Source organism: Kribbella antibiotica, from assembly GCF_004349055.1.
GTDB classification, from domain to species: Bacteria; Actinomycetota; Actinomycetes; order Propionibacteriales; family Kribbellaceae; genus Kribbella; species Kribbella antibiotica.
The window spans coordinates 1-51,564 of record NZ_SMKX01000050.1; the positions used below are offsets into that span (position 1 = coordinate 1).

A 51,564-nucleotide genomic window follows, 5' to 3' on the forward strand; every position below is an offset into this window, starting at 1 on the left:
GGGTTGGGGTGGGTCGCGACTGGCGTTGAGGTGGAGTACCACCGGGGAGCGGCCTGCCGGATGATCCGGCTGTCGGGCGGAGTACCGCCCCGCCGCGCGCCTGGGCACTCGAGCTCGATGCCTGGAGGAGTGCGCGTGACTGCTGAATTGATGGTTGGGACCGATCTCGCGGCTGAGATGGTGGCGAATGCGGCTACCCGTGCGGAGAAACTCCGCGAGTCGACCGGGGTGCAGCCGTGTCTGGCGACGGTGCTGGTGGGGGATGGCCCGGCGTCGGCGACCTATGTGCGGATGAAGCAGAACCGCAGCAAGAAGGCGGGGATCGGTTCGCGCAGCGTGGTGTTGCCTTCGGCGACGACCACCGCTGAGTTGGTGGCGACGCTGACTGAGCTGTCCAACGACTCAGCGGTGCACGGGATTCTGTTGCAGCACCCGGTTCCGGGACACATCGACGAGCGGGCCGCGTTCGAGGCGATCGACCCGGCGAAGGATGTCGACGGGGTCACCATGCATGCGTTCGCCGCGATGGCGTTCGGGGAGCCGGGATTCCGGTCGTGTACGCCGGGCGGGATCATGCGGTTGCTGGAAGCGTACGACGTACCGATTTCTGGGGCGCATGCGGTCGTGATCGGCCGCAGCCCGATTCTCGGCAAGCCGGCCGGGATGTTGCTGCTGGCATCGGACGCGACCGTGACCTACACGCACTCGCGAACCGTCGGGCTGCCCGAAATCGTCCGTACGGCGGACATCGTGGTCGCCGCGGTCGGCAAGGCGAACTTTGTCCGCGGCGACTGGCTGAAGCCGGGTGCGGTCGTGATCGATGCCGGATACAACGAAGGCAATGTCGGTGACGTGCATTTCGGCGAGGCCGCTGCAGTGGCGCGGTTGATCACGCCGGTGCCGGGCGGGGTCGGGCCGATGACGATCGCGCTGCTGCTGGAGCAGACGGTCGATGCGGCGGAGGCGCAATCCGAGACGGCTGTCCAGTCTGTGGCGGGACTGGCCTAGGCTGTAGCGGTTGTAAAAGTACTTTGACGAGGAGGCGTGACGTGGCGGTGCGGGCGATCCGGGGAGCCACCCAGCTCGATGTCGACGAGCGCGAGCATCTGCTCGCGCGGACCGCCGAGCTGGTGAAGGCTGTCCTGGAGGCGAACGATCTGGACAGCGCGGATCTGATCAGCATCCTGTTCACCGTCACGCCGGACCTGCACGCCGAGTTCCCGGCCGTGGCCGGCCGCCAGATCGGGCTGACCGACGTACCGCTCATGTGCATGCAGGAGATCGACATCCCGCACGCGCTGCCGCGAGTGGTCCGGATGATGGTGCACACCGAGACCGACCGCTCCCGCGACAAGGTCCAGCACGTCTACCTGCACGGCGCGAGCGCGCTCCGTCCCGACCTGACAGGCGCCCAGTGACCGAACTGCGCGGCCCGGTCCGCATCGTCGGCGCCGGACTCATCGGTACGTCGATCGGTCTCGCCCTGGCCCGGTTGGGTGTCGTGGTCGAGCTCGTCGACGCGAATCCCGACAACGCCCTGATGGCGGAGCGAATCGGCGCCGGCTCACGTCTCGTCCAGATCGAACCGCAGTTGGTGGTGGTCGCCGTACCGCCGGATCACGTCGGCGCGGTGATCGCCGAGCAGCTCGCGCAGACCGACGCGATCGTCACAGATGCCGCCAGCGTGAAGTCCAAGCCGTTGACCGACGCTCGCCTGCTGTCCGCGGACCTGTCCCGGTACGTCGGCAGTCACCCGATGGCGGGCTCGGAACGCAACGGGCCGTTGGCCGCGCGCGCCGACCTGTTCGACGGCGCCACCTGGGCAATCACGCCGCACGAGACGAGTTCGCCGGAAGCCGTTGACCTGGTGCGCCGCCTCGCCGAGGCCTGCGGCGCCCGCACGGTCGACCTGTCCGTCGAGGACCACGACCTCGCTGTCGCCCGCGTCTCGCACCTGCCGCAGCTGATGTCATCGCTGGCGGCCGGGACTCTCGTCGATGCCCCGATCTCACACCTGCAGCTGTCTGGCCAGGGCGTTCGCGACGTCACCCGGATCGCGGCCGGCGACCCCGGCCTGTGGACGCAAATCGTCTCCGCGAACTCAGCAGCCCTCACCGGCCTGCTCGAACAGATCCGCGACGAACTCGACCGCGTCCTTGTTGCCCTAGGCAAAGAAGAGGCCGGCGACGAACTCACCTCGGTGCTCGCCCGTGGTGTCTCCGGCGCTATTCGCGTCCCCGGCAAGCACGGTGCCCCGCACATCGACCTGGTCAGTGTCCTCGTCACGATCCCCGACCGGCCGGGCCAGCTCGCCCGGCTCTTCAACGATGCCGCGGCTTCTGGCGCCAACGTCGAAGACCTGCGCATCGACCACAGCCCCGGCCGTCCTGTCGGTGAGGTGGAGCTTCTCGTCAAGCCGGGGTCCGATGATCAGATGGTTGCCACGCTGACCGAACGTGGGTGGGTCGTTCACCGCTGACGCGGTTGCGCTCTATGCGCATCTCGGATGCGGCCGGTCCGGTACGGCGCTGCGGCCGATTTACAGTGGGAGTGTTGCTGGCGCCGGTGCCTGGCTGAGGTACTGGCGAGGTCGGCGACCGCGTGCCGGTTGCTTGAGGTACCCGCTATTTGAGAAAAAGTTACCGATCAACGATCGCGGCGGAGCGGAACGCGGGGCTGATCGCGCTGGGTGGTAATTCTTCGTCGCTATGTGCGAAACAGTTTCCACTCAAGGCCTTGGCGGATCGGAACGCCCCGCGCCGGCCTCAGCCATCCTGCCGCTCATCGGCCAGCAGCGGCGTACGGCGAGAAGGCGACTACCTGCAGTCGTTCGTGCCGAAGAATTCGCGCGACGCGGCTACCACCAGGGCAGGCCCCGGCCGCGGTGGTCGAGAGCTGTCCGAGCGGGCAGATATTCTCAGACCATGATCATCGCTGTGGACGGGCCGAGTGGGTCCGGTAAGTCGAGTACCGCTCGGGGTGTGGCCGACCGGCTGGGACTGCGGTTCCTGGACACCGGAGCGACGTACCGGGCGGTGACGTGGTCGGCGATCGAGCGCGGGCTGGACCTGGATGACACCGACGCCGTTGCGCAGCGGGCCCGGGACCTGCGGCTGGAGTTGAGCACGGATCCGCTGCGCCAGTTCGTGATCGCGGACGGGACCGACATCACCGCGGCGATCCGTGAGCCTGGGATCAGTGAGCGGGTCAGCAAGATCGCGACCAATCTGGACGTGCGCAAGGAGCTGATCCGTCGGCAGCGCGAGATCATCGACGAGGCGCAGGCGAGCGGCGGGATCGTGGTCGAGGGCCGCGACATCGCGACCGTGGTCGCCACCGACGCCGAGCTGAAGGTGCTGCTGACCGCGGACCAGGAGGCCCGGTTGGCCCGTCGCGGTGCTGAACTGGCCACTGGGTCGGTCAGTGCGGAGCAGTTGCGGGACCAGATCGTCCGCCGGGACGCGGACGACTCGACCGTGGCGGAGTTCCAGGTTGCGTCGGACGGCGCCGTCACCATCGATTCCACCGATATGTCCTTGGAGGAGGTCATCGACGTGATCAGCAGACTCGCGAAGGAGGCCTCTACGGAGTGACTCCGCACATGTCACGCTTCGCGCGGCGAGTCATGGGGCCTGATTCCCGTTCTTCCCTCGTCCCTCCAGTCGCTGCGCTCCCTCCGCTCCTCAGTCCAGAACGGGGCCCCATGACCGCTGACCTGACAAGGCGGCAGGACGACCTGCCGAGCACTGGCGATCTGCCGAAGCTGCCGCACCGCCTGGCCGTCCCGGTCCGCGCGATCGCCAGCCGGTACTTCGCGCGTAAGTACGATCTGCGGGTCCACCACCAAGAGCTGTTCCCGCGGACCGGCCCGGTGCTGATGACACCGAATCACCTGAGCCTGCTCGACGGGCCGCTGCTGGGCGCGATCGCGCCGCGGATGCTGCATCAGCTGGGCAAGATCGAGGCGTTCGGCGGGCTGCAGGGCTGGTTCCTGCGGGCGACCGGCCAGATCCCGATCGACCGGACGTCTTACGACCCGCGGGCGATCCGGCAGTCGATCAAGGTGCTGCGCGACGGACGGGTGCTGAGCATCTACCCCGAGGGCACCCGCGGGACCGGCGATTTCCGCCGCATTCAGCTTGGTACGGCGTACATGGCGATGGTCACCGGGGCTCCGATCCTGCCCGTCGCGCTGCTCGGTACGAGGCTGCCGGGCGGCGATATCGAGGGGTTTCCGCCAGCCGGAAGCCGGGTCGACGTGGTGTACGGCGAACCGTTCACGGTTGACCGAGTATCCTTTCCTAGGCGGCACTCCGACGTACGGGCGGTTGCCGACCAGATCGGCGACATGCTGCGTGCCCATATCAAGGCCGCCGTCGCAGCCACCGGTCACCCACTCCCGGGTGCGCCAGACAAGAAGGACCCTGATGACTGACCTGCCCACGGGCTACGACTTCGACGAAACGACGCACGACGCGGAGGACTCTGGTCCGCTGCCCGTGCTCGCGATCGTCGGCCGGCCGAATGTGGGCAAGTCCACGCTCGTCAACCGCATCATCGGCCGTCGCGAGGCCGTCGTCGAGGACACCCCGGGCGTCACCCGGGACCGCGTCCCGTACGACGCCGACTGGGCCGGCCGCAGCTTCGTCGTGGTCGACACCGGCGGCTGGGACCCGGACGCGGTCGGCATGGCCGCCCTGGTCGCGGCCCAGGCCGAGGTCGCGATCAACGCCGCCGACGCGGTGCTGTTCGTGGTCGACGCGACCGTCGGGATCACCGACGCCGACGAGGCCGTCGTCCGGGTGCTGCGCAAGTCCGGCAAGCCGGTCGTGCTCGCGGCCAACAAGGTCGACGACCAGCGCATCGAGTCCGAGGCCATGAAGCTGTGGGGCCTGGGCATCGGCGAGCCGTTCCCGATCTCGGCCATGCACGGCCGGGGGACCGGTGACATGCTCGACGCGATCCTGGCCGCGCTGCCCGAGGCGCCGCCGGAGCGCGACCCGAAGACCGGCGGTCCGCGCCGGATCGCGATCGTCGGCAAGCCGAACGTCGGCAAGTCCTCGCTGCTGAACAAGGTCGCCAAGGAGGACCGGGTTGTCGTCAGCGACATCGCCGGTACGACGGTCGACCCGGTCGACGAGCTGATCACGTTGGTCGGCAAGGAGTGGCGGTTCATCGACACCGCCGGTATCCGCCGCAAGGTCAAGAACGTCCAGGGCCACGAGTACTACGCCTCCCTGCGGACCAACGCGGCGATCGAGCGTGCCGAGGTCGTCGTCGTGGTGGTCGACGCCTCGCTGCCGATGACCGAGCAGGACATCCGGATCATGAACGCGGTCGAGGAGGCCGGTAAGGCCCTCGTCATCGCCTACAACAAGTGGGACCTGGTCGACGAGGACCGCCGGTACTACCTGGAGAAGGAGATCGACCGGGACCTGGTCCAGTTCCGCTGGGCGCCGCGGGTGAACATCAGCGCGCTGACCGGTCGGCACATGGAGAAGCTGGTCCCCGCGCTCGAAGCCGCCCTTGAGGGCTGGCAGACACGCGTCCCGACCGGCCAGCTGAACGCGTTCCTCGGCCGGCTGGTGGCAGCGCACCCGCACCCGGTCCGCTCCGGCAAGCAGCCGAAGATCCTGTTCGGCACCCAGGCGACCACGATGCCGCCGACCTTCGCGATCTTCACCTCCGGCCAGATCGAGCCGTCGTACCAGCGGTTCATCGAGCGGCGGCTGCGCGAGGACTTCGGATTCGTCGGCAGCCCGGTGCACGTCCAGATCCGGGCCCGGCAGAAAAACAAGATCAAGCGTTAACGCAGAGTCAATTCTTCGGGGGAAATGCTTCTATTTCCCTCGAATGGATAGCGGTATAGCCCGGCTTCCGGCAGTGTGCGAGTCTCCGACCCGCTCATCGGAGGCCGCGCCATGCCCCGCTTCTTTCGCCGTTTTGGACGCAGTGCGTTCATGTCTGTGCTGGCTGCTGCCCTGGTGGCCGCGCCCCTCAGCGCGGCGCCCACTGCCCTAGCCGCTGAACCGCCTGGCGTCACTCGCGCCTACGAGGTTGAGCCCGTGGGCGGCGTCCCCTCCGGCTGTACGACACCCGCCGGGAAGGGCGCCGCGGTCGTCAGCTCGGAGCGCGGCGCGAACGCCAGCGCGCGCTCTCTGCTCGTGAACGACACATCCACGACGTCACACACCGTGATCACTTGCCCACTAGATCCGGCAGCCGGTACGTCGTTGTCGTTCGCCGCCTTCCCGGTGAGCGTCCCGAACGGCTTCCTGATGAGTCTGCTCGGTCGCTGGCAAGGCGGCGCCAGTGGCGTGATCTACCACTTGAACGTTCAGTCCAACGGCGCGATCCAGTGGTACGACGGCACCCGCTGGTCGCCGCTCGCACCGGCTGGCACCGTCCACGTCGGTGCCTGGAACACCTTCCGGATCGACGGGGGAGCGCTGGCGGCGCAGGTCTCCGTCAACGGCACCGCCGTCGGTACGGCGAAGCGCGCCGGAACCGCGGCCGTTCTCGACCTGACCGGGTATCAGTTCGCCAGCAACGGGACCGCGCCGACGGGCGACAAGGTCTTTTTCGACGATGTCCGGACCACGGCCGGTCGGGGCTATGAGACCGAGGCCGCGGACGCCGTACCGACTGGTTGCAGTACGCCGGCGGGTAAGGCTGCGGGTGTGGTCAGCACGCTGCGCGCGAACACGGGATCGCGCTCTCTGCGGCTGAACGATCGGGCCACCGACAAGCAGACCGTGATCACGTGCCCGGTCGTCCCGCAGCGGGGGATCGACCTGAAGCTCGCGGTCTACCCGGTCGCGCTTGCGCAGGGGTTCCAGATCTCGCTGCTGGGCCACATGGAGGGGTTCGCTGATCGGCGGCTCGTATTCCACATCGCGGTTGGCGCTGACGGGAGCCTGCGCTGGTACGACGGGAACTTCTGGACGACCGTGAGCCCGCCGGGCGTCGTACGGATCGGGGCTTGGAACCAGCTCGCCGTACGGGTCGCTGCGGACGAGGAGGAAGCCCAGGTATCGGTGAACGGCGTCCGGCAGTTGGCCGGCGGTCCGATCGGGATGCGCCGGGTCACTGACCTCACTGCCTTCGAGGTGTCCAGCAACGGGACCGCGCCGACTGGGGACGAGGTCTTCGTGGACGACGTGTCTGCGTTGCCGGCTCCCGACGTACCGGCGCCAGGTGCGGTTGAGGTCGGCCCTGCGGTCACCGTCGACTCGGTGACGAACGACCTCCTGCAGATGCCGCACTCAGCCGTGAACACCGGCGCCGAGGCGATCGTCACGTACGGCGCCCACCCGGACGTGACCGCCAGCAACGGAACCCGCATCGCCACCTCATCCGACCAGGGCGCCAGTTGGCGTCCTCAACCCAGCCGCAACCCGATGCCCAACGAGCAGTCGTACATGCTGTCCAAGCTGCGCAACGGCGACCTGCTCGCGATTTCGTACCACACGTTCATGCGCACCGGGAACCGCAGCGCGGACGTCGAGTCCACCGTGTCTCACGACGGCGGGCAGACCTGGAGTGCCATCCGCGTCGGCGCAATGACGACCCCGGTGAACATGAAACCGATCAGCTCGACGACCAGCCGGCCCGGCCGCACCATGGGCGGCTTCGTCCTGATCCACAGCGTCGTCGAGGACCCCGACGGCACGCTTTACCAGTCGGGCTACGGCTACTACGACGGCGACGCCCGCTACCGCCAGCTCCTCCTGCGCTCCACCGACGGCGGTCTCAACTGGACCACCCAATCCACCATCGCCTACAGCGCGACCGTGAACGGCGAAGGCTTCTGCGAAGCAGCCGTGGCGCGCACGGCGGACGGCAGTTTGCTCGCGGTGATGCGGACCGGCTCCTACCTGCAGATGTACCAGGTTCGCTCCACCGACAACGGCAAGACCTGGACCGCTCCCGCGCCGCTGAAGGCCAACGGCGTTGCCATGGCTGGGGTGTACCCGAGCCTCGTCCTGCTGCCCGACAACCGCCTCCTGCTGTACTACGGCCGCCCCGGCCAGTCGCTGGCCATCTCGGAAGACGGCAACGGGACGAGCTGGTCCCCGCCCACCTACGTGGACTACCGAAACTCCGCCAACGGCTCGTTGATCCAGACCGGCCCCACGACCCTGCTGGCCTTCGGTGATCGCGGCGCCAACTGGTCGCTCAACAAGCCCACCACCTCAACGATCTGGTCCCGAACCATCACCGTCCCACCCCGGTAAAAACCAGTCCCCGACATGCGGTATGGTTTACGCGTTCGGTTCTACGGAGCCGAACGGCGGGCTGTGGCGTAGCTTGGTAACGCGTCTGGCTGGGGGCCAGAAGAGCGCAGGTTCAAATCCTGTCAGCCCGACCCCAAAGAGGAGCACCGATTTTGTCGGTGCTCCTCTTTAGTTTTGAGCCCATGAAGACTCTGGGGGATCGACGCAATTGGACCGACGACGACTTGCGCTCGGCCGTGAAAGCCAATCATTCTTGGCGCGGTGTCGCGCGAGCACTGGATCTGAAAGGCACCTCGGCAGGGGTGATCCGAACGCTGAAGCGGCACGCCGGTCGGCTCGAACTCGACTCGGCCCACTTCACGGGCCAACGCCCATGGTCGGACCAGCAGCTCCGAGAAGCGGTGCCGAAGGCAACGTGTTGGGCCGACGTGCTGTCGGCCCTCGGCGTCCTCGACAACGGCGCCAGTCGTGTGCGCGTCAAGGGCCACGTGGTCCGGCTGGGCCTGGACTTCGCGCACCTCAAGGGCCCGCGCGAGGAAGCCTCCGAAGACGATGTATTCAACGGGCCGGTTCGGATGGACACGCTGCGATATGCGGCATCAGCGGTAGCCATGGCCTGGTTCACACTGCGCGGCTGTGCTGTGGCCCTACCGATCGAACCTCAGGAGTACGACTTGCTGGTCACAACCACCAAGGGCGTGCAACGGGTTCAGGTGAAGACGTGCGCCGCCCGCAACAGCAAAGGTTACTGGGGCGTGGGCATCGGCCGACGTCCATACACGCTCGACAAGACCGCGAGCAAGATGCCGTACGACCCTGACGCGCTAGATCTCTTCTTCATCCTGCTCGGAGACGGAAGCATCTATGTCATCCCCAGTTTGGTGCTGGCTGGGAAGGTCGGGATTTCCGCCGAGAGCTACGCCCCATATCGGGTGGGTGACGCCTCGAGCCTGCTGCAGTGAGGGGGCACCGGTCAGCGGTGCCCCCTCGCGCGGTCAGTGGACGTCGGCGAGTTCCTTGGTGCCGGGCTTCTCCTGCGGGCGCAGGGATTCTCCTTCGATGTCGACGTTCGGGGTGATCCGGTCGAGCCACTTCGGGAACCACCAGGCGGCCTTGCCCAGGAGGCTGAGGACGGCCGGTACGAGCGTCATCCGGACGACGAACGCGTCGATCAGGACACCGATCGTCAGGCCGAAGCCGATGGCCTTGATGATCGGGTCGTGGACGAGGATGAAGCCGGCGAAGACGGAGGCCATGATGAGGGCGGCGGCCGTGACGACGCGGGCGCCGTGGCCGAGGCCTTCGACGGTGGCCGGGGTTGCGGCCTTGCCGTGCACGAATTCTTCGCGGACCCGGGAGACGATGAAGACCTCGTAGTCCATGGCCAGGCCGAACAGGATGCCCATCATGATGATCGGCAGGAAGCTGACCATCGGGCCGGGGTTGTCGATGCCGAACAGGCTGGCCAGGTGGCCCTGCTGGAAGACGGCGACGGTGATACCGAAGGTGGCGCCGATGGTCAGGACGAAGCCGAGGGTGGCCTTCAGCGGGACCAGGATGGAGCGGAACGCCAGCAGTAGCAGCAAGAACGACAGCCCGACGATCAGCAGGAGATAGATCGGGAGGGCGTCGGCCAGTTTCTGCGAGACGTCGACGCCGACTGCAGTGTTGCCGGTGACAGCGATCGTCGTACCGGGGGTTTCGAGCGGTTTGATCGTGGTGCGGAGGTCCTTGACCAGGTCGCTGGTCGCCTCGGAGGCGGGGCCGCTCTTCGGGATGATCTGCAGCAGGCGCGTCTTGCCGTCTTCACTGGCGGCGGCCGGCTGAGCTGCGATGACGTCCTTCAGCGTGGGCGCCTTGGCGAGGATCTGCTCGACGATCGTGTTCGACTGAGCGGGGTTGTCCGTCTTCACCACGACGATGAGCGGACCGTTGGCGCCCGGCCCGAAGGCTGCGGCGGTGAGGTCGTAGGCGACCCGCTGGTGGCTGCCGGCCGCGGCTGACGCACCGTCCGGCAGCGCGAGCTGCATGTCCTTGGCGGGGATCGCCAGCAACCCGAGACCAACGATGCCCAAGGCAACGATCGGGACGCGGAAGCGGGTCACGAAACGGCCCCAGCGGAAGCCGAAGCCCTCCTTAGCTGTTGTGCCATTGACCGATGGGGCTGCCGGCGCCTTGCGAACCTTGCGCGGCAGAATCCGGTCGCCGATGAAGCCGAGCATGGCCGGAACCAGCGTGAGGGCAACCAGTACGGCGGTCAGCACGGTCGCCGCGGCCGCGAGGCCCATCGCGGTCAGGAACGGTACGCCGACCACGGACAACCCGGCGAGTGCGATCACTACCGTCGCCCCGGCGAATAGTACGGCGGAACCCGCGGTCGCAGTCGCCCGTGCCACCGACTCCTCGGCGTCCATGCCTGCGGCGAGCTGAGTGCGGTGCCGCGAACTGATGAACAAGGCATAGTCGATACCGACCGCCAGGCCGAGCATCAACGCCAGGATGGGACCGGTCGACGACACATCGGTGAACGCTGTCACGACGAACAGGCCGGCCATCCCGGCGGCAACACCGAGCAGGGCCGTCAGGAGCGTCATACCGGCTGCTACCAGTGAGCCGAAGGTGATGACGAGCACGAGGGCTGCGACGACGACGCCGATGACCTCGGTGACACCGACCTCCGGTACGCCGCCGACCACCTGGCCGCCTGGGACCACCTGCAGGTCGCCAGTGCTCAGCGTGGACAGGCCGTCGTACGCCTCGGTGGTTGTCTTGGCCAGCTCATCGGCGGGCTTGGCGAACTGCACGCTGATCAGGCCGGTACGTCCGTCCGGGCTGATGGCCTTGGTGGTGAACGGGTCGAGTGCCGCAATCACCTCGGGCACCTTCGCGGCCTTGGCGACGGTCGCGCCGACGGCGGCCTTCACGTTCGGGTCGGCCAGCGTCTTGCCGTCCGGCGCCTTCACCACGATCGTCGCCGACGCGCCACTGGCGGCCGGGAGATCGTGCTTGAGGGCGTCGAGGGCGCGCTGCGACTCGGTCCCCGGGATCGAGAAGGTGTTCACCGTCTTCCCGCCGAGGGTCAGCGCACCGACCCCCAGCGCGACGATGAAAACCGCCCAGATCGCGGCGATCAGGCGCCGGCGCTGGTAGGAGAACCGGCCGAGCCGGTACAGGAGGTTGGCCATCGGATGGCATCCGTTCTGACGTGCGGGCAGAAGCCGGCCGCCCGTCCTCTGGTGGCGAGCCGGTAGAACAAATCTTTGGGTGGATCAGTTGGGTCTGAGCAGGCGGCGCAGGCCGATGTCGCACAACTGCCGCAACTCTTCGTCGGTCTGTTCGCCGGGGTGCCGGCACTCGCCCATCAGGCCGCCGATGGCGAACCCGGCCAGGCCGAGTTCGAGCCTGCCGTCCGACCCGGCCAGGAACCGCTGCAGCCGAAGGCCGTCGGCCACCAGCTGACCGATCTCCGGGATCTCGTGAATGACCGGAATGATCTCCTGGACCACGTCCATCACGCCGCGATAGTGGATCGCGAGTTCGGTGAACTTCCCGATCGCGAACTCCTGTGCCGCATCGTTCGACAACTTCTCGGCCGCCTCGACAACCTTCGCCAGGTCGGCCGCAGCCGGCTCCAGCACTGCGGCCAGCACAGCCATCTTCCCGTTGAAGTGGTAGAGCACGGTCGCCTTCGAGCACCCCGCCGCCGAGGCGATGTCCTGTAACGAGACCGCGTTGAAACCCCGGTCCTGGAACAACCCCATCGCCTGTCGCACAATCTCGTGCCGAGTGCGCTCACGGGCCGGAGTGGTGGTCATGCCCCCATCTTCCCTGACCGATCGGCCAGTTTTCAACCGATCGGTCAGGATTGTGCCCCGCATCACGGAAACTCGCCCTTTGAGCACCCACCAGTCACATTTCCCTGCCGCCAGTGACTGATCGGTGCTCAAGGCCGCCGTTTCCACTTGCCTTGAGCGCGAATCAGCCATCCGCGCGGCGAATGCGTGACTGGTGGGAGCGCAAAGGGGAGTGGTCGGAAATGAGAGGCGTAGGGGTGCGCCGACGCGGGACACTCGTGGAGTGATCGTGATGCAGCCCGTCCTCGAGGTCGCCCGCTCGGACGGCTTCGACCTTTGGCCGGTGGCGACGATGGCGCCGTACGGCTGGCTGGCCCTCGGTGGCGAACTCACACCTGCCGAGATCGGTACGGCGGTCCATTGCATCGTCGACTATGTCGCCGTCGACCCCGGCGACGAGCCTGCGATGCCCGCCGATCCGCTTGACGCGTTCCTGCACGGACTACTCACGGTGGACGCACCCATCGCGCCCGGTGGGCTGCGGGTCATCGACGACGCCTCAGACGTCACCTTCGTGCCGGGCTGCTGTGATGGGCTGGAGGATTGGCGCGACTGGCGGCGGCTGTTCAGTGCTGGCGGCACGATCGGTTTCGGACATCCACCGACGTCACCGTCTGCCGAGCGAGTCGGCGACTGCATCCTGCTCACGGTCGATGCCGAGCAGGACGGAAGCCCGACGATCGAATTGCCGGTCGCTGAGCTCAGCCGTTTGCTGGATGCAGTCGAGCGGGATCTGACCGACTTCTACGCGCTCGTCGTCGAGTGGGCGCCTCGGCACTTGCCCGGGCGGGAGGCGGCGGTGAGCGCGGCCATCGCCCGGGTGCTGGATCTGGAGGGCTAGGTCACCAGCCGCGTCCGCGCCACTCGGCGACGCTGGGGCGTTCGGTGCCGAGGGTGGTGTCGCCGCCGTGGCCGGGGTAGACCCAGGTTTCGTCGGGGAGGGTGCCGAAGAGTTTGGTGTCCACGTCGTTGAGGAGGGACTCGAAGCGCTTCGGGTCTTTTTCGGTGTTGCCGACGCCGCCGGGGAAGAGGCAGTCGCCGGTGAAGACATGCGGGGCGCCGTCGGGGTCGTCGTAGACGAGGGCAATGGAGCCAGGGGTATGGCCGACGAGGTGGATGACGCGGAGGCGGCAGTCGCCGACGGAGATCTGGTCGCCTTCGTCGGCGAGCTGGTCGGTCGGTATGTCGATGCCTTCGGCGTCGAAGCGGCCGGCGACGGTCGTGGCGCCGGTGGCGGCGACGACCTCGGCGAGGGCCTGCCAGTGGTCGCCGTGGCGGTGGGTGGTGACGATACGAGCCAGGCCGCCGTCGCCGATCAGGGTGAGCAGGGTGCTCGCGTCGTTGGCGGCGTCGATCAGGACCTGCTCATCGGTCTGCCGGCAGCGCAGCAGGTAGGCGTTGTTGTTCATCGGCCCGACGGCGACCTTGGTGATCATCAGCTTGGCCAGCTCGTGGGTCTGGGCGGGCCCGCCGACCTCGACGTTTCCGTGGTACTCCGGCATGCGACGCTCCCTGGAATCTAGGTGCCTGCTCTGACTACTCCGGCTGATCCTCGCACCCCCGCCGATTTGCACGGAAGGCCGGTTCCGATCGAATATACTTTCGAAACGGTTGCTCCGCTCGGCAGCTTGGAAGTTTTTGTCGGTGGGCCTCGATAGCATCACGGGGCATGCCCCGGTCAACCCCCGAGAACGTCTGTGAGTGAGCTTGTGTCTGACCGTTTGATCGTGCGCGGAGCACGTGAGCACAACCTGAAGGACGTCTCGGTCGACCTGCCCCGGGACGCGATGATCGTCTTCACCGGGCTGTCCGGCTCGGGCAAGTCCAGCCTGGCCTTCGACACGATCTTCGCCGAGGGCCAGCGGCGGTACGTCGAGTCGCTGTCGGCCTATGCCCGGCAGTTCCTCGGCCAGATGGACAAACCCGATGTGGACTTCATCGAGGGGCTGTCCCCAGCGGTCTCGATCGATCAGAAGTCGACCTCGCGCAACCCGCGCTCGACGGTCGGCACGATCACCGAGGTCTACGACTACCTCCGGCTCCTGTTCGCCCGCGCCGGGCGCCCGCACTGCCCGGAGTGTGGCGAGGCGATCGCGCGGCAGACCCCGCAGCAGATCGTCGACCGCGTGCTGGAGCTGGATGAAGGCATTCGCTTCCAGGTGCTGGCCCCGGTCGTCCGCGGCCGCAAGGGGGAGTATCTCGATCTCTTCCGTCAGCTGAGCGGCCAGGGCTTCTCCCGGGCCCGCGTCGACGGCGAGATCATCCAGCTCACCGAGCCGCCGAAGCTCGACAAGCAGAAGAAACACACCATCGAGGTGGTCGTCGACCGGCTCGCGGTGAAGGGCTCGGCCAAGCAGCGCCTGACCGACTCGGTCGAGACCGCGCTGAATCTGGCCAGCGGCCTGCTCCTGCTCGACTTCGTCGATCTGGACGAGAAAGACCCGGGCCGCGAGCGCCGGTTCTCCGAGAAGCTCGCCTGCCCCAACGACCACCCGCTCGCGATCGACGAGCTGGAACCGCGGTCGTTCTCGTTCAACTCGCCGTACGGCGCGTGTCCGGTCTGCTCGGGTCTCGGCACCCGGATGGAGGTGGACCCGGAGCTCCTGGTCCCCGACCCGGAGAAGTCGCTCGAGGAGGGCGCCATCCAGCCGTGGTCCGGCGCGAACGTCTCGCAGTACTTCGAGCGGTTGCTCGGAGCGCTGGCCAAGGACCTGAAGATCAAGACCACCACACCGTTCGCCGAGCTGCCGGCCAAGGCGAAGAAGTCGCTGCTGACCGGGCACGACAAGCAGGTGCACGTCTCCTACCAGAACCGGTACGGTCGCGAGCGGTCGTACTACACGACCTTCGAAGGCGTCATCCCGTACGTCGAGCGCCGGCACGCCGAGGCGTCCAGCGACACGAGCCGGGATCGCTTCGAGGAGTACATGCGCGAGGTCCCGTGCCTGGCCTGCAACGGCGCGCGGCTGAAGCCGATCTCGCTCGCGGTCACCCTCGGCGGCAAGAACATTGCCGAGATCAGCCAGATGTCGATCGACGAGGTGCACGACTTCCTGCGCGGGATGGAGCTGTCGCCGCGCGAGAAGCAGATCGCCGAGCGGGTCGTGAAGGAGATCGGCGAGCGGCTGCGGTTCCTGCTCGACGTCGGTCTGGACTATCTGGCGCTGAGCCGGCCGGCGGGTTCGCTGTCCGGTGGTGAGGCGCAGCGGATCCGGCTCGCGACCCAGATCGGTTCCGGCCTCGTCGGCGTGCTGTATGTGCTCGACGAGCCGTCGATCGGTCTGCACCAGCGCGACAACCGGCGGCTGATCGACACCCTGGTCCGGCTCAAGGACCTGGGCAACACACTGATCGTCGTCGAGCACGACGAGGACACCATCGACCACGCCGACTGGGTGGTCGACATCGGCCCTGGCGCGGGGGAGCACGGCGGTCAGGTCGTCGTCTCCGGCACCGTCGAAGAACTGCGCAACCACCCGGATTCCATCACCGGTGCGTACCTCTCCGGCCGCCGTGAGATCCCGATCCCGGCGGTGCGCCGGCCGCTGACCGAGGGCCGCGAGCTCACGGTGTACGGCGCTCGGCAGAACAACCTGCAGGACATCGACGTGACCATCCCGCTCGGGGTGTTCGTCGCGGTCACCGGTGTCTCGGGTTCGGGTAAGTCGACGCTGGTCAACGACATCCTCTATACCTCGCTGGCCCGCCAGATCTATGGCGCTCGGACGGTTCCCGGGCGGCACACGAAGATCTCCGGGATGGACCAGGTCGACAAGGTCATCCACGTCGACCAGTCACCGATCGGGCGGACCCCGCGGTCGAACCCGGCGACGTACACGGGTGTTTGGGACCATGTCCGCAAGCTGTTCGCGGAGACGCCGGAGGCGAAGGTCCGCGGGTATCTGCAGGGCCGGTTCTCGTTCAACGTCAAGGGCGGCCGCTGCGAGGCGTGCTCCGGTGACGGCACGCTGAAGATCGAGATGAACTTCCTGCCGGACGTCTACGTTCCGTGCGAGGTCTGCCACGGCGCGCGGTACAACCGCGAGACGCTCGAGGTGCACTACAAGGGCAAGACGGTTGCCGACGTGCTGGACATGCCGATCGAGGAGGCCGCGGAGTTCTTCGCCGCGATCCCGGCGATCTCCCGGCACCTGACCACGCTGGTCGAGGTGGGCCTGGGGTATGTCCGGCTCGGGCAGCCGGCGCCGACTCTGTCCGGTGGTGAGGCGCAGCGGGTCAAGCTGGCCTCCGAGCTGCAGCGCCGCTCGACCGGCCGCACGGTGTACGTGCTGGACGAGCCGACGACGGGTCTGCACTTCGAGGACATCCGCAAGCTGCTCGGTGTGCTGGGCGGGCTGGTCGACAAGGGCAACTCGGTGCTCGTCATCGAGCACAACCTCGACGTGATCAAGACCGCCGACTGGATCATCGACCTCGGTCCGGACGGCGGCCGCCGCGGCGGCACGCTGGTGGGGGAGGGGACACCGGAGGACATCGCGGCGAACCCGGCGTCGTACACGGGTGAGTTCCTCCGCGAGATCCTGGCGGGGCGCGCGGCCAAGCCGAGCGCCAAGCTGCTCGCGTCCGAAGCCAAGGCGCTCCCGGCCAAGAAGACAGCCGCGAAGAAGGCGCCCGCGAAGGCTGCGGCAACCAAGGCACCCGCCACTAAGCCTGCACCGGCCAAGACAGCACCAGCGAAGAAGGCACCGGCCAAGAAGGCGACCGCGGCCAAAGCCACGGTCACGGCCACGGCGACGAAAACGACTGCCAAGAAGGCGGCCGCGAAGAAGGCTCCGGCCCGCAAACGCGTAGCAGGCTGACACCGCGACCTCCCGCCTGATTCCGGGCGGGAGGACGCGTCGGCGTCGTGGTCGTGCCGTCCGAGGGGACGGGGATAGTTGCCTTCACCAACAGTCATGCCGGCCGACGGTTCACCGACGAACTCCGGACCGCTGGTGGGGCGGAACCGAATGACCCGGTTCGCCGTCGGAGCAGGCGGTAGTCACCGGTGCCGGAGTGACCCATAGCTCCGACTATGGTTGCGCTCGCGGCGCAACCAATTACCTCGGAGGAGAAACCGTGACCGGACGTTGGGACATGGGCCAGGACACCCTGAGCCAGTTGGCGAAGAAGACCTCGAGCGGTACCCAGGACCTCGGTGGCCTGGTGAAGCAGCTGGTCGCTGCCGCTCAGCCGCTGGAAGGCAAGATGAACGGTGCCGGCAAGCAGATGTTCGACGGGTTCAAGGCCCAGGTCGACGGCATCGCGGGCGACCTGAACGCGGGACTCGCCGCGATCAACCAGGGCCAGTCCGGGATGGACACCGCCTTCCGCGGCGGTGACAGCGAGATGGCCGACCAGGCGAAGAAGGCGCAGGGGTCCGCGGACTTCACTGCCGCCAAATTCGGTAAGCGCTGAGAGAGGAACTGACGATGGCAAACCGCAACAGCTACGACACCGGCGCTTCGGGCGAGGTCCAGTCGACGATCAACAGCCTCGCCGGTCAGATCTCCGGCCTGATCGCTACCCACAAGCAGAACGTCACGGCCGCGCTGTCGGACGCGTCGGCCAGCGGTGTGACCGAGAACTACCGTGGCGTCGAGGACCGCTTCAACAAGGCGGCCGACCAGACGCTCGCGATCATCAAGACGCTCAAGGACACGATGGCGCAGAACGACACGACCGCCGCCGCGACCCTGAAGAAGGCGTCGTCCGCGGTCGACGGCATCGGCGGCTGACCGCCCGCATCGCATCCCTGGCCCTGGACACCTCGACCCCACGGTGTCCGGGCCTGTCGTCGGCCGGGCGGGTCTCCGGCAGACCTGAGGAGTGACTGAGTGGACTGGGATATCAATGTCGAGGGCGTGAGCAAGGTCCTCACCGACACCGGTGCCGCGGCGACGCCGTTCGACGGGCTGGCCAAGGACTACGGCACCAAGCTGCAGACCGTTTCGGAGGGCCTGAACTACAGCTCCTTCATGGTCGTCGCGGCTGCGATCGGTGAGTACGCGCAGCACTGGGCGCCGACCATCGAGGCTGCGGCCAAGCAGATGAGCGCGTCGCTGATGGGCGCCCAGAACGCCGTCAAGGCGTACATGGAAGGCCAGAACGAGATGGCTCTGAACGCGCAGCGCGCGGCCGGCCGCGGCGAGATGCCGGTTGTGCCGGGCGTCGGAGCGCACGGAAGGAACCGCGCCGTATGAGCGAGCAGGAAGCAACACCGGCGCCGGACGACGTCGCCCAGGCCGGTCGCGTGCGACTGGCCGACTGGCTGACCGCCGAGGCCGGGAACCCCGAGCTGGCGACATCCGTCGAAGAGCTCGCGGGATGGCCGGCGTACCAGGCTGAGGAGTTCTTGGTCTTCGTGCCGCCGGGCTTCGCCAACCGGATCTTCTTGCTGACAGACCGCGGCATCACGTCGTTCGCCCCGAGCGAGCAGAGCCTGCCGCAGGCGATGGAAGCGGCCCGGCAGTAGTCGTGACCGCGGTGCCTTGGCACTGAACGCCGTACCTGAAGTAGATCGTCGACCCACGTGTGTGCGAGGACTGAGCTGACATGATCAAGCCCGAAGGCATCCCGATCGCGGAACTGGACAAGGTGGTCTCCGCGCTCGACCGCAACGTGTTCGGGCTGGGTCCGCTCGGGCAAGGCTTCACCGACGTCGGTAACAACGTCCACAACACGTTCCAGCGGCTGAACGACGTCTACCACGCGCCCGAGCGCGAGCTGCTGGTCAACTCGACGCGCAAGGTGCAGAAGAACCTCACCGAGTTCGGCCCCAGCCTGCCGAAGATGTCGACCCACCTGGAGCACCTGGCCAACGAGGTCCGCGGCAAGCTCGGCACGCTGAAGAACATCCGCAACGAGGCGTACACCTGGCACCGCCGCAAGGACGGCAATCCCGAGTGGCAGAACGACCAGGACATGATCGACGACAACAACCGGATGGTTGCCGACGTCTCCCGGATCATCAACGAGGAACTGCCGAACCTCTGCTTCACCGCGGCCAACGAGATCGTCCGCCTGCACGGCGGAAAGCCCTGGGACTCCAAGACCGGCGTACGGGAAGGCGAGAAGGCCCCCGAGCCGAAGAAGCAGGACGGTGACCCGCCGGACCCGGCCTGGGGCACGCCGGAAGAGCGCGACCGGCCGATGTGGCAGGACATCCTGATGGCTCCGGTCGACTTCGTCGTCGGTGTCGCGACGGTGCTCGGTGAGACCATCGAGGGCATCCTCACGCTGATCCCGGTGCTGCCGCTGCTGGGGATGATCCCGGGCTTCAACGGCTTCATGAAGGACACCTTCGGGTACGACGTTCCGACCTGGGACGATGCAAAGAACGCCTGGATCGGGCTCGGCACGATGGTCGGGCAGATAGTCACCGCGCCCTACCAACTCGCGTGGTGGGGCTTCGACAAGCTCACCGGTCAGGACACCCGGCCCGACTGGGTCAAGGAGTGGGGCGAGACCGGCCTCACCATGGGTGAAGGCATGCTCAAGGGTTTCGTCGCCTGGGACGAGTGGGCGAAGAACCCGGCCAAGGCGTTCGGTATGGCGCTCACCAACGTGGTCGCGACCGTGGCCACCGGCGGGACGGCCGGCGGGATCAAGACGGCCGCGATGGCCGGCAAGTTCGGTGCCGCGAGCATGGCGGTGACGAAGGTCGCCGGGATGGCGGAGAAGCTGCAGCTCGGCCGGATGGCGCTGCACGACGGCGCGCTCGCCGCGGTGACGAAGATCCCGAAGGTCGGCGACGTGGTCAGCGGCCTGTCGAAGATCCCGATCGTCGGCGACACCTTCAAGATGCAGGGCGTCCCGAAGATCGACGTCCCGTCGGTCGACACCCCGAACGTCTCCAGCCACACCCCGTCCGTCGATTCGCCGTCGGTCCACGCTCCGACGGTGGATGCGCCGTCCGTGCACACGCCGACGGTCGACACGCCTTCGGTCCACACCCCGACTGTGGACAGCCCGTCGACGCCGGTCTCGCACGCTGACCCGGTGACGCACGCGCCGGCCGCGCATGCAGACGCAACCCCGTCTGCGCCTGCGGCCCACGCTGACCCGGTCACCACGCCGTCTTCGCATACGGACCCGGGCGCGCCGCAATCCCCAACGACTACGCCTGGCTCGACGACCACGCCTGGTACGACGACGCCGGGTACGACTACCCCTGGCTCGACTACCCCCGGCTCGACGACCAGCCCTGGCACCACGAACACCCCGGGCACGTCGACCACGCCTGGTACGGCGAATACGCCGGGTACTCCGAGCTCGACCCACACTCCGGGCACGACGAACACGCCCGGTACGTCGACCACGCCGGGCACCACGAACACGCCGAGTCCGACGAACACCCCGAGTCCGACGAACACGCCGAGTCCGACGAACACGCCGAGTCCGACGAACACGCCGAGTCCGACCCACACCCCGGGTTCGACGACGCCGGGTGCGACGCACACTCCGAGCCCTACGAACACTCCCTCGCCGCAGACCACGCCGAAGCTCGACTCGCTCGACCCCGCGCCGACCCACACGCCGGCCGCGACACATACGCCAGGGACGACAACGCACACGCCGGGCACGACAACCCCGAATACGACGCATACCCCTGGCACGACAACGCCCGGCACGACCCACACCCCGGGTACGACGACGCCGAGCTCCACGCACACGCCGTCGTCGCCTGCGAACACGCATGTGCCCGACACGAACGTGCCGCCGGCAACGCACGCACCGGACGCGCCTGCTGCGCGGGCAACCGACCCCGCAGTCGCGCCGATGCCGATGCACCCCGGCACGCCCGCTCACAACGCTGCCCCGAACACGGGCACGCCGCACACCCCGAATTCCCCAGATGCGCCCCGCGCTCCGGATGCACGCCGTACCCCAGATGCACCCCGCACACCGGACGCCCCGCGCACGCCGGACGCGGACACTCCGCGGACGCGAGGCGACTACGACCAGCCGGGCGCACCGCGTCGTACGCCGGACCAGGCGAACGCCCCGAAGCAGTCGATCCGGGAGCGTCTGGACGGCGACGAGCCCACGATCGGCCAGCGCCTCGAACCCGACGGCCCTGTCCGCCCGACGCCCCGCCAGTCGATCGGCGACCGCCTGGACGGCAAGGAACCCACCATCGGCGAACGCCTGGACGGCGTCGAGCCCACCGGCTCCCGCACCCCGGATGGCAGCCGTACGCCGGATGGCACGCGCACTCCCGATGGAACCCGCAGCCCGGATGGGACGCGGACCCCGGACGGCACTCGTGCGCCGGATGGCACACACACTCCGGACGGAACCCGTACCCCAGACGGCACCCGGACGCCGGACGGAACGCGTACGCCGGACGGAACGCACACCCCGGACGGCACCCGCACTCCCGACGGCACCCATGCACCGGATGGCACGCGCGCACCGGATGGAACGCATTCGCCCGATGGCACCCGCGCTCCCGACGGGACCCGTACGCCGGATGGCACGCACAGCCCGGACGTGACGCCAACGCCTGGCGTGGTGCATACGCCTGGTGGGAGCCACACGCCGACGCATCCGAACCCGGCGAACGATCCGCACTGGGACAACCCGCTCAACCGTCAGCGCGAGATCGACGCGATGAAGCCGGACTACATGCAGCCGGCGCCGGGCAAGCCACGCACGGAGGTCGATCCGGAGGCGTTCGTCCGCCCGGATCCGCTGGACCCCCGTCGCAACGACCTGCGCGACGCTGTCGGCGACCCGCCGCACCGCAACCCCGAGAACTGGGTCGGCAGGATCAACCCGGATCACCAGCGCAGCCCGCAGTACCAGATGAACTGTGCCGACGTGTCGCGCCGGACTGCGGATGTTCTCAACGGCGGTACGCCGGATCTGGCCGCGGGCCGGAAGATGGCGAACGGCGAGGACCCCGAAGGCACGCTCGAGTGGATGGACCTGGAGAACTTCCCGGCCGAGAACCAGATGCGGGCCGATCCGTCGCGCCCGGCGGAGGAGTTCACCAACGCCGCCTACCAGCGGCTGCATGACGCGCTCGCCGGCCGGACGCCGGGTACGCACGCGAATGTGTTCGTGACCTGGAAGTCGCAGATGGCGGGCATCCCCGGTGGTGGGCACGTCCTGAACGCGTTCGTGGACGAGGCGGGCAACGTCAAGTTCCTCGACGCGCAGCCGACCGGCGGGATGATCAAGGACGCGTACCCGCCCGGGCACACCGGCCAGCACCCGCAGAACCCGTACAACGGTGACATCACCTCGATCCAGTTCGCCATCCGCGAGCCGGGTGGTCGCTGGGAAGGCACGCCGCGCCCGTCGCACATGCCGCCGGCGTCGCAGATGTCGCACATCCGCGGCGACACGTTCCGCAGGACCGACGCCGAAGCCGCCCAAATCCCCAACGTGGCCCCGGCAACCCACGGCGCAAACCCGAACGCCCCCGGCTTCGAGCCCCCACGCCAACCCTCCATCGCCGACCGCCTAGCGGGCCTGGACCAACCCTCCACAGGTCGCCACGCCGCCGACCCCACCCGTACGCCGGAGTCGCACGCGCCGGATGGTCGTACGCCGGACACCGATGCGCCGGGCGGCCGTACGCCCGATGGTGATGCACCGACCGGTCGCACGCCCGAGCCGCATGTGCCGGACGGTCGTACGCCGGACACCGATGTGCCGGGCGGTCGTACGCCAGACGCTGATGCGCCGACCGACCGCGCGCCGGACGGTCAGGTGCCAGGCGACCGCACCCCGGACTCGCACGTCCCCGACGGGCACACCCCGGAGACACGCGTGCCCGAGGGCCACGCACCCGACGCTGATGTGCCGACCGGTCGCACGCCCGACACGCATGCGCCGGGCGGCCGGACGCCGGACGCCCACACACCCGACGGCCGTACGCCGGATGCCGACGTACCGACTGGTCGGACGCCGGACGGTCATGCGCCGAGTGGGCGGACACCTGACTCGCACGTGCCAGGTGGACACACTCCCGATGGTCACGTGCCAGGTGGGCGGACACCGGACGCGCACGTTCCCGACCGGCACGCACCGGAAACGCATGCACCTGACGGACACACCCCGCGTGCCGACGCACCTGCTGGTCGTACGCCGGACGCCCACGCGCCCGACAGTCGTGCTCCGCAGACACGCACGCCGGACACGCATGCTCCGGACACACGCACGCCGGATGCGCATGCACCTGACGCGCACGCTCCGGATGCGCGCACGCCGTACCGGGGGGAGCCGGAGAGTCCGTTCCGCGGGTCTGAGCTGGGCGAGGCTGGGTTCCGGGCTTCGGATACGGATGTTGCGGCCGTGCGAGCGCAAGGAGTGATGGAGCCCGGGAAGCTGGGCGAGATCCGCCAGCGGGGTCGGCAGGCGCTGGGTGACCAGTTCGACGACCTCTCTCCAGCGGAGATCACTTCGCTGGAGCGGATGCTGGTCGGGCACGACCACCAGGACATCAACGATGCTTTCCGCGCGGGCGACCGGTCGGTTGAGCAGGTGCCGGTGGTTCGGGTTGCCGCGTCGGTGCTGAAGAAGCTGCCGGACTTCGTGGGTCAGATCCACCGGGGCATCAGCTTCCGGTCGGCTGAGGACCTGGAGCGGTTCCTGAACCGGTACCTGCCGGGGCGGACCGCGACGGAGCCTGCGTTCACGCACTCGGCCAAGAAGCAGAACGGCGCAGACGACTTCAGCGGTGGCCAGTACGACGCCGGTCGGGTCGTGCTGCACATCGATACGAAGCACGGCAAGGACCTGTCGTTCATGCGTGATCCCGCAGTCGGTATCGACGAGATCATGCACGGACCGCACACGCCGTTCTATCCGACGAAGCTTGAACTCGACCCGGAGACCGGGGTCTGGCATGTGCACGTCCGTGACCACGGCGGTCCGGTCGACCTGCCGCCGGGTCACACGCCCGAGCCGATCGTCGTGGAGCGCCCCCAGACCACGCCGAACTCGTACTGGGCAGACCAGGCAGCCCGCCAGGCACCGCCCAACCCGGGTCTCCACCAGCAGCACCCGACACCCGACTACGGCCCGCCGCAAGGGCACCCGGTGCCGGACTACGGCCCGCCGCAGCACCCGGGCAACCAGTACGGCCCGACCGGCAACCAGCCGCACCAGTCGTACGGCCCGGACGGTCAGCCGCACCAGCAGCAGCCGTACAACCCGAGCGGCCAGCCGCAGCACCCGACACCCGACTACGGCCCGCCGCAGGGCCACCCGGTACCGGACTACGGCCCGTCGCAGGGCTTTGGCCCGACAGGACACCATCCGGACCAGCACCCGCAGGGCTACGACCCGCGCAATCCGCAGGGCTACGACCCACGCAACCAGCAGCCGGGCTATGACCCCCGGCAGCCGCAGCCTGGGTATGACCCGCGCCAGCCTGGCCCGCACAACCAGGCTGGGCACGACCCGCGGCAGCCGGACCCGTACAACCAGCCGGGCCAGCACCCGAACTACGACCCGCGTAACCAGCAGCCGGGCTATGACCCACGGCAGCAGCAGCCCGGGTATGACCCGCGCACTCAGCAGCCGGGGCACCAGCCCGGTTACGACCCGCGGAACCAGCAGCCGGGCTATGACCCACGGCAGCAGCAGCCCGGGTATGACCCGCGCACTCAGCAGCCGGGGCACCAGCCCGGTTACGACCCGCGGAACCAGCAGCCTGGGTATGACCCGCGCTACAACCAGCCCGGGCAGCAGCCTGGGTATGACCCGCGCTACAACCAGCCGGGCCAGCAGCCTGGCTACGACCCGCGGAACCAGCAGCCGGGTCACGACCCGCGGCAGCCGGATCCGTACAGCCAGCCTGGGCCGCACCCTGGGTATGACCCGCGGAACCAGCAGCCCGGCTACGACCCACGGCAGCAGCCGAACCCGTACAACCAGCCGGGACACCAGCCTGGTTACGACCCGCGGCAGCCGGACTTCGGTCCGCAGTCGCGGCACACGCCGGACAACCCGTACGGCGGCCAGCCGCACGGTGGTCACCCGGACGGTCACAACCCGTACGGCGGTCAACCGCAGCATGGGGACCAGCCGTCGTACGGCGGTCAGCCAGGCGGGCATGAGCCTGGGCCTGGGCCGGGTCAGATCATTCGGGAGGCGACCGGGGCCAACGCCGGCTACCCCGTACGAACGCCGGAGAAGGGTGAATTCGTCGAATTCGACGACGACCTGGACGACGGGTACCGCGCGATCCGGGAGCGGACCGACGACGTGCCGAAGATCGCCGAGGCGCTGGACCTGCACGATGAGGACCCGGCGAAGCTGGCCGAGATCGCGGATCTGGTCGATGTGGCGAAGCGGAACATGTTCGTGAACAAGCACGACGTGGCGATCGGTCCGGGCGATGTCCGGCACGGCAACTTCCAGGCGATGCCAGGGATGGCGGATCTGTGGAAGAAGGCTGCGGCGGGCCGGCTCACAATCCGGGAAGAGAACTTTGTTCGGTCGCTGGTCGCTCACGAGTATGTGGAGGCCAAGCTGCTGGAAGCCGGTATTCCGTACAAGCTGGCAGACCCGAAGATGTGGGAGCTGGACGAGGACGGGAGCTACTCGTACCGGGCTCCGGCGAACCCGGGTCCGCATGAGCTGGCACCGTTGTCCTTGAAGGGCAGCGACGACGCTGACCTGCTCGACCTGTGGGCGAAGTACGGACTGACGTCGCCGTTCGAGGGACCCTTCCGGCCGGGCGATTTGTCGAAGGCGAATCTGGATGCGATCGTGCAGGCTATTAAGGAGCACAAGGGATGGTGACCGATATGGCCGCCGCGGAGCGGATGGTTGAGCGACTGCTCGCAGTGGAGTGGGACCGCGATGCTGCCTTCGCGCACCAGCGGTCTCGCGCCCGGCTGGCTCGCGAGTTCCTGCGGCGAACGGCGCAATGGGCCGTAGCCGTTGGGGCCGAGCGGGGCTGGCCGGCTAGCGACCTGGCCGCGGCCGTGAGTCCGGACGTCTCTGTCGACCCTGCGCTGCTGGCCAAGCTCGACCTGGACGAGACCTCGAGCAACCTGTTCCCGGTCCCGTCGGAGATCGGCCCGCAGATCGTCCGTTGGGCGGCGCTGGGCGACTTACCGCGGCAGCGGTTCCCGCAGTTCCTGGATCCCTACGAGCCGTTGCTGGAGCTGTTCGCCCGCGGCGGCGGTTACGCTCGTGCACCGGGTGAGTTGGATCTTGGCTTCGGCTCGGTGCCGATTCGGAAGGTGGCCGCTCGGGCCACGCTGGCGGCCTTGCCGATCGATGCGGCCTCGCTCGACGCTCTGGATCAGGAGGGCTGATGTCCGGCGCGTATGGGACGCAGGTTCTGGAGTCTGTTGCCGTACGGCGGCGACGTCTGCGCGAAGCGTGGCTATTTGGCGCCGAGCGGGCCAAGAACACGTTGAACGAGCAGACCGGCAAGGTGCTGGCCAGTGTGATGATCGGCGCACTCGGGTGCGCCGGTTGCGCCGGCGTTGCGTACTTCAAGTCCGCGCAGGCCAAGGAAACCCAGCAGCCCACCAACGGTGTGACGACCGGCCCGGTCAACCCTTCGCCGACGAAGTAGCTACCGCCCGAACAGGTGGCGGAGCCATGTCCGCCGTGGCTGGGGCTTGAGCGCTGCGGGGAGCACGGCGGCCGGGGGAGTGGCCAGGGTCACAGGGACCTGCACCATGAGGTCGCCTTGCAGCCAGAACAAGTCTGGTGAGCACTGGTCGGCCGCGCCGCGGTAGCTGTCGGCCACCCAGGCGGCCAGGGCGTCAGCGCGAGCTTGCCCAGCGTCAGCGGGGCAGTACGCGATCGTGCTGAGCCGCGGCACGCCGATCAGCACGCCGGCGCCGATGGATGCTTGTGGCAACAAGTTGTCCCGGTCGACGACCGCCATCGACACCAGCGGGTCACCGTCGCGGCGCAGCACCGAGATCCCGTTCTGCTCGAGAGGTTCGATGTCCGCGATTTCCTGCAGGCTCAGCTGCACCGGCGACGGTACGTCGGGATCCCCGAGCCCGAGCATTGATCGCCGTACGACGGTCAGTCGCCGCAGCTCCGACCCGGTGCGGATGAACACGACCACCTCGAAGTGGTCGCCGAAGGGGATCAGCGCATCGGCGACAGGCCCGGCCGTCCGCGCCGACCAGCCGCGCTGGACCAGTAATGCCCGCTGGCGTTCCGCGACATCACCGAAGCGGTGTTCGTCGGTCGCGAGCTCACCCTCCGCGACGACGGCGCGCAGCCAGGCCTCGATCTGCTCGGCCCAGCGGGCGCGTGGTAGCTGTAGGCAACGATCGACGATCTCGCCGACGCTCACGACAGCGGACATCTGCAGGGAACCACGGCCCCAGCCGACCTCGACGGTACGTTCGGCGGGGTCGACAACACAGCCCGGCAGCCAGATCGGCGCGAGCTCCGCGATGATGTCGACGATGTCGGAATCGTCCGGTCCTGTCATTGGTTGACCTCACCCACCACTACAGTGTCTCGCACGTCCGTCGGTAAGAAGTAAGTAGTCCCCCCGCGCATCTGCGCGGCACGCCCAGCGGAGGAATACCTTAGTGGCAAGCCGGATCGTGCACCGCCCGGCGCGGCGTACACCTCCACCCGGGGTACAGCAGCAGCGCGTCATCGAGCCAGCGCCGAGTCTCGGCGGAGGTGGCGGCGGAGGCGGTGGCAACGCGATGCAGATGCTGCTGCCGATGGTCGGCAGCATCGGGTCGGTCGCGATGATGACGATGGGCCGCTCAGGTCCGATGGTGATGGTCGGTGTCGGCCTGCTCGGTCTGACGCTGGTCGGGTCGGTCGGCGGCATGCTGACGTCACGCGGCAAGGGTGGCAAGGACCGCAAGAGTCAGCGAGCTCGCTACCTGGACTACCTGGAGCGGATGCGGGACGACTTCTCCAAGGAGGAGCGCAAGCAGCGGACCCAGTCTCTTGAGCTGAACCCGCCGCCGGATGCGCTGCTGGACTGCGTAGCGGACGTCACACGCTTGTGGGAGCGACGCCGTACCGACAGTGACTTCCTGCAGCCGCGCTGCGGTAGCGGCCGGGTCCCTGTCGTGCCGGCATCGCTCGGCCAGGGCGGATCGGCGATGGAGCCGCCGGACCAGTTCATGACGGCTGAGGCGAACGCGCTGGTACGGCGTTTCACCGAGATGCCGGACATGCCGCTGACTGTCCCGCTGGACCACGTTGGCAACGTCAGCATCGTCGGTGACCGCGACGGCGTCGTACGGGTGGCGCGTTCGCTGCTCGTGCAGGCCTCGGTGTTCCATGCGCCGGAAGACGTGATGATGGCCGCCGCCTACCCGCAGCGGGCGCTGCCGGACTGGCAGTGGCTGACCTGGCTGCCGCATGTGCAGGACGCTGAGCGCAAGCAGGGCCCAGTGCCGTTCCGCCGGATCGCTGAGACGCCGTACGCGCTGTCGCAGCTGCTGTCCGGTGACCTGGCCGAGCGGGTGCAGTGGGCAACGGAGTCTCGCCGCGGGTCTGTCGGTTTCGACGACCGCCGCAAGCTGACCCGCCGCCTCCTGGTTCTCCACGACACGTACGGCGACGTGGCGGCCGAGGTGCGGCCGGGAGCCGACGACTCGCTCGTGCCGGGGGAGCTCGGCGTCACTGTGCTGCACCTGGTCGCGGACCGGCGGCAGGAGCCGAGCTCAGTCACCATGCGCATCTCCGTGTACGGCGATGAGGTCCGGATCGAGGACCTGCGCGGCCCGTACCCGATGGTGGCCACTGGCCGGGTGGACCGGATGGAGGCCTCGATCGCCGAGAGCATCGCGCGCGAACTGGCGCCGCTGCGGCTGTCGGCCGAGTCTCTAGAAGAGGGCGGGCCGGCCGGCGACGTCGACTTCATGGGCCTGATCGGGATCTCCGACGTCGCCAAGCTCGACTTCAAGCACCTGTGGCAGCAGCGTCCGGACCGGGCGTTCCTGCGGGTGCCACTGGGCGTGGACGACTCAGGTGCCGTCGTACAGGTCGACCTGAAGGAGTCTGCGCAGCTCGGAATGGGTCCGCACGGCCTGTGCGTCGGTGCGACCGGTTCCGGCAAGTCCGAGGTACTGCGGACGATGGTGATGGCTCTGATGGCCACCCACAGTCCTGAGGACCTTTCGTTCGTCCTGGTCGACTTCAAGGGTGGCGCGTCGTTCGCACCGTTCGAGCGGGTGCCGCATGTGTCCGGCATCATCACCAACCTGCGCGACGACGCCAGTCTGATCGAGCGGGCGTACAAGAGCCTTGAGGGTGAGGTGCAGCGTCGTCAGCAGGTGCTGAAGGACGCGGGCAACATCGCCAACATCACCGACTACCGGCTGCACCGGCGGCAGAAGCCTGAGATGGCGCCGCTGCCGCACCTGTTCATCATCATCGACGAGTTCGGTGAGCTGCTGAACGAGCGGCCGGACTTCATCGACCTGTTCCTCTCGATCGGCCGCATCGGCCGTTCCATCGGGGTGCACCTGCTGCTGTCCAGCCAGCGCGTCGAGTCCGGCAAGCTGCGCGGCCTGGAGACCTACCTGTCGTACCGGCTCGGTCTGCGGACGTTCTCCGAGGAGGAGAGCCGGACGGTGCTGGACACCACCGATGCGTTCCACCTGCCGCCGCTGCCGGGCTTCGGGTTCCTGAAGGTCGACACCAGCGTCTACCAGCGGTTCCGGGCGGCCTACGTGTCCGGTCCGTACGTTCCGCCGGCGGATGTGGTCGTCGAGGACGAGGGCACGGACGCACGGCCCTTCGAGCTGACGCCGTACCAGCAGACCGAGGCCGAGCTGGAGGCTGCGAAGCCCGTCGAGATCAACAACGATGCGACGGAGCGTACGACGGGCCCGACCGAGCTGACGATCTTCGTGGACCAGGTCCGCAAGGCCGCTGACCAGGTGCTGAAGATCTGGCTGCCGCCGCTGCCCACCGCGTGCACGCTGGATGCCCTGGGCGGCCGCACCGACTTCGTCGAGGGACGCGGTCTGCAGCTGGCTGTCCAGGTGCCTGCGATGCAGCCGCCGATCGGTGTGGTCGACGACCCGGCCAACCAGCGCCAGGAGGTCTTCCGCCTGGACCTGACCCGGGCCGGTGGACACGCTGCGATCGTGGGCGGTCCGTCGTCAGGCAAGACGACCGCACTGCGGACGATCGTCACGTCGCTGGCTCACACGCACACTCCGCTCGAGGTGTCGATCTACGCGCTCGACCTCGCCGGTGGTGGCATGCAGGCGCTGTCCGAGCTGCCGCACGTCGGTGGGGTCGCGCTGCGAACCGACCGCGAGCGGATCCGGCGGACCGTGGAGGAGATCCGCGGGATGATCGACCACCGCGAGCGGGTCTTCCGCAACCACGCCATCGACACGATGGAGGGTCTGCGCCAGGAGCATTCGGCCGGCCGGATCCCCGAGCTGCCGTCGGCAGACGTCGTGCTGGTGATCGACAACTACGGTGCGATCCGTACGACGTTCGACGAGCTCGACGAGCCACTGTCCGACATCCTGCAGCGGGGCAGCAGCTACGGCGTGCATGTGGTGACGACGATGGGGCGCTGGGCCGACGTGCGGATGCAGAACCAGGCCATGTTCGGGACCATGCTGGAGCTGCGGCTCAACGACGCATCGGACTCCAACATCGACCGGCGGCTGCAGGAGGTCCTGCGCAAGGCCGGTCCGGGCCGCATGCTGATCCCGGGCAGCAAGCTGTACGGGCAGCTCGCGTTGCCGCGCATCGACGGTGTCGCCGCCGACGAGAACCTGGCCGGCATCCTCGAGGCGCAGGCCGTGACGGTGCGGTCCACCTGGCAGGGCCCGCGGGCTCCGCAGATCCGGATCCTGCCGCTGCAGCTGCCGCGCAACCAGGTCGGCGACGACATCCGGCAACCGGCCGTCGTACCGATCGGTGTGGACGAGCGTGGGTTGGCGCCGGTCTACCTGGACCTCGCTGGGCGCGACACCAACCTGGTCGTGTTCGGTGACAGTGGCTCCGGCAAGACGAACATCGTCCGGCTCATCGTTCAGCAGCTGCTCGCACAGCACACCTCCGATCAGCTGGTGTTCGCCGTACTGGATCCGCGGCGCGGTCTGCGCGAGTACGTGCCGGCGGACTACACCGGTGGCTACGCGCCGACTGGGCGGGTTGCGGCCGGTCTCGCGGCTGGTGTGTCACAGGAGCTGGCCAAGCGGATGCCCGACGACACCGGTGCGATTCCGGAGGAGGGCCAGGGCGGCCCGCGCATCGTCGTACTGGCTGATGACTATGACCTGCTGACCACTGGCGGGCAGTCGCCGATGGACCCGTTCCTGCCGTACATCGCAGCCGGCCGGGACATCAAGCTGCACTTCATCGTGACCCGGCGCGCGTCGGGTGCATCGCGTCAGGTCTACGAGCCGTTCCTGTCCGCGGTCATGGAGTCCGGAGCAGCCGGTCTGGTGCTGTCCGGCGACCGCAGCGAGGGACAGCTCTTCCCAGGCGCCTACCCGGGCGACTACCCGCCCGGACGTGGATTGTTCGTACGACGAGGCGACGGACCGCAGCTGGTCCAGACGGCGGTGGCCGACCCGGTGCAGCCTGCCGCGCAGAGCAGTGGAGGAACGACATGACCTACGACCTGGTGGCGCTCGTCGACGGGCGCCCCTCGAGTGAGGACGTCCTGGCCGGACTGTCCGCCGCGGGCAACGACCTCGGCGTCCGCGCGGTCAGCGGCGGCGCCGTCGTCCAGCTGTGCAACGCGGACGACCTGCCGCTGGTGTCGATCGAGCTGCCCCTGCTGATCCAGGTGCCCGGCGAGGTCGAGCGCATGCTCGGTACGACGGTCGGTGTCGTCGACACCCCGGCCTGGTGGGTGGAGATCCGCGCGACTTCGCAGGACGGCGCGCGCGAGCTCGCCGAGCAGTACGCGAACACCCTGATCAAGCGGCTGGGTGGCAAGGTCTGGACGTCCGACGGCATCCGTACACCTGAGAACGCGAACGAGGAGACGGTCTGAGATGCCGAACGATCTGACTTTCAGCCCGGGTGTCGACCTGGTCACCGAGAAGGTGGCCGTGGTCATGCAGGACCGCCCGGTGATCGGGATGTCGGCCTGGCTGAGCGACGCGCTGACCTCGGCGAAGATGGCCGGCCGCGACCTGCAACTGGTCACCCCGAAGACCTCCGCGCTGACCTTCGCGGTCCGGTCGAGCATCTTCAAGGGTGCCTACTCCAAGTGGGTCGTCACCGATGACGACGGCGAGTACTTCGACGGCCTGAACGGCGTCCGGCTGAAGTGGAACGGCGAGATGTTCCTCGCCCGCGCGGCCCGGCAGAACGGTGAGGGCACCTCGGACCTGCACCCGGACTACGCGATCCAGGAAGCACCCTTCGGCCAGCTCCAGTTCACGGTGCGGGTCCGGCACCAGGCCGTCGAGAGCCTGATGATCGGCAAGATGGCCGAGCGGCTGTTCACCTCCGCGACCGGGAGCGGCCCGGCCGGCTGGTCGACCTCCGAGCCGGTCACGCAGCCGTGGAGCCCCGAGGCGCTGACCGAGTACTGCCGCGACCGCGCGCCGCAGCCGACCTGGCTGACCCTGGCCGGGCAGCCGGGCAAGGAGTTCAAGCCGTCGGTCGGAACGCTGGACATCCGCCGGACCATGTCCGGTGTCGACGAGACCGTGACGCTCGCGGTGACCCAGCCGGGCATGGACTTCCCGGACGTGAACCAGGTCGGGGAGTGGGTCGACGACATCGCCGACAACTACGAGCTGATCTCCGCGATGGTGATGGGCTCGTACGGCGAGGCCGACGGCACCTACAAGCCGCGGTTCGTCGGGATGGCCTGCCCGATCGGTGTCGGCGCCGGCAACGAGGCAGTCCGGTCGTCCAGCGTCGCCGAGATGGTGAAGGTGCCGGGCATCAGCCGGGCGATCGCGATCGGCCCGTCCCACGCGCCCGCGATCTGGTACCCGATCGGCAACGGCCGCGACCCGAAGGACTGGGAGATCTACGCGGCGCTGATGAAGAAGCTGATCCCGGCGGAAGCTTTGGCAGGCAAGCGGTGACGCACGACCAGACTAGGAGCACTGTCAGATGAGTACGTACAGCCGGGTGACGGTGATCGGTCAGCGCCGTCGGCTGGATGCAGTACTGCCGGCCGACGAGCCTCTGGGCGTCCTGCTGCCAGACCTGCTCCGGATGCTCGACGAGCCGCTGCAGTCGTCTCCGCAGCGGCGCTTCCTGACCACGGCGACCGGCGTACTGGTGCCGCCGGAGGGGACGCTGGCGTCGGCGCAGATCATCGACGGCGCGGTGCTACGGCTGGCCGCCGAGGGTGAGCTGCCGCCGCCTCCGACTGTCTATGACGTGACCGAGGAAGCCGTCGAAGACCTCAAACGCCGCGGTACGACGTTCAAGCCCGCGCACCGGCGAGTTCTGGCCGCGACCGGGCTGGTGTTCTCGATCATCGCCGGTGCGATCTCACTGCTGGTCGCAGCGCCGAACGCGATCGCCGCAGCGGCGCTGCTGGTGCTGGCCGCGATCGCTGCGTTCGTCGGGATCGCTCTCGGGCGCTCCGGCAACAAGGTGGTCGCCGTCCCGCTGGTCATCGTTGCGAGCGTGTTGCTGGCGCTGTCGGTCGGCTTCTGGGTGCTGGACGCTGGCGCATCACTCGGATTGACCATCGCCGTCGGCGCGCTGTGTCTGGCCGTCGGTCCGCTGTTCTTCTCGGCCGCGGGGCTGGCCGGTGGTGGTCTGGTCGCCGGTATGACGTCCGTGCTGTTCGTTGTGGTGTGGATGCTCGGTGTTGGCACCGGACTGGCCGCGGACCGCGTTGGTGCGCTGGCCGGGATCCTCGCCGTAGTGCTGCTGGGTCTGCTGCCGCGGATGGCGCTCGCGCTGTCCGGACTGTCGGGGCTGGACGACAAGCGCGCCTCTGGTCAGGAGATCATGCGCGGCGACGTGCAGAGCGCGTTGAATGCAGCTCACCTCGGGCTGGCGCTGGCGACGGTTCCGATCGCTGTGTCCTCGGGTGTGGCCGGCATCTTCCTGCTGAAGGCAGGCGGCCCGTGGGCGGTCGCGCTGGCGCTGGTGCTCGCGTTCCTGCTGGCGTCGCGGTCGCGGCTGTACCCGCTGGTGCAAGAGGTCGCGGTGCTGTTCGCTGCGGCGTTCACGATCGTGTCGGGCTGCGTGCTGATCGCTGCGTTCAACGGTCAAGGCGGTGCGTTCATCGCGCTGGGCCTGCTGGTTCTGGTGGCGATGTTCTGCGCCTTCGGTCTCGGTTTCGCACCAGCGGAGCATGTCCGTGCGCGGCTCACACAGCTGCTCGACTATCTTGAGGTTGGCGCGATCATCGTGACGGTCCCGCTGGCGCTGGGAGTTTTCGGCGTCTACACCAACCTGCTGCACGCATTCTGACGACCGGATGGAATGACTGAATCTGACTGGCAGGGTGACATGCTGCGCCGGATGGCGGAGCAGTCACCGGCCGAAGAGCCGTCCCGCACCGGCCCTCCGCCCCCGGCTGACCAGCCGGTAGTAGAGGCGCCGTCCGCTCCGCCTGCGCCGGTGCCTCCATCTGAGCCAGTGCCGGCGCCGGGGGAGCAGCCTCCGTGGCCCTGGCCGCATGGCGATCAGCCGCCGCCTCCTGCTCAGCCGCAGCAGCATCAGTACCCGCCGGCACAGCAGCAGCCTTATCCGCCGCAGCAGTACCAACAGCCGTACCCGCCGGAGCAATATCCGCAGCAGGGGTATCCGCCGTACCAGCAGCCGCCGCAGTACGGGCAGGTGCCGCCGGTCGAGCCGCCGCCTTACGCGGTGCCGCAGTACCCGGCCCAGCAGTATCCGCCGCCGCAGTACCAGCAGCCGCCGTACCCACCGCAGCAATACCCGGAGCAGCAGCAATACCCGGAGCAGCAGTACCAGCAGCCCTACGCGGATCCGCAGTACCAGCAGCAGCCCCCGCCGTACCACCAGCAGCCCCCGGGACAGGCGCCGTACCAGCAGGCTCCGCCCCCCGTGCCGCAGACCGGCTGGGGACCGCCGCCGACCCCACAGTCCGACCAGCTCGGTACGCCGTTGGCTCCCGACGGCGACTCGGTGTTCCGGCGCTTCCGGCGGTTCGCCTCCGAAGCGGCGTACCTGGTCGGTGCCTCCGGGCGGATGCAGCGCGACGTGGACAACATCGCGACCATCCGCCGCCCGATCGCGATCATGCGCCGCGTCGGCGTCCTCAGCCCGGTCACCAACGGCGGTACGTCGACCGTCAGCGCCCTGCTCGCGATGATGCTGGCCAGCCAGCGCTCTGACCGAGTGGTCGCCATTGACGCGGACCCGGGCGGCGCTGAGCTGTCCCGCCGTCTCGAGTTCTCCGTCGGCGCCGGCCCGATCGAGCGCGTCAGCCTGGTCCGCAGCGAAGGCACAGCTGCCGCCGTACGACGCTCACTGGCCGAGGCGCAAGGCCAAGGCGCCCGTGATGTCGGTGTCGCTGTTGTCGACTGCCCAGGCAGCATGTACGACGAGGTCAGCATGGAGATGGCGTCATCGGCGCACTGCATCGTGCTGGTTGTCCCGTCCGTGCAGCACGTGGCGAACTACTGCCTGCAGCAGCTCGACCAGCTCACCCCGGACGGTCAGAACGTGCTGCTCACCCGTGGTGTCGTCATCATCACCATGGTGCAGCGCGCCGAGCCCAGCACCGTCGACTGGCTGATCGAGGCGTTCCGCCAGCGCGGTCTGGAGCCCCTGGTGCTGCCGCACGACGCTCACATCGCCCAGGCGTGGCCACTGCAGTCCGAGCAGGTGCAGGACGAGACCCGCCGGGCCGTCCTGGATCTGTCGGCGCGAGTGGTCCAAACACTCACCGGTGCGGCCGGCTGAGCTGATACCTTCCCCGCCCCACCACCCCGGTCTGGGGACCAAAAGTCTCAAACTGCGGTTCAATCGAGCAGTGGATTGAACCGTTCCGGCCGCCCGCCCGTTTGTCAGAGCATTCAACTATTTTCTGCCGGCAAGCTCCTGGAGGTCCAGATTCATGAGCGATGACACGATGGCACCACCCACCTCACAACCAGACACCGAAGCGGGTGGCCTGCGCGACCGGAGGTCGGTGCTCCGCTGCGCGGCGATCGCTGCGCTAGTGGGTGCCAGCGCCCCCGTCCTCGCCGCCTGTGGTAGCGGCGACACCCCGGGTGCAGCCCCGAGCACCGGCGGTAGCTCGGGGCCGACGACCGCGCCGACCACTGCACCGAGCAGCGCGCCTACGACGGGCGGCAGCGCCAGCGCACCGACCGGCAAGGTGCTGGGCGCGGTGTCCGACATCCCGGTCGGTGGCGGCAAGGTGTTCGCCGACGCCAAGGTTGTGGTGACGCAGCCGACCGCAGGCGAGTTCAAGGGCTTCTCCGCGATCTGCACGCATCAGCTGAACCCGGTCGGCTCGGTGGAGGGCGGTCAGATCATCTGTCCGTTCCACCAGAGCCACTTCAGCATCACCGACGGCGCACCGATCAGCGGACCGGCGCAGACACCGCTGCCCGCAGTCAAGGTCGCCGTCAGCGGTACGAACGTCGTACAGACTGCCTGACATAGCGAAGGGCCCGGCCAGTTCAGTCTCGGCCGGGCCCCTCAAGGCAGTGCTACTTCTGGGCCGGATCCACCTTGCCGGCGAACAGGAGCTTGTCCGGCGAACCCGTCCCCGGCTCGCCGACCTTGCCCGGAGTGGAAGCACCGAGGAGCGCGGTCGTCACCTCAGCAGGCGTGGCCTCGGGGTGATCGGCCAGGTAGAGCGCGGCCGCTCCGGCGACATGCGGCGTGGCCATCGACGTACCGCTCATCTTGTCGGTCGACTCGGGCCCGGTGATCCCTACCGACACGACGTCGACGCCCGGACCGAACAGGTCGACACACTTGCCGAAGTTCGAGAACGTCGCCTTCTGGTCGGTGTCGTCGGTCGCGCCGACGGTGATCGCGGTCGCCTCCCGCGCCGGCGAGCTCGTGCAGGCATCCGCACCTTCGTTGCCAGCAGCAACGGCATAAGTGATGCCGGAGGCAATCGATGCCTTCACGGCGGCATCCATCGCGTCATCGGCCGGCCCGCCGAGGCTCATGTTCGCGACCGCCGGCTTCTTCGCGTTCTTGGTGACCCAGTCGATCCCGGCCACCACGGTCTCGGTGGTTCCGGACCCCTTGCAGTCGAGGACACGGACCCCGAAGATCTTCGCGCTCTTGGCGACACCGAACGTCGTACCGGCGATCGTGCCGGAGACGTGACTGCCGTGACCCATGCAGTCGACGCCGTTCTGGCCGTCGCCGACGGTGTCGGTACCGACCGACGCGCGGCCGTCGAAGTCCTTGTGGGCGGCGTAGATCCCGGTGTCGATCACGTAGACGTTCACCTTCTCGGCCGTCGAGGTCGCGGTGAACTGCTGGTCGAGCGGCAGGTCCCGCTGGTCGATCCGGTCCAGACCCCACGGCGGGTTGTCCTGGTTCGTGGTGAATCGCTGGTTCTGCTGCACGAACGCGACCCGCGAGTCACCGGCCACCTTCTTGGCCTGCTCGGCGCTCATGCTCGCCGAGAAACCCTTGATCGACGAGTCGTACTGATCACGGACATCGACGTCGTACTTGGTGGCCAGGCTCTGGTTCGTGGCTCGGGTTTCGCCCTGCGAGCGCTGCCCGGCCAGTACGACGATATAGCTGCCGGGGATGGCAGTCGGGCTGCCCGCACCGCGGATGGTGGTATTGGGGGAGTCGGGCTCGGCCGCTGTACTGGTTGCGGCTGCGCCGGTCAGAGTGAGTGCTGAAACCGCGAACGCCGCGAGTGCGACGCGCGGTGTGACGAACTTCCGGGACATGGGCGGATTCTCCCTCGAGTCAACGCAAGGCCTTGTTGCCTCACGCAAAGGACCTGCGCCTACCCTGGTCCACACGCTACGGACCGCGCCCATCCCAGCCGGGGGTCAACTCCGCCTTATGACCCAACCCGTAACACGACCGCAAGGTTCAGCCCGTTTGCCGGATCTCTCGATGGGCGTACTTGCGAGCAGCGAACTCGTGGGCCTCGGTGAGGAGCGGGAGCAGCGGCTCCAGGGCGACCGGGTCGACGATCGCGACCCAGTGCTGCGAGGCGTAGAAGGGGTGCGGCATCAGGGCGTCGCGGGCGGCGTAGTCGTGGCCGGAGCCGAGCACCCAGTCAGCGTCGCGCTCGGTCGGAGGCGGGCCGAACAGACCTGTGTACGTCGCCTTGGTCAGGCCGAGGTTGAGTCGCCACGCACCGGGTTCGTTGAGCCGGGAGACTCGCTCGTAGTGGTCGCCGGTGACCAGGGTTGCGAAGGGCTGCTGGCGTTCCGGCGGGAGGTCGCCGGCCGGGTCGTAGAGGTAGAAGATGTCGTCCTGCGCTTCGAGGACCCGGACACCGGGGTGCGCACGGATCAGCCGATCGAGTTCGTCGAGTGTCATGCCTTCAAGTCTGTCATTCAAGTAGCAATGGAGACTTGGCCCGAATTCAGGTTTTGTCGGTGGGCCGAACTAGGGTTGTCGAGTGGCTGATCCAGCGTCCTACCGACCCGCTCCTGGGTCGATCCCTGACTCGCCCGGTGTCTATCGCTTCAGCGACTCCGCCGGGCGGGTGATCTACGTCGGCAAGGCGAAGAACCTGCGGGCGCGGCTGTCGTCGTACTTCCAGGACCTGGTCAACCTGCATCCGCGCACGCAGGCGATGGTGACGACCGCGGCGAAGGTCGAGTGGACCGTCGTCAGCACCGAGGTCGAGTCGCTGCAGCTGGAGTACTCCTGGATCAAGGAGTACGACCCGCGTTTCAACGTGAAGTACCGCGACGACAAGTCCTACCCCTGGCTCGCGATCACCCTCGACGAGGACTATCCGCGGGTGATGGTCGGCCGCGGGCCCAAGAAGAAGGGCGTTCGGTACTTCGGCCCTTACAGCCACGCCTGGGCGATTCGCGAGACCGTCGACCTGCTGCTGCGCGTCTTCCCGATGCGCTCGTGCAGCAAGGGTGTCTTCAACCGGCACCGCCAGATGGGCCGGCCCTGCCTGCTCGGCTACATCGGCAAGTGTGCCGCGCCCTGCACCGGTCAGGTGACGCAGGAGGAGCACCGCCAGATCGTCGACGACTTCAGTGGGTTCCTGTCCGGTCAGACCACGACATATGTGCGCCGGCTGGAGAAGGAGATGAAGGCCGCGGCGGTCGAGCTGGAGTACGAGCGGGCCGCCAAGATCCGCGACGACCTGGCCGCTCTCAACAAGGCGCTGGCCAAGAACGCGGTCGTCCTCGGCGACGGCACCGACACCGACGTGATCGCGCTCAGCGAGGACCCGCTCGAGGTCGCCGTCCAGATCTTCTACGTCCGCGGTGGCCGGATCCGCGGTGAGCGCGGCTGGATCGCCGACAAAGCCGACGGTACGGCGACCACCGGCGACCTCGTGTCGCGCTTCATCCAGCAGACGTACGCCGGTGATTCGGGCGACGCGATCCCGCGCGAGATCCTGGTTCCGGTCGTGCCGGACGATGTCGAGGCGCTGACGGAGTGGCTGGAGGAGACGCGCGGGACGCGGGTCGCGATCCGGGTGCCGCAGCGCGGGGACAAGAAGTCGCTGATGGAGACCGTCGAGCGCAACGCGCTGCAGACGCTGACCATGCACAAGACCAAGCGGGCCAGCGATCTGACGACTCGCAACCAGGCGCTGGAGGAGATCCAGGCCGGTCTCGACCTGCCCGAGGCTCCGCTGCGGATGGAGTGCTACGACGTCTCGAACCTGCAGGGCACCGAGGTCGTCGCCTCGATGGTGGTCTTCGAGGACGGACTGCCGCGCAAGAGTGAGTACCGCCGCTTCGTCATCAAGGAGGTCGAGGGGCAGAACGATGTCGCCTCGATCGCCGAGGTGCTGACACGGCGCTTCAAGCGGATGATCGAGGACCGCAAGGACATCCCGCCGGGGGAGGACCCGACGGCGTACCTGGTCGATCCGGAGACGGGCCGGGCGAAGAAGTTCGCCTACACGCCGGGGCTGGTCGTCGTCGACGGTGGACCGCCGCAGGTCGCGGCCGCACGGCAGGCGCTCGACGAGCTCGGGCTCGGTGACATCCCGATCTGCGGTCTGGCCAAGCGGCTGGAAGAGGTCTGGATTCCCGACGACGAGGATCCGGTGATCTTCTCCCGGACCTCCGAGGGGCTCTACCTGCTGCAGCGGCTGCGGGACGAGGCGCACCGGTTCGCCATCACGCACCACCGCAACCGGCGGTCGAAGTCGATGGTCGAGAGCGTGCTGGACGACGTACCGGGGCTGGGGGAGGTCCGGCGCAAGACGCTGCTGCGGCACTTCGGTTCGCTGAAGAAGTTGCGGCACGCGACGATCGACGAGGTCGCCGAGCTGCCCGGATTCGGGCGCCGGACGGCGGAGTCCGTCGTACTGGCGGTGAACGCCGCGGCAACGACGGCCGAATCCGGCCGGGCGCCGTCGGTGAACACGGCCACAGGCGAGATACTGGGAGAAGACGTCCCGGTGGCCGGGACGGTCAACGGGGACCCAGGGAGATCTGAGAACTGATGGACGACACGAACGGCAACCTGATCATCGTGACCGGCATGTCCGGCGCGGGGCGGAGTTCGGTTGCGGACGTGCTGGAGGACCTCGGCTGGTTCGTGGTCGACAACCTGCCGCCGATGTTCCTCACCACCATGGTCGAGCAGACCATCGACACGGGGACCCAGCCGCGGCTCGCGGTCGTCGTCGACGTCCGGACCGGGATGTTCTTCGACGAGCTGAGCAACGCGCTGCACGACCTGCGGGTGAAGGGCTACCGGCCGCTGACGCTGTTCCTGGAGGCCTCGGACGACGTCATCGTGCGCCGGCAGGAAGGCGTGCGCCGGCCGCACCCGCTGCAGGGCGAGGGCCGGCTGCTGACCGGTATCCAGCGTGAACGCGAGCTGCTCGGCGACATCCGCGCCGGTGCCGACCTGGTCATCGACACCTCGAACATGAACGTCCACCAGCTCGCCGCGAAGATTGTGAACGCCTTCGGGGACGAGGAGAACGCCGAGCTGCGGGCGACCGTGGTCTCGTTCGGCTTCAAGTACGGCATCCCGGTGGACGCCGATGTGGTCGCCGACATGCGCTTCATCCCGAACCCGTACTGGCAGCCCGACCTGCGCCCGATGACCGGGCAGGACAAGCCTGTGTCAGACTTCGTGCTCGGCCATCCGCTGGCCCAGCAGTTCCTGCAGAACTACTCGGACGTGCTGGACACCCTGCGGACCGGCTACCTGAACGAGGGCAAGCGCTTCGTCACCGTCGCGATCGGCTGCACCGGGGGTAAACACCGCAGCGTCGCGATGTCGGAGGAGATCGCCCGCAGACTGCGTGAGAAGGGGTCACCCACCTTGGTAGTCCACCGCGATCTAGGCCGCGAGTGACGAGGAGTCCTCGGGTCGTTGCTTTGGGCGGAGGGCATGGCCTGGCGGCCTCGCTGTCCGCCCTTCGGCATGTCACCGATCAACTCACCGCGATCGTCACCGTCGCCGACAACGGCGGCTCCTCCGGCCGGCTGCGCACAGAGCTGGGGGTGCTGCCGCCGGGTGACCTGCGGATGGCGCTCGCCGCGCTGTGCCGCGACGACGAGTGGGGCCGCACGTGGGCCGACGTACTGCAGCATCGCTTCCGCAGCAACGGTGAGCTGCACGACCACGCGGTCGGCAACCTCCTGATCGTCGCCCTGTGGGAGCTGCTCGGTGATGCTGTCGACGGCCTCGACTGGGTCGGTCGACTCCTCGGCGCCCAGGGCCGCGTGCTCCCGATGTCTTCCGTGCCGCTGGACATCACGGCTCGCGTGATCGGCCTCGATCCTGATCACCCGGAAGCCCTGACCGAGATCCGTGGCCAGGCCGAGGTCGCGACCACCAACGGTCAGGTCGTCGACGTGGCTCTCGACCCCTCTGACCCACCTGCCTGTCCTGAGGCCCTGGTAGCTGTCGCGGAAGCCGATTGGGTCGTCGTCGGCCCCGGCTCGTGGTTCACCTCGGTGATCCCGAACCTGCTCGTCCCCGCGCTCTGCCGCGGCCTCGAGCAGACCAGCGCCCGCCGCTTGCTGACCCTCAACCTCGGTGAGCAGAAGGGCGAGACCGACGGCTTCTCACCCGAGACCCACCTGGAGGTCCTCGCCGCGCACGCCCCCGACCTCCGCATCGACATCGTCCTGGCCGACGAAGGGCACGTCCCCGACCCCGCATCACTGCGTCGTACGGCGCAGTCACTCGGGGCCGATGTGGTCATCGCCGACATTGCCAACGACGACCAGCACCTCCACCACGCTCCCGACAAACTGACCAAGGTCTATCGGGAGCTCCTGGTCTAACGGCCGCTGAGGTCCGAGTCGACGTCGTGCTTGGCGTCGTACACCTTCGTGCCGTTCGCGTCGAAGCCGCGGATGCGGACGGTTTTGAAGTCGTCGTTTCCGCCGGTCAGGCCCCAGATGAAGTAGCCGTTGGAGATCAGCGCGCGGACCGGCCCGGTCGGCAGATCGACGATGATCTGCGCGACGCCGGCAGGCACCTGGCCCCAGTGGTGCTGGATGCCGAAGTTGCCGGTGGCCGGAACCGTGCTGCGGGCGTAGTCGTAGCTGGTCTTGTCGTACATGTGGCACCAGGCCACAACGTTCTTGCGAGGTGCGACGAGCAACGCGGTGAAGTCGGTTCCGGTCCCGGTCTTCAGCACGACCTTCCAGCTCGGTGTGATCAATCCGGCGTCCCGGTTCCGCTGCTCCTGGGCGGGCCCCGGCGGGTTCGCCTCGTCGATTGTCCTGCAGCGTGTCCGGATCCGGTCGTCGCTCTCCGGGCTGACGGGCACCGGCATCAGCGGCTTCCCCGTCTGCGGGTCCTTCAGGAACACCACCTTTGGGGTGATCGGTGGCACGGTGATGATCTTGATGCCGGCCGGGATCGGCTTCGAGGCCGGCTGCGTGGGTGGCACGTATTTCCACTCGTAGACCCGCTTGCCGGTCGCGTCGTACCCCCGGATACGGCGGAAGCTCGGTCCCTGGTCGTGGTTGCCGGCGTACCCGAGGGTGAAGTATCCGTCGCGGCCGACAAGGGCCTCGCGGGTGGCGCCGGTATCGGTCCCGATCAGCACCCGAGTCACGCCAGGCACCGGAATCATCCGTTGCGCCGATACAACCTGCGGCTCCTTCGCCCCATCCAGCGTCCTGGTACTGAGCCGGTCGCTACGGATGTGCTGGTCAGGGGATTCCATCGTGCAGCTCGCAACGACCGACCTGTCCGGTGCCATGAACACTGCGTACAGCAGGTTCTGGTCGCCGCTCTTCAGCAGAACCTGCCAGCGATTGTCGATCGGCCCAGCGGTGTCCCAGGTATTCCGGCCGTTGCCGAACTCCAGTTCCTGCTTGTCGGACGGCGCGCAGCGGCTGATCGCCTCGGCATCAGACACCGGGCTCACCGGCGGGGGAGGCGCGGCCGTCTCACCCGTCTCCCGATCGATGGCGAGGCCGTCCTTCGTGATGGTGATCCCGGTCGGGCCGGCTGGTTCCGTACCGGTGCTCAAAGACTTCGTCCAGACGCTGACCCCACCGAGGATGGCCAACGTGGTCAGGGCTGCGGTCGCTGCGATCGTGATCCGGGAGTTGCGGACAGAGCGCCGCCCGCGGGTCAGGATGTCGTCGATGTCGGTGTGCAGGGGCTGATCGGTGTCGTCGGCGGCTGCGGCCAGCATTCGTTCGATGTCGTTGCTCACGAGGCGCTCCTTTCGGTGTGGCCGAGTAGTTCACGAAGGCGGTCGAGACCGCGGGACGTCTGGCTCTTGACGTTGCCCTGGCTGACGTTGAGGACGACGGCGGTCTCTTCGACGCTGAGGTCGTTGTAGTAGCGCAGGACGACACAGGCGCGCTGCCCAGGTGGCAGCTGGGCCAGGGCCTTGATCACCATCAGCCGGTTGTCGACCGAGCCGCCGATATCGGGCACCACCCGGGCCGCCTCGTCGGGGTCGTCGGGGCGTTCGCGCCGCCACGGTTTGCGGGCCTGGTCGAGGACCGAGGTGACCACTGCACGGTGCGCGTAGCTCTTCACACCCTCACGCCGTTCGATCCGGTCCCACCGGCGGTACACCTTCACCAGGGCGTCCTGGGCGGCGTCCTCCGCGCGATGCCAGTCCCCGCACATCAAGTACGCCGTACGGCGCAGTGGCCGGATCATCATCGCGGCGAACTCGGTGAACTCGGCGTCGTCTCGTACTCTCATGCCCCTCCTCTCGTGCTTTCGGGGAAGGAACGCAGCCTGATGGCGGTTGGGTTGCAGTGAGGCGTAACGGAGTTCACCCGGACGGAGTTGGAGGGTTCGGCGGTGGGTTCGGTGCGAGGGTCTTTGACAACGGTGGGAGGATGCCTTCTATGGCGATGACAGCACAGGTGAAGTCCGAGTTGACCAGTATCCAGGTCACGAAACCCTGTTGCCGCAAGGCCGAGGTCTCGTCCGTTCTGCGCTTCGCGGGCGGTCTGCACCTCGTCTCCGGCCGGATCGTCGTCGAGGCAGAGCTGGACAGCGGCGCGGCCGCGCGCCGGCTGCGCAAGGACATCGCCGAGATCTTCGGGCACCCGTCGGACGTCGTGGTGATCTCCCCGTCCGGAATCCGGAAGCAGACCAAGTACGTCGTTCGCGTCGTCCGTGACGGTGATGCGCTCGCGCGTCAGACCGGCCTGGTCGACAACCGCGGGCGTCCGGTGCGTGGCCTGCCGCCGGCCGTTGTGTCGGGTGCTTCCTGTGACGCGGTGGCTGCCTGGCGAGGTGCCTTCCTCGCGCACGGCTCGCTGACCGAGCCGGGGCGTTCGTCCTCCCTCGAGGTGACGTGCCCCGGTCCCGAGGCAGCGCTCGCCCTCGTCGGCGCAGCCCGCCGCTTGGGCATTGGCTCCAAGGCCCGTGAGGTGCGCAACGTCGACCGCGTGGTCATCCGCGATGGTGACGCCATCGGCGCGCTCCTGACCCGCCTCGGCGCTCACGAGTCCGTGCTGGCCTGGGAAGAGCGCCGCATGCGCCGCGAGGTCCGCGCCACGGCCAACCGTTTGGCGAACTTCGACGACGCCAACCTCCGCCGCTCGGCCCGAGCCGCAGTCGCCGCTGGTGCCCGCGTCGAGCGCGCTCTCGAGATCCTGGGCGACGACGTACCGGATCACCTGCAGATCGCCGGCAAGCTCCGCCTGGAGCACAAGCAGGCCAGCCTCGAAGAGCTCGGCCAGTTGCACGAGCCCGCGCTCACCAAGGACGCCGTGGCCGGCCGGATCCGCCGCCTGCTCGCGATGGCCGACAAGCGCGCCAGCGACCTGAACATCCCGAACACCGAGGCGAACCTCACCCCGGAGATGCTCGACCCGGCGTAGTCACGGTCGGGGGCTGATGCCATCAAGGACGCGGTGCAGCCCCCACAAGTATTGCTCGGTCGAGATGTAGGTCGCCATCGTCGGTGCGGCCGCCGCCGACCGGGGGAAGTCCTCCGGCGGGATCTGGTCGAACACGCGCCGCCTGCTGGCGATGCGATCCGCCTCAGACGGTAGGGGACCAGGCTCGGCTTCGTCCGCGACCTCAAGGGCGATCGACCCGAGCACGAAGACGATCAGCAGGTACGTCGCTCGGGCGGCGTCGACCTCATCAAGTCCGGCCTGGATCAGCAGGTCCTGGAGTTGTTCCCCGATCGCCGTCGCACGGGGACCGTCCATCGGACCGCTCATCAGCAGAGCTGCGGCGCCGGGGTGCGCCACCATCCGCTCACGCAGGTCGGTCGCAAGGGCCTCGACGCGCTCGCGCCACGGCCGGGTCGGGTCGGCGAAGGCGCCGTGGTCGGAGGCGCCCAGCAGTCGCTCGACCAGCGCCCCGGTCACCGCCGCCTTGTCGGGGAAGTAGGTGTAGACCGCGTTCGGCGCGACGCCGACCTTCGCGGCGATTCCGCGGATCGAAGCCGCGGCCGGACCGCCTTGGTCGAGCAGCGCCAGCGCCGCATCGAGCACTTCGTCCTGGCTCAATGCTCGGCGACGACCTATCGATGCCATCCGCGGCCTCTCTCTTGACCTTTTCCTGGACACCGTACATTATCTGTACGGTGTCCAGAATCTGTACGCTGTACAGGTAATTGAGGAGGCTTGATGATCCGCCGCATCACCGGCAGTCTGTTCGTCCTCGCCGCCGTCGCCTTCGGGGTGGCCGCGAGTGTCCTGTCCGCAACCTTCGACTGGCCGGACATCCTGCGGGAACCCGCTGACGTCGTCCTGCCTGCGTTCTCCGCCGGCGGTTCCTGCCTGATCTGGACGTGGTTCGCCGTCGCGTGGACCTACGCGCTGCTCGCGATCCCGATCCTGCTGCTCCCACAAGCCCTCGGTCGCCGCGATGACCCGCTGCTCCGAGTCGCCACCTGGATCGGTGCCGCCTCGGTCCTGCTGTCACTGATCGGCTTCCTGCGCTGGGTTTTCGTCGTACCGGCTCTGGCCCGCGCGTACGCCGAGGGTGACCCTGCTGTCGAGGCTGCGTGGCTGGCGCAACACCAGTACGGCGGTGCGCTGCTGGGTGAACATCTCGGCCAGCTGCTCGCGATCATGTGGGGGATCGGCATCTCGATCGCCTTGTTCCGCGAGTACCGCCGGCTGGCCATCGCCGGCCTGATCGCCAACGTCCTCTACCTGACGAACCAGGGCAACATCCTCGCAACCGCTTTCCCGAACTTCCCTGTCTGGGATCTCGGTGGCCTGCTCGGCAGTACCGCCTGGGGTCTGTGGACCATCGCCCTCGGTGTCACTGTCGCCCGGACCGGCACCAGCAGGTCAACTGGTATTCACCGGGCAGACTCGGGAGATTCCCTGGAGCTTCGCAGGAGTGAGTGGTCTGGTCCACGTCCTAGCGCCGAGTGACGGTGGTCTGCTGTGGATAGCACCAGTTGGCCGAGTGGGCGGTTGGGCTAATGTTCGGGGTGAAGAGCAGTGCTGGAACGCTAGTTCGAGGAGACGTAGTCCCGTGACCGTACGCGTAGGTATCAACGGCTTCGGCCGGATCGGCCGCAACTTCTTCCGCGCCGTGCAGGCGTCCGGTGCCGACATCGAGGTCGTCGCCGTCAACGACTTGACCGACAACCAGACGCTGGCCCACCTGCTCAAGTACGACTCGATCCTGGGCCGTTTCCCGGGTGACGTGTCGGCAACGGACACCGACATCACGGCCGGTGGCCACAGCTTCAAGGCGTTCGCCGAGCGTGACCCCGCGAACCTGAAGTGGTCCGACGTCGGCGCCGACATCGTGATCGAGTCGACCGGCTTCTTCACCGACGCCACCAAGGCCAAGACGCACGCCGACAACGGCGCCAAGAAGGTCATCATCTCCGCCCCGGCGAAGAACGAGGACCTGACGATCGTGATGGGCGTCAACCACGAGCTGTACGACGCCGAGAAGCACACCGTTATCTCGAACGCGTCCTGCACCACGAACTGCCTCGCCCCGATGGCCAAGGCCATCCACGACGAGTTCGTCATCGAGCGGGGCCTGATGACCACGGTCCACGCCTACACGCAGGACCAGAACCTGCAGGACGGCCCGCACAGCGACCTGCGTCGCGCCCGCGCCGCGGCGATCAACGTCGTCCCGACCTCGACCGGTGCCGCCAAGGCGATCGGCCTGGTCATGCCGGAGCTCAAGGGCAAGCTCGACGGTTACGCGCTGCGCGTCCCGATCCCGACCGGCTCCGCCACCGACCTGACCGTCAACGTCGGCCGCGAGACCACCGCCGAAGAGGTCAACGCCGTCGTCAAGGCTGCCGCCGAGGGCCCGCTGAAGGGCTTCCTGCGCTACACCGAGGACCCGATCGTGTCGAGCGACATCGTCACCGACCCGGCCTCCTGCATCTTCGACGCCGGCCTGACCAAGGTCCTGGGCAACCAGGTCAAGGTCGTCGGCTGGTACGACAACGAGTGGGGTTACTCCAACCGTCTCGTCGACCTCGTCAACTACGTCGGCAAGTCTCTCTGACGTTTTCTTCCCAGCATGCGCTCGAGGGTGACCTGGTGTCCTCCTTCGGGCGCATGCCTGTTTCGTAGACAGGAACCCCTGCACTGTGAAGACTATTGATGATTTGGGAGACGTAGCAGGCCTGCGGGTGCTGGTGCGCTCCGACCTGAACGTGCCGATCAAGAACGACGTGATCGGCGACGACGGCCGGATCCGCGCCTCGCTGCCGACGCTGGTGAAGCTGGCCAAGGCCGGCGCCAAGGTGATCGTGACCGCGCACCTCGGCCGCCCGAAGGGCACCCCGAACCCGGAGTTCACGCTGGCCCCGGTCGCGAAGCGGCTCGGCGAGCTGCTGAAGGACGAGGGCATCACGGTGCACTTCGCCGCCGATGTCACCGGCGAGGCGGCACAGGCCGCCGTACAGGATCTTGACGAGGGTGAGGTCCTGCTCCTCGAGAACGTCCGGTACGACGCTCGCGAGGAGAGCAAGGACGAGTCGCAGCGCGACCAGCTGGCCGACGAGCTCACCGCCCTGGCCGACGTCTTCGTCAGTGATGGCTTCGGTGTCGTGCACCGCAAGCAGGCCAGCGTGTACGACGTTGCCCGCAAGCTGCCGCACGCGGCCGGCGGCCTCGTGCTCGCCGAGGTCGAGGTCCTGAAGAAGCTGACCGAAGACCCGGCCCGCCCGTACGTCGTCGTGCTCGGCGGCGCCAAGGTCTCCGACAAGCTCGCCGTGATCGACAACCTGCTGGCCAAGGCCGACAAGGTGCTGATCGGTGGCGGCATGGTCTTCACCTTCCTCAAGGCCCAGGGCCACGAGGTTGGTAAGAGCCTGCTCGAAGAGGACCAGCTCGACGTCGTCCGCGGCTACCTGAAGGAGGCCGGGGACAGGATCGTGCTGCCGACCGACATCGTGGTGGCGCCGGAGTTCAAGGCCGACTCGCCCGCGACCGTTGTGGCCGCGGATGCGATCCCGGCCGACCAGCTCGGACTGGACATCGGCCCGGACTCGGCCAAGGCGTTCGCCGCCGAGGTCGCCGCTGCGAAGACGGTGTTCTGGAACGGCCCGATGGGTGTCTTCGAGATGGAGGCTTTCGCGGGTGGAACCAAGGCCGTTGCGCAGGCGTTGACCGAGGTGACTGGCCTGAGTGTCGTCGGTGGCGGTGACTCTGCGGCCGCCGTGCGGCAGCTAGGCTTCGCCGACGATGCGTTCGGCCACATCTCCACTGGTGGTGGCGCATCCCTCGAGTACCTGGAGGGCAAGGAGCTCCCGGGACTCGCCGTACTGGAAGAGGACTGACCTGATGGCAGAAGCTGCCCGTACGCCCTTGATGGCGGGCAACTGGAAGATGAACCTCAACCACGTTGAGGCCGTCCACCTGTTGCAGAAACTGTCATGGACGCTGCAGGACAAGAAGCACGACTTCGCCCGCGTCGAGGTCGCCGTACTGCCGCCGTTCACCGACATCCGCAGCGTGCAGACGCTCGTCGACGGTGACCGGATGAAGCTCAAGTACGGCGCCCAGGACGTGTCGGTGAAGGATGCCGGCGCCTACACCGGTGAGATCTCGGCGGCGATGCTGAGCAAGCTCGGCTGCACGTACGTGCTGACGGGCCACTCGGAGCGCCGTCAGTACCACGGTGAGGACGACGCCCTGGTCAACGCCAAGACCGCCAAGGCGCTCGAGGCCGGCCTGATCCCGATCATGTGTGTCGGTGAGGGTCTGGAGATCCGCAAGGCCAACGGCCAGGTCGAGCACGTCCTGGCCCAGGTCGACGCCGGGCTGGCCGGTCTGAAGCAGGACGACGTCCGCAAGGTCGTCATCGCCTACGAGCCGGTCTGGGCGATCGGGACCGGCGAGGTCGCGACCCCGGAGGACGCCCAGGAGGTCAACTCGGCGATCCGCGCGCGGATCGAGGAGACGATTTCACCCTCGGTGGCCGACTCGGTACGGATTCTTTACGGCGGATCGGTGAAGATGGCCAGCGCAGGTGGCATCATGGCTCAACCTGATGTCGACGGCTGTCTGGTTGGGGGTGCGAGCCTCCAGGTGGACGAGTTCGCCGGCATCTGCCGTTACCTGGACCTTCAGTTAGGCTACTCCTCGTGATCCTCGCCTTCTCTATTGTCGTACTCATCTGCAGCCTGATCCTCACGCTGCTCGTGCTGCTGCACAAAGGCCGCGGTGGCGGCCTGTCCGACCTGTTCGGTGGTGGAGTGTCGTCCAGCCTGGGCGGTTCCTCGGTCGCCGAGCGGAACCTGGACCGCATCACGATCGGTGTCGGCCTGATCTGGTTCGCCTCCATCGTCGCGCTCGGCCTGCTGTACAAGCTCGGCTGAGGAAGGTAGGGACCCGTGGCTGGTGGTGGTAGTGCTATTCGTGGCAGCCGGGTCGGTGCCGGCCCGATGGGCGAGGCGGAGCGCGGCGACACCGCGCCCCGGCAGCGCATCGTGTTCTTCTGTGCCAACGGGCACGAGACAACGACCGTGTTCGCGGTCGAGGCCTCGGTTCCGGAGGCCTGGGACTGTCCGCGCTGTGGCCTACCGACCAGCACCGACGCGAGCAACCCGCCGCCGCCGGTGAAGATCGAGCCGTACAAGACGCATCTGGCCTACGTGAAGGAGCGGCGCTCCGAGACGGAGGCGGCCGAGATCCTCGAAGAGGCCTTGGCGAAGCTCCGCGCGCGGCGTGCCCGCGGCGAAGTCATCTTCTGACCTGACGCGTTACGCACCCGGATCGGCCCTTGTGGCTGGTCCGGGTTGTCGCGTTGTGTGCTGGGCTTCTGACTGCTTGTAGGGTCGATCCATGAAGCCATCGATCGCCCCTGTGCGCTGGACCCCGCCGCCCGCAGACACCACCCGGAACGCGGTGAAGATCGACGTCACGACTGTCGCCGTACCGGGGCATGGGCCTGAGGACACGTTGATCGACGAGGACGGCAACGTCCTGACCGGCCTGGAAGACGGCCGCATCCTGCGCGTCAGCGCCGACGGTACGGCGATCAGCACGCTTGCCGACACGGGTGGTCGCCCGCTCGGCCTGGAGTGGCTGCCCGATGGCAAGGTGCTCGTCTGCGACACCAACCGCGGCCTGCTCACCCTCGACAAGGACGGCCGCCTCACCACCCTGCTGTCCGCGATCGACGGCCGCCCGATGCGCTTCTGCAACAACGCCGCCGTCGCCCCCGACGGCACCATCTACTTCACCGACTCCTCGACCCGTTTCGGCTTCGAGCACTGGAAGGCCGACCTGCTCGAGCACTCCGCCACCGGCAGCATCTACCGCCTGACGCCCGACGGCGCAGTCACCCAGCTGGCCACCAACCGCGCCTTCCCCAACGGCGTCGCACTCAGCGCCGACCACCAAACCCTCTACTGGGCCGAAACCGCGTCGTACGCCGTCTACAAACTCGACCTGACCGCGGTGTCGCCGGAGCCCGAGCTCTTCGCCTACGTCCCCGGCCTCCCCGACAACATCTCCCGAGGCTCCGACAACCTCATCTGGGTCACCGTCGCCTCCCCCCGCAACACCCTCCTC

General features: G+C 68.0%; 43 protein-coding genes, 1 tRNA gene and 1 riboswitch. Of the genes, 35 read left to right on the top strand and 9 right to left on the bottom strand.

The annotated features are described in order from the left end of the window. The first annotated feature begins 5 nt into the window (after positions 1-5). Positions 6-113, top strand: a riboswitch (ZMP/ZTP riboswitch). 22 nt (positions 114-135) lie between these two features. The 9 genes from E1263_RS18610 (at position 136) to E1263_RS18650 (ending at position 9,199) form a co-directional block, all read left to right on the top strand. Further along, entirely contained in the window at positions 136-1,008 is an 873-nt protein-coding gene (locus E1263_RS18610) for a bifunctional 5,10-methylenetetrahydrofolate dehydrogenase/5,10-methenyltetrahydrofolate cyclohydrolase (RefSeq protein WP_272949675.1), read from the top strand. Between the two features lie 41 nt (positions 1,009-1,049). Continuing rightward, positions 1,050-1,418: a chorismate mutase gene (aroH, locus tag E1263_RS18615; RefSeq protein ID WP_132169020.1), complete on the top strand. Its 369-nt coding sequence runs from the start codon at positions 1,050-1,052 to the stop codon at positions 1,416-1,418. Beyond that, the gene (locus tag E1263_RS18620) at positions 1,415-2,479 is read left to right on the top strand and encodes a prephenate dehydrogenase (protein ID WP_132169022.1); all 1,065 of its coding nucleotides are present in this window, start codon (positions 1,415-1,417) and stop codon (positions 2,477-2,479) included. Before aroH ends, E1263_RS18620 begins: the two co-directional genes overlap by 4 nt. 445 nt (positions 2,480-2,924) lie before the next feature. Next, positions 2,925-3,593: a (d)CMP kinase gene (cmk, locus tag E1263_RS18625; protein ID WP_132169024.1), complete on the top strand. Its 669-nt coding sequence runs from the start codon at positions 2,925-2,927 to the stop codon at positions 3,591-3,593. 110 nt (positions 3,594-3,703) lie between these two features. Further along, the gene (locus E1263_RS18630) at positions 3,704-4,435 is read left to right on the top strand and encodes a lysophospholipid acyltransferase family protein (protein WP_132169026.1); all 732 of its coding nucleotides are present in this window, start codon (positions 3,704-3,706) and stop codon (positions 4,433-4,435) included. Continuing rightward, positions 4,428-5,810 (top strand): ribosome biogenesis GTPase Der, encoded by a 1,383-nt coding sequence (gene der, locus E1263_RS18635; RefSeq protein WP_132169028.1) that lies wholly within the window; start codon positions 4,428-4,430, stop codon positions 5,808-5,810. Before E1263_RS18630 ends, der begins: the two co-directional genes overlap by 8 nt. Positions 5,811-5,960: 150 nt before the next feature. Next, positions 5,961-8,237 carry a sialidase family protein gene (locus E1263_RS18640; protein WP_165956676.1) on the top strand — a complete coding sequence of 759 codons (2,277 nt, stop codon included), beginning with the start codon at positions 5,961-5,963 and terminating at the stop codon, positions 8,235-8,237. Between the two features lie 57 nt (positions 8,238-8,294). Beyond that, a tRNA-Pro gene (locus E1263_RS18645) sits at positions 8,295-8,368 on the top strand. Positions 8,369-8,395: 27 nt separating this feature from the next. Next, a complete protein-coding gene (locus tag E1263_RS18650; RefSeq protein ID WP_238161322.1) occupies positions 8,396-9,199 on the top strand; it encodes a group I intron-associated PD-(D/E)XK endonuclease in 804 nt (267 codons plus the stop codon). A gap of 33 nt (positions 9,200-9,232) precedes the next feature. On the opposite strand, the gene E1263_RS18655 is transcribed toward E1263_RS18650, so the two are convergent. Next, positions 9,233-11,422, bottom strand: coding sequence for an MMPL family transporter (locus E1263_RS18655; RefSeq protein WP_132169034.1), 2,190 nt, complete (start codon positions 11,420-11,422; stop codon positions 9,233-9,235). An 84-nt stretch (positions 11,423-11,506) separates the two neighbouring features. Then, on the bottom strand, positions 11,507-12,052 hold the full coding sequence (locus tag E1263_RS18660) for a TetR/AcrR family transcriptional regulator (RefSeq protein ID WP_132169036.1): 546 nt from the start codon (positions 12,050-12,052) through the stop codon (positions 11,507-11,509). 262 nt (positions 12,053-12,314) lie between these two features. Between E1263_RS18660 and E1263_RS18665 the strand changes: the two genes are divergently transcribed. Further along, the gene (locus E1263_RS18665) at positions 12,315-12,932 is read left to right on the top strand and encodes a hypothetical protein (RefSeq protein WP_132169038.1); all 618 of its coding nucleotides are present in this window, start codon (positions 12,315-12,317) and stop codon (positions 12,930-12,932) included. A 1-nt stretch (position 12,933) separates the two neighbouring features. Here the strand turns inward: E1263_RS18665 and E1263_RS18670 are convergent, their stop codons facing one another. Beyond that, positions 12,934-13,593 carry an MBL fold metallo-hydrolase gene (locus E1263_RS18670; RefSeq protein WP_132169040.1) on the bottom strand — a complete coding sequence of 220 codons (660 nt, stop codon included), beginning with the start codon at positions 13,591-13,593 and terminating at the stop codon, positions 12,934-12,936. Between the two features lie 207 nt (positions 13,594-13,800). On the opposite strand from E1263_RS18670, the gene uvrA reads away from it, so the two are divergent. The 8 genes from uvrA (at position 13,801) to E1263_RS18710 (ending at position 26,642) form a co-directional block, all read left to right on the top strand. Further along, positions 13,801-16,911: an excinuclease ABC subunit UvrA gene (gene uvrA / locus E1263_RS18675; protein ID WP_132169042.1), complete on the top strand. Its 3,111-nt coding sequence runs from the start codon at positions 13,801-13,803 to the stop codon at positions 16,909-16,911. Between the two features lie 259 nt (positions 16,912-17,170). Beyond that, positions 17,171-17,509, top strand: a complete 339-nt coding sequence (locus E1263_RS18680) for a hypothetical protein (RefSeq protein WP_238161317.1) — start codon at positions 17,171-17,173, stop codon at positions 17,507-17,509. A 14-nt stretch (positions 17,510-17,523) separates the two neighbouring features. Continuing rightward, positions 17,524-17,829, top strand: coding sequence for a pore-forming ESAT-6 family protein (locus E1263_RS18685; RefSeq protein ID WP_132169044.1), 306 nt, complete (start codon positions 17,524-17,526; stop codon positions 17,827-17,829). Between the two features lie 99 nt (positions 17,830-17,928). Then, complete coding sequence (locus tag E1263_RS18690) at positions 17,929-18,294, top strand: DUF6507 family protein (protein ID WP_132169046.1); 366 nt, start codon at positions 17,929-17,931, stop codon at positions 18,292-18,294. Further along, positions 18,291-18,566 carry a hypothetical protein gene (locus E1263_RS18695; protein ID WP_132169048.1) on the top strand — a complete coding sequence of 92 codons (276 nt, stop codon included), beginning with the start codon at positions 18,291-18,293 and terminating at the stop codon, positions 18,564-18,566. Before E1263_RS18690 ends, E1263_RS18695 begins: the two co-directional genes overlap by 4 nt. 80 nt (positions 18,567-18,646) lie before the next feature. Continuing rightward, positions 18,647-25,855 carry a toxin glutamine deamidase domain-containing protein gene (locus tag E1263_RS18700; RefSeq protein ID WP_132169050.1) on the top strand — a complete coding sequence of 2,403 codons (7,209 nt, stop codon included), beginning with the start codon at positions 18,647-18,649 and terminating at the stop codon, positions 25,853-25,855. Further along, positions 25,849-26,376: a hypothetical protein gene (locus E1263_RS18705; RefSeq protein ID WP_132169052.1), complete on the top strand. Its 528-nt coding sequence runs from the start codon at positions 25,849-25,851 to the stop codon at positions 26,374-26,376. The genes E1263_RS18700 and E1263_RS18705 overlap by 7 nt, the downstream gene beginning before the upstream one ends. After that, complete coding sequence (locus tag E1263_RS18710; RefSeq protein WP_132169054.1) at positions 26,376-26,642, top strand: hypothetical protein; 267 nt, start codon at positions 26,376-26,378, stop codon at positions 26,640-26,642. Before E1263_RS18705 ends, E1263_RS18710 begins: the two co-directional genes overlap by 1 nt. On the opposite strand, the gene E1263_RS18715 is transcribed toward E1263_RS18710, so the two are convergent. Further along, positions 26,643-27,524 carry a hypothetical protein gene (locus E1263_RS18715; protein ID WP_132169056.1) on the bottom strand — a complete coding sequence of 294 codons (882 nt, stop codon included), beginning with the start codon at positions 27,522-27,524 and terminating at the stop codon, positions 26,643-26,645. Between the two features lie 226 nt (positions 27,525-27,750). On the opposite strand from E1263_RS18715, the gene eccCa reads away from it, so the two are divergent. From eccCa to E1263_RS18745, 6 genes are all read left to right on the top strand, one after another. After that, positions 27,751-31,653: a type VII secretion protein EccCa gene (gene eccCa, locus E1263_RS18720; protein ID WP_238161318.1), complete on the top strand. Its 3,903-nt coding sequence runs from the start codon at positions 27,751-27,753 to the stop codon at positions 31,651-31,653. Beyond that, positions 31,650-32,039, top strand: a complete 390-nt coding sequence (locus E1263_RS18725; protein ID WP_132169060.1) for a hypothetical protein — start codon at positions 31,650-31,652, stop codon at positions 32,037-32,039. Before eccCa ends, E1263_RS18725 begins: the two co-directional genes overlap by 4 nt. A 1-nt stretch (position 32,040) precedes the next feature. Then, complete coding sequence (locus tag E1263_RS18730; protein ID WP_132169062.1) at positions 32,041-33,090, top strand: DUF6177 family protein; 1,050 nt, start codon at positions 32,041-32,043, stop codon at positions 33,088-33,090. 28 nt (positions 33,091-33,118) lie between these two features. Continuing rightward, positions 33,119-34,441 carry an EsaB/YukD family protein gene (locus E1263_RS18735; RefSeq protein ID WP_132169064.1) on the top strand — a complete coding sequence of 441 codons (1,323 nt, stop codon included), beginning with the start codon at positions 33,119-33,121 and terminating at the stop codon, positions 34,439-34,441. A 12-nt stretch (positions 34,442-34,453) separates the two neighbouring features. After that, a complete protein-coding gene (locus E1263_RS18740) occupies positions 34,454-35,902 on the top strand; it encodes a hypothetical protein (RefSeq protein ID WP_132169066.1) in 1,449 nt (482 codons plus the stop codon). Positions 35,903-36,056: 154 nt separating this feature from the next. Further along, positions 36,057-36,605 (top strand): Rieske (2Fe-2S) protein, encoded by a 549-nt coding sequence (locus tag E1263_RS18745; protein WP_132169068.1) that lies wholly within the window; start codon positions 36,057-36,059, stop codon positions 36,603-36,605. A 52-nt stretch (positions 36,606-36,657) separates the two neighbouring features. Here the strand turns inward: E1263_RS18745 and E1263_RS18750 are convergent, their stop codons facing one another. Continuing rightward, positions 36,658-37,875 (bottom strand): S8 family peptidase, encoded by a 1,218-nt coding sequence (locus E1263_RS18750; protein ID WP_132169070.1) that lies wholly within the window; start codon positions 37,873-37,875, stop codon positions 36,658-36,660. Between the two features lie 148 nt (positions 37,876-38,023). Next, positions 38,024-38,479, bottom strand: coding sequence for a DUF6194 family protein (locus tag E1263_RS18755; RefSeq protein ID WP_132169072.1), 456 nt, complete (start codon positions 38,477-38,479; stop codon positions 38,024-38,026). A gap of 82 nt (positions 38,480-38,561) precedes the next feature. Here E1263_RS18755 and uvrC point away from each other — a divergent pair, with 82 nt between their 5' ends. From uvrC to E1263_RS18770, 3 genes are read left to right on the top strand one after another with little or no spacing between them, the layout of a single operon-like run. Continuing rightward, entirely contained in the window at positions 38,562-40,589 is a 2,028-nt protein-coding gene (gene uvrC / locus E1263_RS18760) for an excinuclease ABC subunit UvrC (RefSeq protein WP_132169074.1), read from the top strand. Beyond that, positions 40,589-41,455 carry an RNase adapter RapZ gene (rapZ, locus tag E1263_RS18765; protein WP_132169076.1) on the top strand — a complete coding sequence of 289 codons (867 nt, stop codon included), beginning with the start codon at positions 40,589-40,591 and terminating at the stop codon, positions 41,453-41,455. The genes uvrC and rapZ overlap by 1 nt, the downstream gene beginning before the upstream one ends. After that, positions 41,452-42,393 (top strand): gluconeogenesis factor YvcK family protein, encoded by a 942-nt coding sequence (locus E1263_RS18770; protein ID WP_132169077.1) that lies wholly within the window; start codon positions 41,452-41,454, stop codon positions 42,391-42,393. Before rapZ ends, E1263_RS18770 begins: the two co-directional genes overlap by 4 nt. Here the strand turns inward: E1263_RS18770 and E1263_RS18775 are convergent. Both E1263_RS18775 and E1263_RS18780 read right to left on the bottom strand, forming a co-directional pair. Further along, positions 42,390-43,784: a hypothetical protein gene (locus E1263_RS18775; RefSeq protein ID WP_132169079.1), complete on the bottom strand. Its 1,395-nt coding sequence runs from the start codon at positions 43,782-43,784 to the stop codon at positions 42,390-42,392. The genes E1263_RS18770 and E1263_RS18775 overlap by 4 nt on opposite strands. Continuing rightward, complete coding sequence (locus tag E1263_RS18780) at positions 43,781-44,287, bottom strand: SigE family RNA polymerase sigma factor (RefSeq protein WP_132169081.1); 507 nt, start codon at positions 44,285-44,287, stop codon at positions 43,781-43,783. Before E1263_RS18780 ends, E1263_RS18775 begins: the two co-directional genes overlap by 4 nt. A 149-nt stretch (positions 44,288-44,436) precedes the next feature. Between E1263_RS18780 and whiA the strand changes: the two genes are divergently transcribed. Then, positions 44,437-45,420: a DNA-binding protein WhiA gene (gene whiA / locus E1263_RS18785; protein WP_132169083.1), complete on the top strand. Its 984-nt coding sequence runs from the start codon at positions 44,437-44,439 to the stop codon at positions 45,418-45,420. Here the strand turns inward: whiA and E1263_RS18790 are convergent, their stop codons facing one another. Beyond that, positions 45,421-46,086 carry a TetR/AcrR family transcriptional regulator gene (locus E1263_RS18790; RefSeq protein ID WP_132169085.1) on the bottom strand — a complete coding sequence of 222 codons (666 nt, stop codon included), beginning with the start codon at positions 46,084-46,086 and terminating at the stop codon, positions 45,421-45,423. Between the two features lie 93 nt (positions 46,087-46,179). Here E1263_RS18790 and E1263_RS18795 point away from each other — a divergent pair, with 93 nt between their 5' ends. The 7 genes from E1263_RS18795 to E1263_RS18825 form a co-directional block, all read left to right on the top strand. Next, positions 46,180-46,938 carry a DUF4386 domain-containing protein gene (locus E1263_RS18795; protein ID WP_132169087.1) on the top strand — a complete coding sequence of 253 codons (759 nt, stop codon included), beginning with the start codon at positions 46,180-46,182 and terminating at the stop codon, positions 46,936-46,938. 103 nt (positions 46,939-47,041) lie between these two features. Continuing rightward, positions 47,042-48,046 (top strand): type I glyceraldehyde-3-phosphate dehydrogenase, encoded by a 1,005-nt coding sequence (gene gap, locus E1263_RS18800; protein WP_132169089.1) that lies wholly within the window; start codon positions 47,042-47,044, stop codon positions 48,044-48,046. A gap of 85 nt (positions 48,047-48,131) precedes the next feature. Continuing rightward, a complete protein-coding gene (locus E1263_RS18805; protein WP_132169091.1) occupies positions 48,132-49,325 on the top strand; it encodes a phosphoglycerate kinase in 1,194 nt (397 codons plus the stop codon). Between the two features lie 4 nt (positions 49,326-49,329). Next, positions 49,330-50,136: a triose-phosphate isomerase gene (gene tpiA, locus E1263_RS18810; RefSeq protein WP_132169093.1), complete on the top strand. Its 807-nt coding sequence runs from the start codon at positions 49,330-49,332 to the stop codon at positions 50,134-50,136. Further along, a complete protein-coding gene (gene secG, locus E1263_RS18815; RefSeq protein WP_132169095.1) occupies positions 50,133-50,366 on the top strand; it encodes a preprotein translocase subunit SecG in 234 nt (77 codons plus the stop codon). The genes tpiA and secG overlap by 4 nt, the downstream gene beginning before the upstream one ends. Before the next feature lie 15 nt (positions 50,367-50,381). Beyond that, the gene (locus tag E1263_RS18820) at positions 50,382-50,741 is read left to right on the top strand and encodes an RNA polymerase-binding protein RbpA (RefSeq protein ID WP_132169097.1); all 360 of its coding nucleotides are present in this window, start codon (positions 50,382-50,384) and stop codon (positions 50,739-50,741) included. Between the two features lie 91 nt (positions 50,742-50,832). After that, a partial coding sequence (locus E1263_RS18825; protein ID WP_132169099.1) for an SMP-30/gluconolactonase/LRE family protein occupies positions 50,833-51,564 on the top strand: 732 nt, incomplete at its 3' end.

Bases quoted from the DNA above. Each gene is read 5' to 3' on its own strand.
- cmk (WP_132169024.1), top strand. From the start codon at position 2,925: ATGATCATCGCTGTGGACGGGCCGAGTGGGTCCGGTAAGTCGAGTACC.
- E1263_RS18630 (WP_132169026.1), top strand. From the start codon at position 3,704: ATGACCGCTGACCTGACAAGGCGGCAGGACGACCTGCCGAGCACTGGC.
- der (WP_132169028.1), top strand. From the start codon at position 4,428: ATGACTGACCTGCCCACGGGCTACGACTTCGACGAAACGACGCACGAC.
- E1263_RS18640 (WP_165956676.1), top strand. From the start codon at position 5,961: ATGTCTGTGCTGGCTGCTGCCCTGGTGGCCGCGCCCCTCAGCGCGGCG.
- E1263_RS18655 (WP_132169034.1), bottom strand. From the start codon at position 11,422: ATGGCCAACCTCCTGTACCGGCTCGGCCGGTTCTCCTACCAGCGCCGG.
- E1263_RS18660 (WP_132169036.1), bottom strand. From the start codon at position 12,052: ATGACCACCACTCCGGCCCGTGAGCGCACTCGGCACGAGATTGTGCGA.
- E1263_RS18670 (WP_132169040.1), bottom strand. From the start codon at position 13,593: ATGCCGGAGTACCACGGAAACGTCGAGGTCGGCGGGCCCGCCCAGACC.
- E1263_RS18685 (WP_132169044.1), top strand. From the start codon at position 17,524: ATGGCAAACCGCAACAGCTACGACACCGGCGCTTCGGGCGAGGTCCAG.
- E1263_RS18695 (WP_132169048.1), top strand. From the start codon at position 18,291: ATGAGCGAGCAGGAAGCAACACCGGCGCCGGACGACGTCGCCCAGGCC.
- E1263_RS18700 (WP_132169050.1), top strand. From the start codon at position 18,647: ATGATCAAGCCCGAAGGCATCCCGATCGCGGAACTGGACAAGGTGGTC.
- E1263_RS18705 (WP_132169052.1), top strand. From the start codon at position 25,849: ATGGTGACCGATATGGCCGCCGCGGAGCGGATGGTTGAGCGACTGCTC.
- E1263_RS18710 (WP_132169054.1), top strand. From the start codon at position 26,376: ATGTCCGGCGCGTATGGGACGCAGGTTCTGGAGTCTGTTGCCGTACGG.
- E1263_RS18715 (WP_132169056.1), bottom strand. From the start codon at position 27,524: ATGACAGGACCGGACGATTCCGACATCGTCGACATCATCGCGGAGCTC.
- eccCa (WP_238161318.1), top strand. From the start codon at position 27,751: ATGCAGATGCTGCTGCCGATGGTCGGCAGCATCGGGTCGGTCGCGATG.
- E1263_RS18725 (WP_132169060.1), top strand. From the start codon at position 31,650: ATGACCTACGACCTGGTGGCGCTCGTCGACGGGCGCCCCTCGAGTGAG.
- E1263_RS18730 (WP_132169062.1), top strand. From the start codon at position 32,041: ATGCCGAACGATCTGACTTTCAGCCCGGGTGTCGACCTGGTCACCGAG.
- E1263_RS18735 (WP_132169064.1), top strand. From the start codon at position 33,119: ATGAGTACGTACAGCCGGGTGACGGTGATCGGTCAGCGCCGTCGGCTG.
- E1263_RS18740 (WP_132169066.1), top strand. From the start codon at position 34,454: ATGACTGAATCTGACTGGCAGGGTGACATGCTGCGCCGGATGGCGGAG.
- E1263_RS18745 (WP_132169068.1), top strand. From the start codon at position 36,057: ATGAGCGATGACACGATGGCACCACCCACCTCACAACCAGACACCGAA.
- E1263_RS18750 (WP_132169070.1), bottom strand. From the start codon at position 37,875: ATGTCCCGGAAGTTCGTCACACCGCGCGTCGCACTCGCGGCGTTCGCG.
- E1263_RS18755 (WP_132169072.1), bottom strand. From the start codon at position 38,479: ATGACACTCGACGAACTCGATCGGCTGATCCGTGCGCACCCCGGTGTC.
- rapZ (WP_132169076.1), top strand. From the start codon at position 40,589: ATGGACGACACGAACGGCAACCTGATCATCGTGACCGGCATGTCCGGC.
- E1263_RS18780 (WP_132169081.1), bottom strand. From the start codon at position 44,287: ATGAGAGTACGAGACGACGCCGAGTTCACCGAGTTCGCCGCGATGATG.
- whiA (WP_132169083.1), top strand. From the start codon at position 44,437: ATGGCGATGACAGCACAGGTGAAGTCCGAGTTGACCAGTATCCAGGTC.
- E1263_RS18790 (WP_132169085.1), bottom strand. From the start codon at position 46,086: ATGGCATCGATAGGTCGTCGCCGAGCATTGAGCCAGGACGAAGTGCTC.
- E1263_RS18795 (WP_132169087.1), top strand. From the start codon at position 46,180: ATGATCCGCCGCATCACCGGCAGTCTGTTCGTCCTCGCCGCCGTCGCC.
- tpiA (WP_132169093.1), top strand. From the start codon at position 49,330: ATGGCAGAAGCTGCCCGTACGCCCTTGATGGCGGGCAACTGGAAGATG.